The sequence below is a fragment of the Pseudomonas sp. S2_B07 genome (assembly GCF_054668435.1).
In genome coordinates this window covers 2,517,668-2,574,750 of sequence record NZ_CP162769.1, presented here as the reverse complement: position 1 = coordinate 2,574,750, position 57,083 = coordinate 2,517,668, and the positions used below count along the sequence as shown (strand labels likewise).

Below are 57,083 nucleotides of genomic sequence, written 5' to 3'. Positions count from 1 at the left end.
GGCCATGGTCAGGTCGAAGGTCACGTCCGGGTGCGTCTTGCGATAACGGGCGATGGCGTCGATCACGAAGTGCTGACCGATGCCGGTCATGGTGTGCACCTTGAGTTGCCCGGCCGGCCGCGCATGGGCGTCGCTGGCCTCGGCTTCGGCTTCTTCTACGTAGGCGAGGATCTGCTCGCAGCGCAACAGGTAGCGCTTGCCGGCCTCGGTCAACGCGATGCGGCGGGTGGTGCGGTTGAGCAGGCGGGTTTGCAGGTGGGCTTCCAGGTTGGAGACCGCGCGCGAGACGTTGGCGGTGGTGGTGTCCAGTTGCACGGCGGCAGCGGTGAAGCTGCCGGCCTCGGCCACGTAACTGAAGGCGCGCATGTTTTGCAAAGTGTCCATGGGGTGCTCTCAAGGGAGATGGCAAATTGTGACACAAGGTTTCAAGGTCTGAGACCCCGACCAAGGGATTATCGCGTGAACGGTAACAAAGATTCACAAGAATCCCAGCTTATCGCCAACCAGACCCACCCCTAGAATTGCGCCACTGCAGGAGCCGGGCTTGCCCGCGATGGCAGCACCGCGGTCATCCAGACCCACCGCGGTGCTGCCATCGCGGGCAAGCCCGGCTCCCACAGGATTTCGTACCTCCCCTATTTCAGGAAATCGCAGCAGTGCCGCGTCGCATCAGCAGAGCGCTTCAGACGCTCAGTGTTTTGGCTTTAACCCTGGCAATCAGCGGCTGCATCGGTACCGGAGGTATTGCCCCGCAGGGCAAGGCACTGGAGGCTGATTCACTGGCCACCGACGAAGCTATTCAACACGCTGCGCAGGACGCGCACTGGCCCACCGCTCAGTGGTGGCGGGCCTATGGTGACCCACAACTGAACCGCTGGATCGACCTCGCCGTGCAAGGCAGCCCGAGCATGGCCATGGCGGCGGCGCGGGTGCGCCAGGCCAAATCCATGGCCGGCATCGCCGAGTCAGCCGAGTCGTTGCAGATCAACGGCGAATCCACCCTCAAGCGCCACAACTGGCCCACCGATCAGTTTTACGGGCCGGGCGAGCTGGCCAACACGACCACCTGGGACAACAACGCCGCGCTGGGCTTCAGCTATGCGCTCGACCTCTGGGGCCGCGAAAGCAATGCCACCGAGCGCGCCGTGGACATGGCGCACATGAGCGCCGCCGAAGCGCGTCTGGCGCAGCTCGAATTGCAGAACAACATCGTGCGCGCCTACATCGAGCTGTCGTTGCATTACGCCCAGCGCGACATCATCGAGGCGACGCTGCAGCAGCAACAGCAGATTCTCGACCTCGCACAGAAGCGTCTGAACGGAGGCATCGGCACGCACTTTGAAGTCAGTCAGGCACAAACGCCGTTGCCGGAAACCCATCGCCAGATTGATGCGCTGGACGAAGAAATCGCCCTCAGCCGCAACCAGCTTGCGGCCCTGGCAGGCAAGGGGCCGGGCGAAGGCGCGCAATTGCAGCGGCCAACGCTGTCGTTGGGCGCCGCGCTGAAATTGCCGTCGTCGTTGCCCGCGCAATTGCTCGGCCAACGCCCGGACGTGGTTGCCAGTCGCTGGCAAGTGGCGGCGCAGGCTCGCGGTATCGATGTCGCCCACGCCGGTTTTTACCCCAACGTCGATCTGGTTGGCAGCCTCGGCTACATGGCCACGGGCGGTGGGGCGCTGGAGTTTTTGACCGGCAAGAAACTCAACTACAGCGTCGGCCCGGCGATCTCGTTGCCGATTTTCGACGGCGGGCGTTTGCGCTCCGAGTTGGGCGAAGCGTCGGCGGGGTATGACATCGCGGTGGCCAAGTACAACCAGACGCTGGTCAACGCGCTGAAAAGCATCTCCGATCAGTTGATCCGCCGCGAGTCGATGGACAAGCAACAGACTTTCGCCGCCGAGTCCGTGGCCACCGCGCAGAAGACCTATGACATCGCGATGATCGCCTATCAACGCGGGTTGACCGACTACCTCAATGTGCTTAACGCGCAGACGTTGTTGTTCAAGCAGCAGCAAGTTCAGCAGCAGGTGCAGGCGGCGCGGTTGAGTGCTCATGCGGAACTGGTGACGGCGTTGGGTGGCGGGCTGGGTGCGGGTAATGATGTGCCGAAAGATAGCCAGACCGCAGCGCCGAAAACCCCAGCCCTGCTTAAGAGCCTCTCGAATTGAACACGAACCCTGTGGGAGCGAGCTTGCTCGCGATGAGGCCGTGTCAGTCAATGCATGTGTCGCCTGACACTGCGCCATCGCGAGCAAGCTCGCTCACACAGGTTCTGCGACTTAATCGAATCTCAATGAGCAGGATTTCATGACTCCCTTGCCCGCACCCTTGCGCTGGCTGTATTCCCTTGAATGGCGCCGGGGCTTTTTCGACTGGGCACGCAGCGATGGCGTGACCTGGGTCTACATCTTCAAGGTGTTGTTCGCCGCCTTCCTGACCTTGTGGCTGGCCATGCGCCTGGAATTGCCGCAACCGCGCACGGCGATGATCACCGTGTTTATCGTCATGCAGCCGCAAAGCGGTCAGGTGTTCGCCAAGAGTTTTTACCGCTTTCTGGGCACCTTGACCGGCTCGGCGGTGATGGTGGCGCTGATTGCCTTGTTCGCGCAAAACACCGAACTGTTCCTCGGCTCGCTGGCGATCTGGGTCGGCATCTGTTCGGCCGGTGCGGCGCGGTATCGTAACTTTCGCGCCTACGGTTTTGTGTTGGCCGGCTACACCGCCGCGATGGTCGGTTTACCCGCGTTGGCGCACCCGGACGGCGCGTTCATGGCCGCCGTTTGGCGGGTGCTGGAAATCTCCCTCGGCATTCTCTGCTCGACGCTGGTCAGCGCCGCGATCCTGCCGCAAACCGCCAGCGCGGCGATGCGCAACGCCTTGTACCAGCGTTTCGGCGTGTTTGCCCGGTTCGCCACCGATGGCTTGCGCGGTCGCAGCAAACGGGAGGCTTTCGAAGCCAGCAACGTGCGTTTCATCGCTGAAGCGGTTGGGCTGGAAGGCTTGCGCAGCGTGACCGTGTTTGAAGACCCGCACATGCGTCGGCGCAACGGTCGGCTCAATCGTTTGAACAGCGAGTTCATGGGCATCACCACCCGCTTCAACGCCTTGCATCAGTTGCTCGAACGCTTGCGTAGCAGCGGTGCCGAGCCTGCGGTTGCGGCAATCAAACCGGGTCTGCAGGACCTCGCGGAAGTGCTCGACGGTTTCAGCGGTCGTGCCCTGACCGATGCGGACGCGGCACGCCTGGTTGTCGAGTTGAGCGCTTATAAAGAAGGTTTGCCGGCGCGGGTTCGCCGCTTGCGGGCGACTTTCCAGGAGAGCAACCCGAGCGACGCCGAGCTGCTGGATTTCCACACCGCGTACGAGTTGCTCTATCGCTTCGTCGACGACCTGCACAGTTATGCACAGACCCACGCCTCACTCGCCGATCACAGCCACGCGCGCGAGCAATGGGACGAGCCGTTCACCCCGCAAACCAACTGGATGGCCTCGGCGGCGTCGGGGATTCGGGCAGCGTTCATTCTGGTGGTGCTCGGCAGCTATTGGGTGGCGACCGCATGGCCCAGCGGCGCGACGATGACCTTGATTGCGGCAGCAACTGTCGGCCTTTCAGCCGCCACGCCGAACCCGAAACGCATGGCGTTTCAGATGGCCTGCGGGACGTTCCTTGGCGCACTGATCGGTTTCGTCGAGATGTTTTTCATCTTCCCGTGGATCGACGGATTCCCGTTGCTGTGCGTGATGCTCGCGCCGGTGATCGTGCTCGGTTCGTTCCTCACGTCGCGACCGCAATACGCCGGTGTCGGTCTCGGCTTGCTGATCTTCTTCAGCACCGGTTCGGTGCCGGACAACCTGACGGTCTACAACCCTTACGCCTTCATCAACGACTACATCGCCATGGTGCTCGGCATGCTGGTGTGCGCGGCGGCCGGGGCGATTATTTTGCCACCGAACAGTCGCTGGTTGTGGCGGCGGTTGGAGCAGGATTTGCGAGGGCAAGTGGTGTACGCGATCAGCGGCAAGCTCAAGGGATTGGCGTCGAGTTTTGAGAGCCGCACGCGGGACTTGCTGCATCAGGCGTATGGCCTCGCAGCGGGGCAACCGCAGGTACAAAGCAACTTGCTGCGCTGGATGTTCGTGGTGCTGGAAGTCGGCCACGCGATCATCGAGTTGCGCAAGGAGCAGGCGGTTCTGCCGGTGCATCCGGCCTACGCCGAATCGCAGCCGTGGCGCCAGGCAATCCGGGTGATGGGGCGTTCGCTGGTGCGACTGTTTCTGCAACCGAGCCAGAACAATCTGGAGCGCAGTCTGGTCGCGGTCGACCATGCGATCAGCCGTGTGCAAGCCACTGACGAACCTTTCGCACCGCACTTCGACACCTCCGCCTTGCGTCGGGTGAAGAGCTACCTGCACTTCATTCGCACCTCGTTGCTGGACCCGCAATCACCGCTCTCGGCCTACACGAAAACCGCGCCGCAAGGACTTGAACATGCCTCGTGAAATCGCCTTCCACGGCGTGTACATGCCCACCATGACGCTGATGTTTTTCATCGCCGCCGCACTGGCCTGGGCGCTGGACCGGTTCTTGTCCGGGTTCGACCTGTACCGCTTCTTCTGGCACCCGGCGCTGCTGCGCCTGAGCCTGTTTACCTGCCTGTTCGGCGCCCTGGCGCTGACCGTTTACCGTTGACTCTCTTTCACTGAGAACGCCCTGATGAAAAAGCTTTTCAGCCTGCTCGCCACCCTGTTGGTGCTGGCCCTCGCGCTATGGATCGGCCGGACCTTGTGGGTGCATTACATGGACACCCCGTGGACCCGCGATGGCCGGGTGCGCGCCGACATCATCAACGTCGCCGCCGACGTCACCGGGGAAGTGGTGGACGTACCGGTGCGTGACAACCAACAAGTGAAGAAGGGCGATCTGCTGATGCAGATCGACCCCGAGCACTATCGCATCGCGGTCAAGCAGGCGCAGTCGCTGGTCGCATCACGCAAGGCAACGTGGGAGATGCGCAAGGTCAACGCCCGCCGCCGTGCGGACATGGACAACCTGGTGATCTCCCGGGAAAACCGTGACGACGCCAGCAACATCGCCGACTCGGCACTGGCCGATTATCAACACGCGCAGGCGCAACTCGAAGCCGCCGAGCTGAACCTCAAACGCACCGAAGTGCGGGCGGCGGTGGACGGGTACGTGACCAACCTCAACGTGCATCGCGGCGACTATGCGCGCATTGGCGAAGCGAAAATGGCCGTGGTCGATATGAACTCGTTCTGGGTGTATGGCTTCTTCGAAGAAACCAAATTGCCGCACGTGCGCGTGGGCGATAAGGCCGACATGCAGTTGATGAGTGGCGAGGTGCTGAAAGGGCATGTGGAGAGTATTTCTCGCGGCATCTACGACCGGGATAACCCTGAGAGCCGCGAACTGATTGCCGATGTGAACCCGACGTTCAACTGGGTGCGATTGGCGCAGCGAGTGCCGGTGCGGATTCACATTGATGAAGTGCCAGAGGGGGTGCTGTTGGCGGCGGGGATTACGTGTACGGTGGTGGTTAACCCAGCAGTTGGCGAGTAACCCTGTGGCGAGGGGGCAAGCCCCTTCGCCACAAAAAGCGACCGAGTCAGCCTTTGCAAAACGTCTCATGCAAGTGCCGCCAGATCAGCGTGCCGTCGGCGTCTTTCTCAAACACCACGGTCGAACGCCGATCCGAATGCAGCCCGGTGGCATCGGTCTGTTGCTCGCGATAACTCACCACCGCGCCGCCGTCATACAGCGCCACACCGCGCAATTCACTGAGTTCGATCCTGAACCCGAGCTTCTTGCCGCCCGCCAGTTGAAACAGTTCGCTCAATGCCTCGAAATCCAGCACCCGGCCCAATGGCGAGATCATGGAAAACTGCGGTGAAAACCGGCTCAGCAGTTGTTCAAGTTCCGAGTCGTCTTGTTCTTCGGCCAACCATTGCTCGATGGCGACGTGGGCCTGGATGACTTCGTCGAAGTAGTGGGTGTAGTCGGTCATTGAAGTGTGTTCCTGAAATGTTCTGTGTTTGTTCGGACGCCATCGCGAGCAGGTCGGCCCGGTCTCAGAGCTGCCCGCGCAACCCGAACCGCTTCATCAACCCCGATTCCAGCAACCCTTTTGGCAGCAAACCCGCTAACAACGGCAACGCTCGGCTGCCATTGCCCAATCGAATCAAACGCGGTGGCTTGCCCTGCTGCACCGCCTTGAGCAACCCCTGCGCAAACTCCCGGGCCGGCGTCGGTTTGTCCTGAGATGCCTTGGCCCGCGCACGAATGCCTTCGCGCAGGGGAAACCATGGCGATTGCTCGGTGATCAATTGTTCCGCTTCATGCCCGGCATTTTTAGCGAAGCTGGATTCGATGGCGCCCGGCTGGACTTCCATCACGCGAATACCGAACGGCGCCAGTTCCATGCGCAGCGCATCGCTCAACGCATGAACGGCTGCTTTCGAGGCGCAATAGGCGCCAGCAAACGGCGTGACCAGAATCCCTGAAACACTGCCGATGTTCACCACCAATCCCTTGGCGCGACGCAGCACCGGGAACAGCGCGCGTGTGACCCCGACGATGGCAAATACATTGGTCTCGAACTGCCGCTGCATCGCCGGTACACCGCCATCGAGCAGCGGCCCCATCGCGCCATAACCGGCGTTGTTGATCAGGATGTCGAGGCCGCCATGTTGCTGATTGATCTGCTCGCTCAGCTGTTCGAGCGCGGCGCCATCATTGACGTCCAGTTGCACGGCGGTGAAACCGGCGGCGGTTAGCGCGGCCACGTCTTCAGCCTTGCGGGCACTGGCCCAGACTTCGTAGCCGGCATTTTTGAACACGTCGGCAAGGGCACGGCCAATGCCGCTGGAGCAACCGGTAATCAACGCAACGGGCATGGCGCGGTCCTTGTGCAAATAAGAAGTGGGATTAATCGGAGAAACTACCCTGCAAACGCTCGGCGCGAAACTCCAGGGTTTGCGGGCGATAGCCGGGACGCAAGGGTGGCAAGGGCAAACAGTCTTCCCAGTTGGCGCCGGCCTGGAGCTCGCCGGGGCCACGATATCGCGGGGCTTCGTATTGGTTGTCGGCCAGATTGACCGTGTCACCCGGTGCATACGCCGCGATACGCCAGCGCAATTCGGTCAGCGGCACGTCGTTGCCATTGTTCATTTTCAGCTGTAACGGACGATCCGCCGGGCACTGCTCGGGCGCGTAGGTGATGCGCAGCTCCAGCCGCGCGAGTTGCTTGACCTCGCGGTTGTCGAGCCAGATCACCCATGTGGCCACCAGACCCAAACCGACGGCGGCCGCCACCGACACGGGAAACGCCTTGGACGGGTAGCGCAGCAACAGGATCAGCCAGGTGATGACCAGCAGGACGCCGATGAACATGTATGTACGCTCCTTGAACTCATGACCTCCATCCTACCGAAGGGCTGCGCGAATGGACATTCGTGGATCTGTCACTGTTGCCGTTGGTCGCAACTGTAATTTTTGACAGTAGCCAGCCCACGTCACAAGCGATTAGCTGACCACTGGCTTACAGGGACGCGCCGGCATGCACTCTAAAACCTCCACCGTTTCGGTCGTCGACTCGCGAGCGCTGACGATCCGTTCCATTGATTATTGGCGCGAGGTTGAAGGCGAGCCGACTCAGGCACGCATCAACCGCACGCTCCACAATGCCGCCGGGCTCCCAATCATGCAGTGGGACCCCCGGCTTTGGGGGTTACGGGAACAAGATCCGCTGGCACCCGCCAATCTCGTCACGGTGTATTCGCTGTCCGATGTTGCCGTATCGACGCTGAGCGTGGATGCCGGCTCGCAGATCAATTTCTTCGGCCTGGCCAATGAAGTGCTGCAAGGCTGGGACAGTCGCGGCACACGACGCGAGGTTGAATACGACGAACGGCTGCGTCCGGTGACGGTATTTGAACACGTCGCCACAGCCCCACGACGTTGTGCCGAACGCATGGAGTATGGTCGTCCCGGTCAGGGTACCCAGGACCACAACCTATTGGGGCAATTGATTCGACAGGATGGCCCCGGCGGGACCGTGTTGTTTAAGGCGTTTACGATCACCGGTCAATGCTCTAGACACGTTCAACACTTCGCTCTGGACCCCGTCGCCCCTGATTGGCCAGCGTCGATTGCTGATCGCAATGATTTGTTGGAGCCCGGCGATGGAGCTGTTTCGACCTGGCGATTCGGTCCTCTCGGGAACGTGCTGGAGTCGGTTGATGCCAGGCAGAACTGTCAGACGTTTGTTTTCACCCTTGATGGCCGACTGCGCCACAGTGTCTTGAAACTGGCAGGCAAGCCCTCTGGGCAAACACTGGTCAGCGAGATTGAGTACAACGCCCAAGGACAGATCACTCGCGAAGTGGCGGGTAACAACGTACAGACGACCCTCAAATATTCTCCGCAAGACGGACTCCTGATCGAGCGCCGGGCGCACAGCGAGCATCGCGGCTTGCTGCAACACCTGTTCTATACCTACGACCGAATGGGCAATGTGCTGAGTATCGAGGACAAGGCCTTGTCGACGCGCTACTTCGCTAATCAGCGTATTGAGCCGATCAGTCGTTTTTTCTACAACAGCCTTTATCAATTGATCAAGGCGACGGGTTGGGAGGCGCGCGCCCCCAGCCAAGGGCCGGCATCCGTTGGGCGCAACGATCCCGCGGCGCTCAGCAACTACGAGCAAACCTACCGTTATGACGAAAGCGGGAATTTGCTGAAGCTGGCACATGTCGGCTCGCAAAGTCCGGGACGTGATCTGAAAGCTGCGCAGTACAGCAATCGCTGTTTGCCCTGGCGTAACGGCGTGCCCCCCACGGAAGAACAAATCACGACGGCATTCGACGCCAAGGGCAATTTGCTGGAGCTGGATCAGGGGCGTTTTTTGACGTGGGACCTGCGCAATCAGTTGCAGTCGGTCAGCCCGGTGGAGCGCGATTCCGGACGCAATGACGTTGAGTCCTACCTCTACGATGGCGGTGGCCAACGGGTACGAAAAATTCGCTCGTTGCAGACCCATGCCAGAACCGTGATAGCCGAAGTGCGTTACTTGCCAGGGCTGGAACTGCGTACCGACAGTGGCACCGGTGAGAGGCTGGAAGTCATCACCGCACAGGCTGGCCTTAATTCCGTTCGGGTGTTGCACTGGGAAAGCGATCCACCGCCCGGCATCAACGATCAGTATCGGTACACCCTGGTCGATCACCTGAATTCCTGCACGGTGGAACTGGCTGACGATGCACAAGTCATCAGCCGGGAAGTTTTTTATCCCTTCGGCGAGACCGCGTGGTGTGCCGACACAGATGCCGTTGCAGTCGACTACAAAACCATTCGGTATTCAGGCAAGGAGCGGGATGCGACGAGGCTTTATTATTATGGGTTTCGGTACTACATACCGTGGCTACAGCGTTGGCTAAATCCCGATCCGGCAGGTGCGGTGGATGGTTTGAACCTGTATCGAATGGTTAGAAATAACCCTGTCACGTTGATCGATATCGATGGACGGAAGCCTGATAAACCGAATACCCCCCCGCACCTCCAAGGCCACCTTCACTAGCCCTGCCACCTCCACCACCGCCTGGTTTCGGCCCAGTGCCGCCAGGGCCATCAGGGTCTGGGCAAGCCGCGCAGGCTCATAGGCTTTTTGAGCCAATTGTATTGGCGCGTCCGCAAATGCCAGCGAATCAGGCCTCAACGACATGGAAAACAGGTGACTATGTCGACACGGCCCAGCTGGCCAACACGATCAGTCAACTATTTGGTGTATCGGTTCGCCCTATAAAAGTAGTGGATGTAACACACGAAGAACTTTTTGAAAAAATCAGGTCCTGTTCCTGGCAATGAAACGATGCAGTTCAACCAGGAAGAACTGCGTGCCAATCCTGCCGCCTGGACGTCGCCAGACGGAATAATTTATATGGGAGTAACCGCACCGGATTATTCTGAAAATGGTCAGCTTGATAGAGATAAAATTCGCTCGACGATTGTTCACGAAGCCTTGCATGCTTCTTCGCACGGACATATAGGTTTTCAGCAAGAGACGGATACGTCTGTCAGTAACAGTAATTATGACGAACACATTACCGACTACTTTGCCCATCAGGTCTTCAATGATATGTACCCCGGAGCGTTGTACAAAACGGGTTATTTCACAACGAGCGTAGGTGGCGAGGCTCAACATTGGGGCGGGAACATGGCTAAATTCATGATCGATTCCGGCCATGTGACAAGGAGCGAATTACAAAGCGGCTATTTTCAGACAGGCAGATTGAATCCGTTACCTAGCCAGTTGTTAGACAAATGGAAAACCTTTGCAAAGCAAAATAGAAATCCATTGAAAATGTGATTTGGCATGACATCGGCAGAAAAAAGCCCCCGCCCAACCCGCTGCGGATAGGAGACGCAGCGGGCTGGACGGGGGCTTTTATTTTGCTGAACGCTTACTGCGCGATGGTTTTCACCGACACGCCGCGCTCGATCGGGGTGGAGCGACCGTAGATATCTTCGAACCGCTCGATATCGTCTTCACCCAGGTAGCTGCCCGACTGCACTTCGATGATCTCGAGTGGAATCTTGCCCGGGTTACGCAAACGGTGGACCGACGCGATCGGAATGTAGGTCGACTGGTTTTCGCAGAGCAGGAACACGTTGTCGTCGCAGGTCACTTCAGCGGTGCCGCTGACCACGATCCAGTGTTCGGCGCGGTGGTGGTGCATTTGCAGCGACAGGCACGCACCCGGTTTGACCGAGATGTGCTTGACCTGGAAGCGGCCGCCCATGTCCACCGAGTCGTAGGAACCCCACGGACGATAGACTTCGCAGTGGTTCTGGGTTTCGCTGCGACCCTGTTCGTTGAGGGTGTTGACCATCTGTTTCACGCCTTGGACCGAGTCCTTGTGCGCAATCATCATGGCGTCCTTGGTTTCGACCACCACGATGTTTTCCAGGCCGATCACCGACACCAGTTTGCCGTTGCCGTGGATCATGCAGTTTTTGCTGTCCTGGATGACCACGTCGCCTTTGGTGACGTTGCCGTTGGCGTCTTTTTCATTGACTTCCCACAGCGACGCCCAGCAACCGACATCGCTCCAGCCAGCGGTCAGCGGCACGACGCAGGCACGCTGGGTTTTTTCCATCACCGCGTAGTCGATGGAGTTGTCTGGGCAGCAGGCGAAGGTGGCTTCGTCGAAGGTGATGGTGTCGGCATCTTGCTCGCTGCGTTCGAGGGTCAGCAGGCAGGTGTCGTAGATGTCCGGGTCGTGCTTTTTCAGTTCTTCGAGGAAGCGGCTGGCGCGGAACAGGAACATGCCGCTGTTCCAGAAATAACCACCGGATTCGACATATTCGGTGGCGCGTTTGACGTCAGGTTTTTCGACGAAGTGCGAAACGCGGCTGACGCCTTCCGGCAGCAGCGAATCATTGGTCGACTTGATGTAGCCATAACCGGTTTCCGGTTTGGTGGCCGGCACGCCGAACAGCACCATTTCGCCGTTTTCCGCCGCGACGGTGGCCAGGGCCAGGGCGCGTTGCAGGGCTTTCTGGTCTTCCAGCACGTGGTCGGCCGGCAGCACCAGCATCAGCTCGTCACGACCTTCATTGACCAGCATCATCGCGGTCAGGGCCACGGCCGGCGCGGTGTTGCGACCGAACGGTTCCATCAGAATGCGCTGGGCTTCGAGTTTGCGGTTACTCAACTGCTCGTTGACGATGAAGCGGTGGTCCTTGTTGCACACCACGATAGGGGTGTCCATGCCTTCGAACACCAGGCGTTCCAGGGTTTGCTGGAACAGTGTGTGTTCGCCGGTCAGGGCAAGGAATTGCTTGGGAAACTGTTTACGCGAAAGCGGCCAAAGACGTGAGCCGCTACCACCTGACAAGATCACCGGAATCATGTTGTTACTCCTTTAAAATCGATTGGTTAGAGCTACGAACGTTCTGTCGTTTCACTCTTGTTGTTGTCTCGTTCTGAACGCTCACCTCGGCCCCTGTGGGAGCCTGGCTTGCCAGCGATGCAGACGACTCGGTTTTTCAGATTCACCGAGGTGATGCCATCGCTGGCAAGCCAGCGCCCACAGAGAGCCGGGTCAGTTCAGAGAATTGATTAGCGCGTCGACACCGGGCGTTTTACCCAGACTGGCGACAGGCTGCTGCCGTTGCCGGTGACGTACAGCACGGCCGCTTCACCGCGTTCCAGGGCAACCGGTTTTACATCGCCGACTTTTTTGTCGCCTTCAAACAGCGCCAGGCTGACTTTCACCGGGTTGATCTCACGCTCGCCACGGCCCTTGGCGGCCACGCTTGGCACCACGTCGGTCTTGCCGTCAGCGGTTTTCAGGGTCAGCGGCTTGTCGCTCAGGTTCTGCAGACGCACCAGGGACTTCTGCTTGTTCTTGAACGGCGGTTCTTCAATCAGTTGCGGCGCGCCGGAAGCGTTGTTGACCAGGGTGTAATAGTGGTCACCGGCGAGTTTCACCGGCAGGGTCTGGCTGCCGACCTTGGCGCTGTAGTCGCCGCCCGGCATGAAGCTGAAGTCGGTGCTGGACAGCGGTGCGACGTCGCTCAGGTTAGTGGTGCCGACGGTGGCGCTGACTTCAGCATTACCGGCGTTGTAGACCCGTACGAAGCTCGAGCCTTTGGGTGCGGTCGGGCCGTAGAGTGCGGCGTCGCCACCGGCGAAGGCGTGCATCGACAGAACGCTCATGCCAGCGACAAGAGCGAAAGTCTTAGCGAGACGGCGAGGAGTAGTAGTGAAAGTCATGGTGTACCTCTCTTTCAGTTTTGCGCCCGGTCGGGCGTCTCGGATTTAGTGTTTGCGGCTACGTTTTGTTGGCGGGCGCCGGCTTCTTTGAGCTCTGCGACCCACTGCGGGTCGGCGTCGCCGATTTCGTTGTTCACAGGCAGATAGCGTTCAGGAAACTCCCAGATCAGCACCTGTGGCGGGCTGTTCTTGAAAGCATCGCTTTTCAGGTAACTGAGCATCGGCAGGATCGGGCCGTGGCCGTCTTCGGCGTAATTGACCACATCGCTGCGCAGCGCTTGTTTCAGTGCGCCGACGAAGTTCCAGTTCGGGTTGGCGCTGTAGCTGGTGCCGATCAGGGCCACCGGCACTTCAGTGTTGGCGAACAGGGCGTCGTCACCGGCCGGCTGATCGCCAGCCGCCACGGTGTTGCGCTTCTGCAGCGGTTCTTGCGCCGGCATCAGGTTTTCGAACAGCGGGTCCAGCGGCAGGAACAAGCGCAGGTCGCCTTTGTGCGTGACTTTCTCTGCAGGTGTAGTGACGAAGTTTTGCGGTTCGCCGCTCAGCGGGAGTTTGTCGGCGATGGTTTTGGCCAGGGTCTCGGCGGCGACTTGTGCGCCTTCCGGCGTCCAGTGAGTGTCGGTGCGCAGGAACACTTGCTGACCATTCTGCTTGGCCTTTTGCAGCGGGCCGAGCAGGTCGGGGGCGAGGATCTTGTCGGCCGCGACACGGTCGTGGAAGTCCTTGTAGAGGTTGGCGTGAATGCTCGAAGGCTTCACCTCCCCCAGGTGTTCCGGGTACAGGCGGGTCTTGGCCGGCACGATCGCCATCACCAGTTGCACGCCTTGCTCTTTCAGGGTCTGGCGCACGCCTTCGACCAGCGCGTAGTTGCCTTGCAGGTTCAGCTCTTCGTTGACGATCGGGTTGAACTCTTCATCGCTATAGAGCCACTGATCGCGGCCGAGCACGACGCCCGGACGACCTTCGTTGAACAGTTTGAAATCCAGCGCGGCCCAGAGGTTGGTGCCCAGGCGCTTGATCGGAAACTCGTCGTCGTAGTGCGTCTCCACGGCTTTGGTCCAGCGGCCGTTGAGCACCGTGGTGTCGGCACTGGTGCTGAAACCAAAGAAGCTGCGCGTGGACCACAGGCCCAAGACCAACAGGGTCAACAGGAACAGGGCGATGTAGAAGATGCGTAATGAGCGGGTCATGGTCAGATCCCTCAGAACTGGAAGTAAAGGAACGGCGAGAAGCTTTGCGCCGAGAGTTTGAAAATCGAAGCGATGAACAGCAGCAGCACCAGGGCGCGCATCACGTAACGCGACCAGTCAGCGGTCCAGTAGGCCGGTTGCACGGTGGCTTCGACGCCAACGGTGTAACCCGGTTGGTGGATGCTGGCCGGGTTGTCGCCCGGTACGGCTTTGATCGTTCCAGGGGTCGCAGCGGCAGGACCATCGGTCTCGACGTTGACGGCAGGCTTGGTCTTCTCTGGCGGACGGTTAGTGTAGAAATCACGGATGCCGAAGAACGCCAGGGTCACGTAAGCCACCACCAGGGTTGCCACTTGCAGGCCGGTGAGGCTGGCCTGGTTGAGTTCCGACAGCGACCATTCGCCGAAGCTGAACATCGCGCCGTACATACGGCCGGCAACGTGCAGGTTTTCCGAGCGGAAGATCACCCAGCCCATCACCACCAGCAGGAACGTCAGCGCCCAGCGGATCGGGTTGATGCTGCGCGGCGAGGTGTTCAGGCCCAGCGCTTTTTCAATCGCCAGCCACATGCCGTGCCACGCACCCCAGACGATGTAGGTGATGTTCGCGCCGTGCCACAGACCACCGAGCAGCATGGTCAGGAACAGGTTGCGATAGGTCATCAGTGTGCCTTTGCGGTTACCGCCCAGCGTGATGTACAGGTAGTCACGCAGCCAGGTGGAGAGGCTGATGTGCCAGCGACGCCAGAACTCGGTGATCGACTGGCTGATGTACGGCTGCTTGAAGTTTTCCATGAAGCGGAAACCCATCATCAAGCCCAGGCCGATGGCCATGTCGCTGTAGCCGGAGAAGTCGAAATACAGTTGCGCGGTGTAGGCCAGTGCGCCGAGCCAGGCATCGCCCGTGGTCGGGTTTTGCAAGGCGAAGCAGTGGTCGGCGACGACGGCGAGGGTGTCGGCGATGAAGACCTTTTTGATGAAACCCTGCATGAACCGCGTGCAGCCCTCGGAGAACTTGTCGAGGGTGTGGGTGCGGTTGTTGAACTGGTCGGCAAGGTCGCGGAAACGCAGGACCGGGCCGGCAATCAAGTGCGGGAAGATCGCCACGAACGCTGCAAAGTCGATCAGGTTGCGGGTCGCTGGGGTGTCACCACGGTAGACGTCGATGATGTAGCTGATGGACTCGAAGATGTAGAACGAGATCCCGATCGGCAACAGCACGTGGGTCAGGATGAACGGCGACAGACCGACTGAGGTCATCATCGCGTTGATGCTGTCGACACCGAAATTGGCGTACTTGAAGTAGCCCAGGATGCACAGGTCGACGGCGACGCCGAGCAGCAGCCAGCGCTGCGCCGGTTTGGTCCGCACGCCCGCGGCACCGACTTTGAGGCCGATCCAGTAGTTCCACAGCGTGACGGCGGCGAACAGCGCGAGAAAGTCCACGCGCCACCAGGCATAGAACACGTAGCTGGCGATCAGCAGCAGCAGGTTGCGATAGCGTATTCCGCTCAAGTAGTACAAGCCGAGAAAGATCGGCAAGAACAGAAACAGGAACACATTGGATGAAAATACCATCCCGATCTCTCCATGTTTAACCAACAGTCAAGGGCCGCAGCCCCCCCAAACCCCCCACCGAAATCCGGAGGGCGTAACACACAAAACTCAAACTTGACGCTAAACCTGTGGGAGCGGGCTTGCCCGCGATAGCGGTGGGTCAGTCGACATCAATGTTGAATGTCAGACCGCCATCGCGGGCAAGCCCGCTCCCACAGGTTTTGTATTTTTCCTAGGAACCCTTGTTGCCTTTTTCATTGGCCGGGTCGTAGACCTTGGTCAGATCCCCACCGAGGCGGAAGGTCTTGAACGGCTGCATCTTGTGTTTCTGTTGCAGCACATCCGGCGCGCAGGTGTAGAGCGTGCAGAACGGTTCGAGCCAGGCGAATTTCGAGTCGATCTTGAGATCGGTCATGTCCTGTTCCTTGCCGTTCTTCTTCTCGAAGATGTCCGGGTCTTTAATCCCGGCCAGTACCTGATCACCCAGGCGTTTCAGCGCGCCGTTGTTTTCCTGGCGCAAGTCCACACCGTTGACCTGAGCGAAACTGGCGATCATCGCCAGAGGCGGCAACGCGTAGTTGTGGTAGGCGAGGGCGCGTTGCTGGCGCTTGAGTTCGTTCGGCAGGAAACCCTGCGCGTCGACCTGATTGGCGCCGACCTTGTATTCCTTCACGGCCCAGTCAAACAGGTCGCGGCGGTTGGTTGCGACCGACGTGGCCATCACCGACCAGGCCGCCCAGTACGAGTGATTGTTGGTTTTCTCAAGCGGCAGGTTGTCCCAGTCGCTGACCACCTGATCGGCCATTTTGCTGAACCAGGCTTCGATCATCTGCGACTCTTGCTGATGGTTGGCCAGCGGATGCGAGTCGGAGAACTTCAGGCGGATGTACGACGACGCCATGCTGCCCAGTGCCCATTTGCGCATGGACTTGCCGGTGTGGTTGAAGTCCTTGGACATCAACGCATCGGCCTTGGCCCAGGCGGTCAGCCAGGTCAAGGTGCATTCGAGTTGTTCCGGGCGACCGTCACGCATGAATTGCATCACGCGCTTGCTGGTGCCGCGTTCGATCTTGGTGATGTCGGCGGTGCTGTCGCGGAAGGCTTTTTCCGATTGCACGTTCAGGGTCGAACGGGCCTTGTCGGAGCCTTCGTATTTGCTGCGAAATTGCAGCGAGCCGGTGTACGGCGTCGGCATCGCATCACAGCCTTCACTGCTGTCGCCGGTTTTGACTTTTTCAATCGGCGCGAAGTAACCCTGTGGCGGGCGCAGGGGCGCGGCAGCCTGGGTGGCGCCGGCGAACATCGCCAGGGTCAGTAACGATGGCGCGAGCAGATTTTTCAACGTTCGGTTTCGCATGGCAGACCTCATTGCCCGGCCTGAGCAGTTCGCTGCTCAGCACTCGGGAATACGTTGCGTTTGCAGATTTTCGCTTCGACTTTTTGCGGCGCGGCACCGGCTTCAGGGCCCTGGACTTCGACGGCCAGCAGATTCTGCGAGGCCCAGTCTTCGTCTGTGCGCAACTCAAAGGCGAAACGCCCGTCGGTGTCGGAGGTTTCCGGTTTTTCGATTTTGATGTCCTCGTGGCGACCGTTCATGTACCAGAGGGTGGCTTGCAGGGTTTTCACCGACGGATCGGCGAAGCGGATGTCGACCTGGTGGCTGCTGTTTTGCAGGTTCAGGTTTTTGCTGTTGACCATCAATTCGTTCTTGCCCGGCTTCAGCGTGGTGCTGCCGGACAGTTGTGCATCCTTGCCTTCGCAACCGTTGTCCAGCAGCGCCATCATCTGGCGGTAGATGGTTTCCTGGTCGAGGCGATAGAGCGGCGAGAACTCCCAGATCAAAATCTTTGGCGGCTTGGTCTGGAATTCTTCGCTGCCCAGGTACTGCAGCATCGAACCTTCCAGGCCACCGCCGGGGAACGCCACGTTGAGGATGTCGGCGCCGATGGCCTCTTCGAGGAAACCGGCGAAGTTGTAGTTCTTGCCGCTGTGGCTCGTGCCTACCAGGGTGATCTCCGGATTGCCGGCGTCGCTGAACAGATCGCCGTCGGCGGCTTCGCCTTTGGGCTCGGTGGTGAATTGATCCATGTACTGGATCGCGTAGCTGGTGCCACAGAGTTGACCGGCCATGTTGTGCAATGTTCCGGTCTTGCCCATGCGACCCGACCTGTGGGTCTCGAATTCGCGTTTCGGAATGCCGGCAAACGCTGGAATCTGCTTGACCTTTTCCGCGACGATTTTCGCGGTGCGCTGGGCGCCATACGGCGTCCAGTGTTGGTCGCCGCGGAAGTAGAAGTCGTGGGCGGGCAGGGTGTCGGGCAGCGATTCGTTGGTCAGTGGCGACAGGTCCGGCACGACGTAACCCATGGCGGCGAAACGCCCGAGCATGGTCTTGTAGTTCTTCAATGCTTTGTCGAAATCGTACTTGGCTTTTTCTTCCGGGTTGAGCTTGTTGCGGTTCACCAGGCCACGAGTGGGTTGATAAACAACAACGAGCTCCACGCCTTTGCTCTTGAACGCATCGTGCAGTTCTTTCATGCGTTTGTAGCCGGCGGGGGAGGTGTCGAATTCGGTGCGCAAGTCTTCTTGCGTACGGAACAGCCAGTCGCCCTGAGCCTGCACCAACGTGGTGAAGTTCTGTTGATAACGCGTGGTGTAATTCTTCGCGTCATGGGCTTCGGGGCACAGGTTGCAGCACGGTTCGGCAGCAAACTTCGGCGCTTGAGCGTCGTCCGCACGAACACCAGCGCTGGCCGCGAGAATGCCGGCGGTCAGGGCCGACAGGCTGAGTAATTTGATCAAGTGTGGGTGCATAAAATTATCCTCAGTCCCGCATTTCGGTCTGGCGTTCGACAGGGTCGATCAGCACGGCTTTCTGCTGGCGCACCAGCAAGTCGAGAATTTCATCCTGACGCTCGCCCAGAATCCCGCTGAAGCTGATGCCGCTGGATTTGGTCGGGGCGAGCATGGACACGCGATACAACTCGACGCTCAGCGGCGAGTCGATGGACAGCGGGCCACTGCCGTTGCCGGCCAGTTCACCGCCGACCACGATCAGCGAGACTTCGGCGTCGAACGGGTCGAGCTTGATGTCGCGGTCGGTGTCGCTCAGGTCCTTGATGTGGCCGTAGACGCCGGTCAGGCCGTTGGCCAGGGACAGGTTTTCATAGAGGCGGATGTTCACGCTGTTACGAATACGGATGCCGTGGCGTTTGTTGCTGATCACCTTGTTGCCGTAGATCAGGTTGTCGGCACTCTCGTAGAGGGTGATGCCGTCGGTGTGGTTCTTGTAGATCTCGTTGTAGGCGATCAGGTTGTTCACGCTGTTACGGTCGATCACCAGGCCCGACAACTTGTTGTCGTAGCTGCGGTTGTTGAAGATGAAGCTGTCGTTGACCTCACGGGAAATAATGATCCCGTGCTTCTTCTTGGTCCCGTAGACGGTGTTGTCGGCAATGATCAAACGGTGCGAACGGTCATGCGGGTCGATGCCGTAGACGATGTTGTCTTTGTAGGTGTTGCCCTTGACCACGAAGTCGCGGGTTTCGTAGCAGTAGAAGCCGTACCACATGTCCGAGAACTCGGAACCGACGATCCAGCCGGTCGGCTCAGGTCGCTTCAAGACCTTGGCCATGTTCGGCGTGTACTGGGAAATACTCACGCCGTAGGACTTACTGTTGGCGTAGCCGAAACTGGCGATTTTGCTGTTGGCAATGTAGGTCTCGGTGCCCCCCCAGGACAGCAGGAACGGACGGAATTCCTTGGGCGAGGTGAACGTCGCCGGGCCGTTGTCCTTCTCGCGCCAGCCGGTGATCTTGGTGTCACGCACAAACAGCTGGCCGTCGTTGACCAGGAACGAACCGGCCTCTTGGGACAGACGCAGTTCCTGGGTCTGCTTGTCGATTTCGAGGATGCCGTGACGGCCAACCACAATCGGCAACTTCGCCAGGAACACCCCCGGCGAGGTTTCGCTGAAGTACTGCTTGGGCAGCTTCTTCGCCAGGTCCTTGAGGTTCATGTAGCCGTCGTCGACAAAGATTGCCTGCGGGATACCGTGCTGACGCACCACCCACTCGGCCATCTTGTTGTCGCCACCGATGAAGTCCTTCAGGGCGTCTTCCTGCATCATCCGGCGCACGCTGATCTTGCCGGCCTTGGTGCGCACGATTTTTGCGGCGATGGCTTCGGCGGTATAGCCGGACAGGTCCGGTAGCGTTGGCTTGGCCAGCTCCAGCGGTGCGGTCGGTGCGCTGCTGACGGTGTAGGTCTTGGCCTGTTGCAAACCTTTGGCAATGGTCTCCGGTTGCCCTTTCTGCACGGGCACGACCGGTTCCACATTGGCGAAGGCAGCCGCGCTGGCCAGCAGCATCGCGCCGGCCAGCAAGGAGATCGAACCTCGCTTCGAATTGTTCATGTCGGGCACTCCCTTCGCGGTTCGCATCAGAAGCGCCAGATCACGTCGATGAATGCGCGGTGCATGTACGAATCGACTTCCTTGCCGTACGCATCACCCGGCTTGAACACACCACCACGGAAACGCACGAGGGCCGAAGGCTCGTCGATCGACTGGCTCAACGCCGCCGGCAACAGGCCCTGCTTGAAGTACTTGGTGACGACCAGGTCCATTTCCTGACCGAGGTCTTTTTCGCCATCGTTCAGCGGCAGGGACGTGGTGGAGAGAATCGCGCCGGTCGGGTCGTCGGTGTTGTTCTCGACCGCGTTGATGCCGTTGCTGCCGATCGGCTTGTTGCCGTCGACGCGCCAGAACTTGTGGTAGATCACGCTGGCGTCGTATTCGTCGTTGAGCATCCACGAACCGAACAGGGTAGCGGTCTGCATGTTCTGCATTTCGCCACGGAAGGCTTCGCCGAAACGGTGAACCCGCGAGCGGGTACCGGTGTAGTTCGAGCGGTTGCTTTCCAGGCCGTTCTGTTCGTACTCGGCACTGGCGCGGGCATAGGCGGCACCAACTTGCCATTGCGGATCGAGGCGCAGACGCACGCCGACATCCGTGGCCCAGCCATTGAGGTCTTGGCCGCGTTTGGCTTCGGTCGGAGGCGTGCCATTGGCGTTCAGCGGGTTGACCGTGTCGGTGTCGCCGCTCATGCCGGTGATGCTGCCCCAGTAATTGACGGTGTTGGTGTTGCGCCAGTTATAAGCGTCGCTGTCGGCGGTCAGGCCCAGCCAGGTGAGGTCACCGTTCTGTTTCTTGTCCAGCGAATCGGTGGGTACGCCCGGCTGCGGGTAGTCGAGCTTGCCGTCATCGTGGGTGTGATGAGCGCGAATGCCCGCCCACTGCCCCGGCGTCCACTGATACTCCGCATCGGCGTAGACGTGCAGGCGATCCTTGTCTTTTGGAGCCAGCTCCGTGAGGTCGGTGCGGTACTCGCTGAAGCGTTCGGCGACGCCCATGTTGGCGCGCAACAGGGTGGTGTCGAAGGTCCAGTTCAGGGCTTCGATGTTGGTGTCGCGCCATTGGCCGTCGGCGTTGTGCAGGCGTTGGCGACCGAGCTTCAACTGTTCGCCGGGATACGGCGTGAGGCCGCTGTAGCCGACCCAGAATTCGCGCATTGCCAAGTAGTTTTTCTTGGTCTTGCGATCATCGTTGGTGGTCGGCGTGGTGCCATCGCTGGCGGTCCCTTGCAAGGTGTCCGTCTCGATGATGTCAGTGGCGGTCACGGCCTGGCCCATGGCATAGGCGCTCCACGCGCCGCTCTCGCCATAGATCCATGGACGCAGGTCGAGACCGACGCCATTGACGTCGCCGCCGCTCTGGGTGCCGAGGTCGCTGTCGTCCTCGGACTGGCCGGTGACTTTCACTTCGAGGCCGAAGTTTTTGGTTTCAGTGATCGCGGCCAGTGTCGGGCAAGACCAGATCAGCGCGAACGTGAGGCCGATGCCGGCCTTCATGAATGGATTCAACTTCATAGGGATTCCTCGCCGTCTTCTTCTTGCAGGGCATGCAGTTCCAGCGTGTTCTGGCTCAAGGACCCACGAATGGCCTGTTCTTGTTTCAACAGGCGTTGGGCCTCGGCGAGCTGGGCAGGCGGCAGCTGTGCTTCGAGTGTTTGCGCAAGCTCGGTGGCTTGCGGGGTGTCTTGAGCCTTGGCCAACTGACTGAAGACGTAAGCGTTAAGCGGGTTGGGCTTGGTGCCCTTGCCTTGGGAAAACAGCTGGGCGATGGCGAAGTCGGCGCTGTTCTGGCCGTTGCGCGCGGCGGTCAGCAAGTGATCCAGGGCCTTCTGCGAATAGACTTTGCCCAGGTAACCGCGGCGGTAGATCTGGCCGAGGTAGTAATCGGCGGCGACTTCGCGGCCGACGGCTTTCTGGAAATGTTCTTCGGCGACCTTGGCGTCGGCCGGGACCATTTTGCCTTCGTAATAGAGCTTGCCCAGCAACAGTTCGGCGCGCGGCTGGTCGGCGGCGCGACCGTTGTCCAGGTACTTCATCATCTGGTCGACGTCACCCAGTTCAGGGAAGTCGTAGATCAATTGCGCGAGGGTGACCCACGACGCCGGGTAGCCTGGAGCGATAGGTTCGAGCAGCGACTGCGCGGTTTTCTCGTCGGTCTTGCCCAGGGTCGGGTCCGCGAGTACACGGGCGACGCTGTCGACTCGTTGCGCAGACACGGTGCCGCGAGCGTGTGCGGCTTGCATCTGCTTGATCAGCTCGGCTTGTTGCTCGGGCTTGGCCTGTTTCTGATAAACCGTGGCCAGTTCGACGTAGCAGATGTCGGTGGTGTTCAGTGCGGCTTTGCAGATGCTGGCGATTTCGTCCAGGTGCTGGTCGTAAGTACCTTGGGTGCGATAGAGCAGCACTTGCGCCAGACCCGCTTCCGGTTTGCCTTCGGCGCGCCATTGGCTGATCTGCTTCTGCGCATCGATGTTGGGAAAACTGTGCGGGTATTGCAGGTACAGCATCGCCAGTGGAATCAGGGTGTTGCCTTCGCCATTGGCCGAGGCCTTTTTCAACAGGCCTTCGGCTTCGTGCTGTTCGGCTTCAGTAGATCCCGGCTTGGCCACCAACAGGCGACCGAGGCGAGCCTGCGCCCTTGGCGAGACATCGGCCGCCGCGCGGTAAGTCGCCTCGGCCTGTTTGATCTGCGCCGGGTCGCGGCTGTCGACCTGAATATCGGCCAGGCCCACTTGAGCCTCGCTGTAGCCGAGGTCGGCCAGTTGCTTGTAATTCTGCTGCGCGAGCGCAGTGTCACCACGCTTGAGGGCTTCGTTGGCCAGACGCTGGTCGGGCAGGCCGGCGCAACCGGCCAGGCTCACTGCCAACGCGATTGCACACACCGCATATCCAGTATGGGAGCGGGCTTGCCCGCGATGCAGGCGCTGCGGTGCATCAGATAAACCGAGTTGATCCCATCGCGGGCAAGCCCGCTCCCACAGGGTTTGTGGTGTTTTCAGGAAACTGATAATCGTCACGGGCATGTCCTCGACTTAAAGACCGGCGGCCATGGCTTTGTCGATCAGCCAGTTCAGGTTCGGGCCACGATCGCTGTTCACTTCCACCGGGCGACCGGCGAGGCTGCTGTCCAGGGCTTCGTCAGGCTGGATCAGCACACGGATGTCGGACGACAGGTCGGCGCTTTTCAGGCTGGTGCTGCTGACGATCTTGCCGGTGCGGGTTTTGTCTTCGCCGGCGATCTGGAAGCTGACCGGAGTACCCGGACGCACGTCACGGAACTGGCGATAAGAGAAGCGCGCTTCGATGTTGGCTTCGGTGTTGCGCGGCACCAGTTGGAAGATCACATCGCCCTTGCTGGCGTATTGACCGTTGGCAACCATTTGTTGGGCCACGGTGCAATCGCACGGCGAGGTCAGGGTGCCGGTCATTTGCTTGCCGAACAGTTCTTCAACCTTGGCCGGTTGCAGTTGGTCTTCGTCCAGATGCCCTTTGAGCACGTCGAGCATGCTGGTGCTGAACGTGGCGAGCGGGGCGCCTTTGGCGGCCACGCCGTCAGCCTTGATCAGGCTCTGCACGGTGCCGTCGCGCGGCATGGTGATGTTCATGCCCGGCACGCTGACCAGACCGGCCTGTGCGTGGCTGACGAAGTACATGCCGTACACCGATTTGAAAATGAAACCGAATGCCGCGACGCCGACGATGAAAATCCCCAGGCTGAAGGTCACTGCACGCAGACGACCGAACGCGGTCATGCCGTGGCCGCCGTCCTTGACCTTGCGCGCCTTGGTGAAGTTGTCGCGCTGCAGGGTCGCCAGCACTTCACCCATGCTGACGATGTCGCCGGCCAGGTGAGAGGTGATCAGGTGACGCAGGGTCGAAATGTCTTGCGGTTCGAGGTTCTGGAATTGGCAACCGGCACGGCCGGTCTGGCGGTCAAAGGAGCGAACCTGCAATTCCACGTCCATGGCCAGGCCGAGGTTGTCGATGACGAATTGCAGGCGAGCCTTGTACACGTCACCGATCTTCAGCGGCAGTTGACCGGCGTTGAACGCCAGGCCGCCAGCGGAAAGGTCGATCACACGGGCTTCAACCGGCGTCCGGTCCGGACCGAAGAAGCGCAGCTTGGCCGGGATTTTCACTCGGGCGTGTTGGCGCTGGGCTTCAGATTCATGCACTACGTTGGCGTTGACGGCGGTATTCATAGGGGCGATTTCCTTGTTAATTCAATAGGGGCGGGTCAGACCATCATCAGCAGCACGGCGACAAAAATGCTGCCGGCGGAGAAGGTCATGGTCCGAGACGACCAGGTGTTGAACCAACGTTGAAAGCTGGCGAGATCACGGGTCAGAGAAGTGGGCTGGCGAGTCCAGGACTGTTGATCGAGGCGGAAGAACACGTAGATCTTCACCAGCGCGCCGACGATCTGGTTGTAATAGAGAATCGCCGGGTAGGCCGGGCCGATCCGGTGACCGGAAAGGGACAGCAGCACGGTCAGGATCAGGCGGGTAATGCCGATCCACAGCAGGTACACCAGGATGAACGCGGTGCCATATTTGAAGCTGGCAATCAGCGCGACTGTCAGGCCCAGCAACGACGTCCACATCGACACGCGCTGATCGAACAGCACCACCGAGGTGAACAGGCCGAGGCGTTTCATCCCCAGGCCCAGGGCGCGGGAGTTCTGGCGCAGGTTGTTGCCGTACCAGCGGAACATCAGCTTGCGGCTGGCCTTGATGAAGCTCTTTTCCGGCGGATGCTCGACGGTGTTGATCGCGGCGTCCGGCACGTAGAAGGTGTCGTAACCCAGGCGCATCAGGCTGAACCAGCTCGACTTGTCATCACCGGTAAGGAACTTGAAACGACCCAGGCGCCAATGTTGCAGCGAGTCGCTTTCCACGTCGGCGATGAATTCCGGGTTGGTGACCACCGTGGCACGGAACACCGACATCCGGCCGGTCATGGTCAGTACGCGCTTGGACAAGGCCATCGAGCACATGTTGATGTGGCGCTGGGCGAAACGCAGCTTGTGCCATTCGCTCATGATGTAGCCGCCGCGCACTTCACAGAACTCGTTGGTGGTCAGGCCGCCGACGTTGCCGAACAGCTGGAACCATGGCACGGTCTTGCGCACGGTGCCTTCGCCGAGCACGGTGTCGCCATCGATCACGGCGACCACGGCGCGGTCGTCCGGCAAGTGGCGGGAGATGGCGCGGAAACCGTAGGCCAGGCCGTCGCGCTTGCCGGTGCCGGGAATGCGCACGAAGTCGAGCTTGACCCGGTCCGGCGGATTCATCCGCGACCAGAGGCTCTTCACCAGCTTCTCATCGGACATTTCCACGATGGAGCAGACCATGGTGGTCGGCAGGCCGCAGTCGATCGCTTCTCGAATCACCGAGGCGTAGACCTGCGCGGTGGTCAGCGCGTCGATACGGAAACTGGTGACCATCAAAAATACATGGGACGGGTCCGCCGCTTTGCCCAGTTTGCGCACTTTGCGCCGCAGGTGCGGGTAGACCACGTACAGGAACAGCATGCCGCGCAGAAAGTGCGTGGCACCCATTGAGTAACGCCAGATCCCGATGAAGCCGATCAGGAAAATGAAGTCCTTCGACTCGGAGTCGAACGTGGACGCAGGCAACGCCATGGCGATGCCCATCAATAAACTTAGGTAAAACAGCCAACCTGCGGCCTGAAGTAGGCCGTGCTTTAGCCTGTGCATAATCGGAATCCTAAAGTCAGTTGCAAGCCCCGCGCCCCTGTAGGAGCCCGGCTTGCCGGCGATGGCGATCTCAAGTCCGTCATCGTCGGCAAGGCGGGCTCCTACAGGTGTTTCATCCGCAATAAGCGCGGTGTCGGAGACGGGATTCCGTATTACCAGCAGATGCCTTCGGTGCGGCCGCTGACGCTGGTGGCTTTAGTCATGAAGCCCACCAGGTCGACCACTTGCTTGCCGTGCGGGGCGTTCTGCGCCAGGGCGCGGAATTTCTCGTCACGGTTGCCGAGGATGATCACGTCGGAGTTGTTGATCACGTCGTCGAAGTCGGAGTTGAGCAAGGACGAGACGTGAGGGATTTTCGACTCGATGTAATCCTTGTTCGCGCCGTGGACACGGGCGTATTCGACGTTGCTGTCGTAGATGCTCAGGTCGTAACCCTTGCCGATCAGCATTTCGGCCAGATCCACCAGCGGGCTTTCGCGCAGGTCGTCGGTGCCGGCCTTGAAGCTCAGGCCCAGCAGGGCGACTTTGCGTTTGTCGTGGCTGGACACGATGTCGAAGGCGTTCTGCACCTGGGATTCGTTGCTGCGCATCAGCGAGTTCAGCAGCGGTGCTTCCACGTCCAGGGAACCGGCGCGGTAGGTCAGGGCACGCACGTCTTTCGGCAGGCAAGAGCCGCCGAACGCGAAGCCTGGGCGCATGTAGTACTGGGACAGGTTCAGGGTTTTATCCTGGCAGACCACTTCCATCACTTCACGACCATCGACGCCGACTGCCTTGGCGATGTTGCCGATTTCGTTGGCGAAGGTGACCTTGGTGGCGTGCCACACGTTGCAGGTGTACTTGATCATCTCGGCAACGGCGATGTCCTTGCGGATGATCGGCGCGTCGAGTTCTTCGTACAGCGACTGCAGAACGTCGCCCGATGCTTTGTCGAACTCGCCAATGACGGTCATCGGAGGCAGGTCGTAGTCGGCGATCGCGGTGCTTTCACGCAGGAACTCTGGGTTCACTGCAACGCCGAAGTCGATGCCGGCTTTCTTGCCGGAGCAATCTTCGAGGATCGGGATCACAACGTTGGCCACAGTGCCTGGCAATACGGTGCTGCGAACCACGATGGTGTGGCGGGTGGTCTTGTCACGCAGGACAAAACCGATTTCGCGGCACACGGCTTCGATGTAGTTCAGTTCCAGGTCGCCGTTTTTCTTGCTGGGCGTACCGACGCAGATCATCGACAGGTCGGTGTCACGAATCGCCTCGGCGAAGTTAGTCGTGCCACGCAGTTTGCCGGTATCGATACCTTTGCGCAGAAGTTCGCCCAGGCCCGGTTCAACGATCGGCGATTTGCCGGCATTGATCATATCGATTTTGTCTTTGGCAACATCGACGCCAACGACGTCATGGCCCCGTGCAGACAGGCAACCGGCACAGACAGCGCCGACATAACCCAAACCAAATATGCTGATGCGCATCGCAATTACCTCACTGTTATCAAGACTGTATTCACAAGCCATTAGATGGCCGGAGTTAAAGGTGTTTAGCGGTCATAGTGCACTCGAAAGTGCGGCTTACAGGCGCCACAATGCCGTGTGCAGGCATACTAAGTTCCGAGTGTCTAAATAAGTGCACTCAAGATGTGCGCAACTAGGCCTTATTATTATGACGTGCCCTGTTATGCAGCCGGTCCTCTGGCCTGAGGACGCTTGTGCAAGGATTTTGCGCGCTCAATGCCAGGCAATAAGCCCGTAAATCAAGCGGTTGGGTGCTCGGGAGAGCACGTTTATAGGGGCGCTGCCTTGGCCTTGTAGGGGATATTAATGGTGCGTATCTCCTGTCCTTCGTGTGTTGCCCAAATAAGCGACTCATGTTCGGAAGTTAATGTGACAACTTCGCTATGTGAATGGCTTGTCTGCGTAAGTTATCTCGTACAAGCACGTTGATAATCGTTACCGGTGGTATGAGCTACGCATTTGGACATAGTTCCAGTCCGCTCATCGCGAATTCTGAAATTTCTTGAAATATTAAGAAAGATGGCACTACTTTCATATTGATGGCACTTGCTGTTTCACCCTTGATACATAGGGGGCTAACCGAGTTCGATAGTTTTATGCCACTACCGATAAAAATTTTCAGTGCCACTACTGAAAAAAAACACCGAAGTCGAGTGAAACAAAAGTTAGAAAATTATGTGGTGTTTTATTGGCGTCAATAAGTCGACGAAAGAAGGAGGGATTGTTCGACGAACGGGCGTCGGCGCACGACGAGGATTATGAGAGTCGTGCGCCGGGTTGGTGCTTTTATTCGGGGGCGTGATCGCGCAGGAAAACCAGGTTGTCCGGTTTGGACTGTTCAGCGCTGTAGCGGTAACCCTGAACGTCAAATTGCTTGAGGTCGGCAGGGTTGTTGATGCGCTCTTCGATGACGAAGCGGCTCATCATGCCGCGGGCTTTTTTCGCGTAGAAACTGATGATCTTGTACTGGCCGTTCTTCAGGTCCTTGAAGTCGGTATTGATGATGCGCGCGTTCAAGGCGTTGCGTTTGACCGCCGAGAAGTATTCGTTGGACGCCAGGTTCAGCAGCACGTCATCGCCTTGGTCGGCCAGCGCCTCGTTCAGCCATTCGCTGATGCGCGTGCCCCAGAAGGCATACAGGTCCTTGCCACGGGCATTCGCCAGTTTGGTGCCCATCTCCAGTCGATACGGTTGCATCAGGTCCAGCGGGCGCAGCAGGCCATACAGGCCGGACAGCATGCGCAGGTGCTGCTGGGCGTAATCGAAATCGGCTTCGCTGAAGGTTTGTGCGTTGAGGCCGGTGTACACATCGCCTTTAAAGGCCAGCAGCGCCTGCTTGGCGTTTTCCGGAGTGAACGCCGGTGTCCAGCTGCCGAAACGCGCGGCGTTGAGCCCGCCGATCTTGTCCGAGACGTGCATCAATTCGCTGATTTGCGCCGGCGTCAGGTCGCGCAGCTGCATGATCAGCTCTTGGGAATGATCGAGGTACTGCGGCTGGGTAAAGCGCTGGGTCGCCGGCGGTGTTTCGTAATCGAGGGTCTTGGCGGGGGAAATCACCATCAGCATGAAGTCGTCTCCTTTAATCGTGGGCGCGATTCTAGGGGGTAGAGGCGGATGACTCCAGCTATGGGTGTCATAGGTGATGGGTGGTGTCAGTGGGACAGATCGCAGCCTCGCGTTGCTCGACAACTGCTATGGGACCGATTGGGATCGGAATGTAGCAGCTGTCGAGCAACGCGAGGCTGCGTTCTTTTGATCGTCTCGATATATAGTGCGCCGCGGGTTTTGTTATGGAGACATCCCATTGCGTATCGTTTTTCTTTTCTCGGCCTGGCTATTGAGCTTTGGCGCCCTGGCGGCGCCCGGTGATCTGGCGACGCTGGACCGCAGCACCTGGCCTGAGAAACTCAGCAGCCCGACCCTGTTCGACGTGGCATCGCGGGCCGAAATCCTCATGTTTGCGCGAGTATTGCTGGCCAGCGAATCGCTGGATGAACCCGCACTGGCCCAACGCCTGGGGTTGCGCAAAATCAATCTGGAAGCGGTCAACCAACTGCGCCAGCGCCTGTGGCAGCGCTTGTTGACCAACTACAACTTCGCCCAGCAAAGCTGCGATCAGGATGCGTCTTTCTGTTTCCTGGTCGAAGACATGGAGACCTTGCGCGGGCAAGCAGCCAAGTTCCTGGTCAGCGACGACAGCTACTACATCAAGTGGGCCGAACCGAGCCGGTTGTTCCACGCGCAGTACCTGGACGAGCAACTGCGCAAGGCCGCCCTGTTTCCGCAGACCAGCAGCGAAGTCGATCGTTTTGGCGACTATGAGCACAATGGCGATGCCATGCATGACCGGCTGTTTTTGTTGACCTTCGACAGCGCCGCCAACATCGCGCCGGACAACACCGGGTGGGCTGCCGAGTACCTGCGCAAGATGAACATGAGCGGCACGTTCTTCGTTCTCGGCAAGGACATTCAGGCGCGCCTGGCTGCCGACTCGGTGGCCAGCCTGCAAGCGATGTATTCACAGCAATGCATCGGCGTGCAGGGCTGGGAGTTCCGCTCTCACAGCCATTGGCAGGACTGGCAGGACTCGGTGCGACGCAGCGTCGAACTGGTCAAGAGCAAGTTGCCGGAGAACTACGTGCCACTGTTTCGTCCACCTGATGGCCAACGTCGCTCCGATGCCGAAGGCTTCTTCAATGCCCAGGGCTTGCAGGTGGCGTTGTGGGATATCGATGCTCAGGACGGGGCGGGCAAGCTCAAGGGCAACCCGAGCGCGCAACGGGTGTTGACGCTGATGCTGCTGTGGCGCCACGGCGTAATCAATTTCAATGTGAAACAGGACGCGGTGAAAACGGCGATGCCCTGGCTCGTCACGCAAACGGCGCAAAGCGGGATCGGTTGGGAAGACTGTCAGGACGGTTTTCGCTGAAAAGCAGCGAATTGGCACAAGCGCCGTAAACATTGGGTTTGGGGCGTTTTTGGGAGGGATTTCGATGCAGGCCGACTTCCGACTTTAACGGGGTGATGGCAGTCCGCCAAGTGCTATTGGTCATTCTGAAAAATAAACTTCAAAAAAGCGTCAAAGTACTTTTTTCTGTCACACGTTTTGGAGTATTACGAAGACAGACCGCCGAAACCTGCAACACAGGTGGCGTCTTCCAAGACCCGTTTGTTTGCAGTCACTTGACTCTCCGCAGGTGAGATTCGGCAGTCACTTCGAGGCGCAGCACCGCCAAGGTATTGCGTCTACTGGCTCCCACAAAGGTGACCGAGTATGGATGATCACGGACGTAGCTCTTCTTCCAACCAGCCAATCCTTTATGTACTCGATACCAACGTATTGATTCACGATCCAAACGCGCTGCTCAACTTCGAAGAACACCACGTTGCCATCCCGATGACCGTCCTTGAAGAGCTCGACAAGCTCAAGAGCGGGCATCACAGCGTGGCTGCGGAATGCCGTCAGGCCATTCGCCTGATCGACAAGACGCTGGGCGATGCCAGTCCTGAAGACGTCGAGCTGGGTGTACCGATCCAGCGTGGCAAAAGTGGGCCCAAGGGTTTGCTGTCAATTCTGATGAGCAAACGCGCCGAACCGAACATCATTCTTCCCGAACACCTGAACGACAACATCATCATCAACCAGTTGATCGACCTGCACGCGCGCGCGCCCACGTTGCCCGTCGTACTGGTCACCAAAGACATCAACATGCGCCTCAAGGCCCGGGCGTGCGGGATTGCGGCCGAGGACTACAGCACCGACCAACTGGTTGATGACGTATCGCTGCTGCCCAACGGTTATCACAACATGACCGGCTCCTTCTGGGACCTCGTCAAGAATGTCGAAACCCGCCAGGATCACGGCCGCACCTGGCACCAGGTGAGAATGATCGACAACCTGCCGGCTGTGCACATCAACGAGTTCATCATCGACGAACAGGGCTTTGTCGGCTGGATCAAGGAAATTGACGAAGACAAGCTGCTGATTCTCGACCTGCATCAGGAACCGCTGCTGCATCAGGAGGCCTGGGGCCTGAAACCGCGTGACATCTATCAGAGCCTGGCGCTGTACGCCTTGCTGGACCCGGATATCCACCTGGTCAACCTGTCCGGTGCTGCTGGTTCGGGTAAAACCATCCTGGCCCTGGCTGCGGCGATCGAGCAGACCATGGTCAGCAAACGCTATCGCCGGATCATCGCGACCCGTAGCGTGCAGGGCCTGGACCAGGAGATCGGCTTCCTGCCCGGTACCGAAGCAGAAAAAATGGAGCCGTGGCTGGGCGCCATCACCGACAACCTCGAAGCCTTGCACATGGATGATGAAAACACCCATGGCAGCGTCGACTACATCCTCAGCAAAGTGCCGTTGCAGTTCAAATCCCTCAACTACATTCGAGGCCGCAGCTTCCAGCAGAGCCTGATTTTGATCGATGAATGCCAGAACCTGACACCGCACCAGATGAAAACCATCATCACCCGTGCCGGTGCCGGTTCCAAAGTGGTGTGCCTGGGCAACCTGGCGCAGATCGACACCCCTTACCTGTCCGCGACCAGCTCCGGGCTGACGTACCTGACCGAACGCTTCAAAGACTTCCCCAACGGTGTGCACATCACCCTGCAAGGGGTGCCTCGTTCGATTCTGGCCGAGTACGCTGAATCGCATTTGTAACTGCTCCACCCAAACCGGGCGGCCCCAAAGGTCGCCCGGTTTTTTATGGATGAATGCAAGCCTGTAGGCGCGTGGCTTGCCCGCGATGCAGACACCGCGGTGCATCAGACATAACGCGTTGATCCCATCGCGGGCAAGCCGCGCTCCCACAAGGTTCAATGTGATCTTGCAATCAAACGTGCGGAAAATTGACCCACAGGTTTACAATCGACGCTCCTGATCAGGAGTAACCCTGTGCTGACTCATCTCGATTCCCAAGGGCGCGCCAACATGGTCGACGTCACTGAAAAAGCCGTGACGTTCCGTGAAGCGACGGCCCAAGCGCTGGTGCGCATGTTGCCCGAAACGTTGCAGATGATCGTCAGCGGCGGTCACCCCAAGGGTGATGTGTTCGCCGTGGCGCGTATCGCCGGCATTCAGGCGGCGAAGAAAACCAGCGATCTGATTCCACTGTGCCATCCGCTGATGCTGACCGGCGTCAAAGTCGAGCTCAGTGCCGAAGGTGACGATACCGTGCGCATCGTCGCGCGTTGCAAGTTGTCCGGGCAGACGGGCGTCGAGATGGAAGCGCTGACTGCTGCCAGCGTGGCGGCACTGACCATCTACGACATGTGCAAGGCCGTGGATCGCGGAATGACCATCGAAAGCGTGCGCCTGCTGGAGAAGGTCGGCGGCAAGAGCGGTCATTTCCAGGCGGATCAGCCATGAACGTTACCGTGAAGTTTTTCGCGCGCTACCGTGAAACGCTCGGCGTGGATTCGGTCAAGGTTGAGGGGGATTTCGCCACGGTCGACGACGTGCGTGCGCTGCTGGCCCAGCGCGACGGTGCCGACGTATTGAACGAGCAGAACCTGATGTGCGCCCGCAATGAAGACCTTTGCCAGCTCGACGAGCCGGTGAGCGATGGCGATGAAGTGGCTTTCTTTCCAACCGTGACCGGGGGCTGATCCATGGCGATTCGCGTGCAGTCCACGGCGTTCGATCCGGGCGCTGAAGTCAACGCCATGCACGCTGCCAATGTCGGCGTGGGCGCGGTGGTGAGTTTTGTCGGCTACGTGCGCGACTTCAATGACGGACTCGATGTGGCCGGGATGTTTCTTGAGCACTACCCGGGCATGACCGAAAAAGCCCTCGGCAAGATTGCCCTCGAGGCCGAGCAGCGCTGGCCGCTGTTGAAGCTGGAAGTGCTGCACCGCATCGGCGCCCTGGAACCGGGCGAACCGATCGTCTTCGTCGGCGCCGCCAGCGCCCACCGCCAGGCCGCGTTCGATGCCTGCGCCTTTGTCATGGACTACCTGAAAACCCGTGCGCCGTTCTGGAAGAAGGAAAATACCCGCGATGGCCCGCGTTGGGTTGAGGGGCGTGACAGCGATCATGCGGCGGCGGATCGCTGGAAGAAGTAGTTCCTGCAGCGTACTCAAGCCCGTCTTCGCGAGCAGGCTCGCTCCCACAGTTGATCTTCATGAACACACTGTTTGTGTACGATCCAGATCCCCTGCAGGAGTGAGCCTGCTCGCGAAGGGGCTATCAGCTCCACCGCAAAACGCCCTGATTCACTGCCCGACCACCGGCCGCAGCGAACTGCGCACACCCGATTGACGCTTTGTACATTAAAGTCCAGTATGGAATTATAAGTACAAAAAAAGGCGTCCCCTGTTTCTGCTCTTTCTTCTGTCTTGCCAAACCAACAACAACCCGCGAGAGAACGAACATGAAGAAATTCCCCCTCATCACCGGTCTGGCCCTGAGCCTGTTGGCGTGCACCAGCGTGTTTGCCACCGAGAAAGCCCTGCGCATCGGTATCGAAGCCGCTTACCCGCCGTTCGCCTCGAAAACCGACGAGGGCAAAATTGTCGGTTTCGACTACGACATCGGCAACGCGTTGTGCGCACAAATGAAGGTCCAGTGTGTGTGGGTCGAAGGCGAATTCGACGGTCTGATTCCTTCCCTGAAAGTGAAGAAAATCGACATGGCGCTGTCGTCCATGACCATCAATGAAGACCGCAAGAAGTCGGTGGACTTCACCCACAAGTATTACTTCACTTCGTCGCGCCTGGTGATGAAGGACGGCGCGGTGGTCGATGACCAATACGCCAGCCTCAAAGGCAAAACCGTTGGCGTGCAGCGCGCGACCACCACCGACCGTTATGCCACCGAGGTGTTCGAACCGAAGGGCATCAACGTCAAGCGCTACGGCAACAACGAAGAAATCTACATGGACCTGGCCGCCGGTCGCCTCGATGCGATTTTTGCCGACACCATCCCGCTGAATGACTTCCTGTCGATGCCGCGTGGCAAGGGTTACGCGTTTGTCGGGCCGGAGTTGAAGGACCCGAAATACGTGGGCGAGGGCGCGGGGATTGCGGTGCGCAAGGGCAACACTGAATTGGTCAGTGAATTGAACGCGGCGATTGATGGCATTCGGGCGAGTGGCGAGTATCAGAAGATTTCGGACAAGTACTTCAAGTCCGATATCTACGGCGACTGATAGTCCGTCATCGCGGGCAAGTCGAATCGTCGCACCGCCGGCTCCCACATGGGGTCTGTGTCAAACACAAATCCTCTGTGGGAGCCGGCGGTGCGACGATTCGAGGGCCCGACCAGCCAACACAATCTCAGCCCTTCAGTTCCTTCAAATGCTTGTAAACCGTCGCCCGGCCCATGTTCAGTACATTGGCCACATAGTTCGACGCGCTCTTGCCCCTGAAAGCGCCTTCGGCGTGCAGCGCCAGCACCAGTTCGCGTTTATGGTCGCGTGTCAGCAGGTTCAGGCTCAGCTGGCGCTCACGCAGCCAGGCATGCAGGAAAGTATTGATGCGCTCCTGCCAGTCATCACGAAACAGTGAATCCGGTTGCGGGATCAGCTTGCTCGGCGACAGGAACAGGTCGAGCGCCGCCTTTGCATTCTCGAACAGCGAGATGTTCAGGTTGACGCACAACACGGCCAGCGGATGACCTTCGCTATCGCGCAATACGGTGCTCAAGCTGCGAATCTTCTGGCCGTCCCAATTGAGCTTTTCGTACGGCCCAATGTTGGTTTCGCTGACATCGTCGCTGAGCATGTCCTCCAGCGCCGCGTCATCGCCGATTTCCCGTTTCGACAGGTTGTTGGCGATGTAGTCGATCTTCTGCGTGCGCAGGTCGTGCAGCACCACCTCGGCATGAGGAAAGAACAGCGTGGCGATGGCATCGGCGATCGCTCGGTAATTGTCCAGCGCCGGGTCTTTTTCAGGTGCGTTCATACAGTGGAGCTCCAGGCAGCGTCAGCGCCCGGTAAAAACGGGCGCTGGAAGTTTGCCGTAATCGTGGCGACACGTCACCTGAACAGGCGATCAGCCGAGGCGAGCCAGGGAAAGCATGTCGGCGTCCAGACCGAAACGCGTGAGCTGCTCGGGCAAGCGTTCACCGCGTACCAGCGCTGCGCTGGCCTGGCCCATGGCCGGCGAAGTCTGGATGCCATAGCCGCCCTGTGCCGCCACCCAGAATAAGCCCGGGACCTGCGGGTCGAAGCCGGACAGTAAATCGCCGTCGCTGACAAAACTGCGCAACCCGGCCCAGGTGCGGGTCGGGCGGCGAATGGTCAGGGTGGTGGCTTCTTCGATCTGGTAAATGCCCATGGCGATGTCCAGTTCCTCCGGCTGTACGTCATGCGGTTCCACCGGGTCGGCGTTGGCCGGCGAGCCGAGGAACATACCGGCGTCGGGCTTCATGTAGAAAGACTCGTCGAGGCTGACCAGCATCGGCCAATGGTGGATGTCCACGCCCTCGGGCCCGGCGAAGATGAAGGCGGCACGCCGTTTCGGTTGCAGGCCCAGCGGTTTGGCACCCGCCAGCTGACCGATTTTGTCAGCCCAGGCACCGGCGGCATTGATGATGACGGGGGCGCTGAAGGTCTGGCCATTGGTGGTGACTTGCCACACACCGTCAGCATCGCGGGTCAGGCTTAGCACTTCGGTGTCGGTAATGACTTCGCCTTTGTTGCGTCGGATGCCGCGCAAGTAACCCTGGTGCAGGGCATCGGTGTCGATGTCGCTGGCGGTCGGGTCGTAGATCGCGCCGTGGACTTTTTCCCGCCGCAGGATCGGCAGGCGCGCGCAAGCGTCATCGGCGCTGAGCAGTTGCATCTCGGGCACGGTGGCTTTGGCGCTGAGGTATTGATTATTGAGCTCGGCCGGGTCGCCGGTGAAGTCCACGGTCATCTCGCCGCGCGGTGTCAGCAGTGGGTGTTCGCAGAAGCCGGCAGGCGGCGCGTCGAAGAAGTCGCGGCTGGCCTGGGTCAGCGCGCGAACCTGGGGTGTGCCGTAGGCGGCGGTGTAGAGCGCGGCGGAGCGTCCGGTGGAGTGATAGGCCGGATGGGATTCGCGTTCTAGCACAATCACCCTGGCCTGCTGCGACAGCCAAAAACCGGTGGAAGCCCCGGCAATCCCGCCGCCGATGATGATGAAGTCTGCCTGGCTCATGAACGTCTCCTGTGGGGCGCAAATGCCATTGATAGATAGGAACCCTGTGGGAGCCGGGCTTGCCCGCGATTGCATCGCCGCGGTGTGCCTGACAGAGCGTGGCGCCTGCATCGCGGGCAAACCCGGCTCCCACAAGGGGGCGTGGTGTTAATGCTGTAGGTGATAGATGGCATTCGCCAGTGCGATGTCTTCCAGTCCCAGGCCGATGGAGCGGAAGAACACCGTCCGGTGGTAGTCGGGGCGTTGTACCTTGCCGCTCAGCAGGTCGGGCAGGTCGCCGACTATCGAGTGCTTGTCCCAGCCATGCCGCTCGCCAGCAATCAGCATCTCGCCCGCCGAACCCGGCGTGGTCAGACGATAGTCGCAGAACACCTGCATGTCATTGAGACTCTGCGGCGGTACTTCGTGGGCGCGCGGGGCGTTGGTGCTGATGGAGGTGATCAGCGCCGGTTTGCTCAAGATAGCCGGGTCGATCACCGGGCCGGCGGAAGAGGTGCACAGCATGATCACGTCGGCGTTCTGAATGGCCGCTTCGCGGCTGTCGACAATGGTCAGACGAGGATCGAGACGCTGGAGCTGCGCCAATACTTCGGGGTTTTGCTCGCTCAGGCTCGGCGAGTAGAGGCTGATGCTTTGCCAGTCGCGCAGGCCTTTGACGTAGTGCAAGTGCGCCTGGGCGACTTTGCCGCTGCCGATGATCGCCAGGCGCTGCGCCGTCAAAGGCGCCAGTGCATCAACAGCGACAGCGGTGGTTGCCGCCGTGCGTGCGGTGGTCAATTCACCGGCATCGCACAGTAGCAGCGGCTGGCCGGTCTGCATCGACATCAGCAGCGTCCAGGCAGTCACCAGCGGGCCTTGTTCGCGCACGATGTACGGTGAGGTTTTAACCCCGTAGACGCCATCTTGCGCCAGTACGCCGAGGTAGTTGATGAAGTCGCCCGCACCCTGAGGGAATTCCACCAGTTGCTGCGCCGGTTGCACCGCTTGCCCGGCCGCCAGATCGCGAAACAGCTTACGCAGGATTTGCGGCACGTCGACCTTCGCCAGCAGTTCGCGGGCCTGAGGCTGGGTGATCACATAAGGCGTACTGGACATGGTCGGCTCCGGAAGCTGCAAGTAAACTAATTTGTCTATTATGGACTTTTAGTTGCGTTGGGCAAGCGCTTGTAAAAAAGCGGGGCGAAAAAAAAGCGCAGTCCGTTTCCGGCTGCGCCTCTTTCTGACAATTCCCGGTTACGGGCGTTTGCGCTCAACCGCCCGCAGTAGATGCGTCGGCGGTGTTTCACAGCTGATCTTGCGGCCCAGCAGCGCCTCGATGGACGGTAGCTGGTAGGAGTCGTCTTCACCGGCAAAACTGATGGATACGCCATCGGCACCGGCGCGACCGGTACGACCGATACGGTGTACGTAGTCGTCCGGAACTTCCGGCAGGGTGAAGTTGATCACGTGGCTGATGCCGTCGATGTGAATGCCGCGACCGGCGACATCGGTGGCGACCAGCACGCGAATCTTGCCCTCGCGGAATCCTTCCAGCGTCTTGATGCGCTTGTGTTGCGGTACATCGCCGGACAGTTGCGCGGCGTTGACGCCATCGCGCACCAGGCGTTCTTCGATGCGGCGCACTTCATCCTTGCGGTTGGCGAACACCATTACCCGTTCCCAACCGTTGTCGTTGACCAGGTTGTAGAGCAGTTTGTATTTGTCGGCACCGGCAACGGCGTAGATGTGCTGCTCGACGTTTTCGCTGGCCACGTTCTGCGACTCGATCTCGACGATCGACGGGTCGGTGGTCCATTGCTTGGCGAGGTTCATCACGTCTTCGGTGAAGGTCGCGGAGAACAGTAGCGTCTGACGCTCGTTCTTCGGCGGTGTCTGGCGAATGATCTGACGCACTTGTGGGATGAAACCCATGTCGAGCATCCGGTCGGCTTCGTCCAGCACCATCACTTCGACCATGTCCAGGTGCACGTCGCCGCGCTGGTTGAAGTCGAGCAGGCGGCCCGGGGTGGCCACGAGGATGTCGCAGTGACGGGCTTCGAGGTGCTTGAGCTGCTTGTCGAAGTCCATGCCGCCGACAAAGGTCATGACGTTGAGGCCGGTGTACTTGGTCAGGTCGGCCGCGTCTTTGGCGATCTGCACCACCAGTTCGCGGGTTGGCGCGATGATCAGCGCCCGTGGTTCACCCATGTAGCGCTCTTTCGGCGGCGGGGTTTCCAGCAGTTGGGTGATGATCGAAATCAGGAACGCGGCCGTTTTGCCGGTGCCGGTCTGGGCGCGACCGATGGCGTCTTTGCCCGCCAGGGTAAAGCCAAGCACTTGCGCCTGGATCGGCGTGCAGTACGGGAAGCCCAGGTCCTGGATGGCGTGCATCAGTTCTGGGGCGAGTTTGAAATCGTGGAAGCGGGTTTTGCCTTCCTGGGGTTCGACGACGAAGTCTTCGAGTTTCAAGGGATAACTGGCGCTTTTGGCTTCGGTTCACGACGTGGTTTTGCAGGTTTCGGGGCTTCGCTGAGCGGTTGTTCCGCTGCGATGACCTCGACAGGAGGGGCGGCCGGTGTGGTCACTGGCTCGTGTTTCGGTGCCGCTACGGCAGCGGTCCGGCCAGGCTGATGACCGTCGGTGCGGTGGCTGGGGATGTGAGACGGAGCGCTGGCGACTGGGGCGAGCTGCTCAACCTCGCTTTTACCGAACATCTTTTTGAGTGCTTTGAGCACGGTCATCTCATCAATTGGTTAAGGAATGTACGCCGGCCAGTGTAATGCAAGAAACGGGCGCGGCGTAGCGGGATGATCAAAGGAAGGCTTTTAACGCAAGCGCTCGGCGAGCCAGGTGCCAATATCGCTAATTTCTTCGGGTAACACTTCGTGGCCCATTGGGTATTCCTGCCATGTCACGGTGACACCACGCTGCTTTAAATGCTCATACGCAGAACGGCCCATGGCGTTTTGCACCACGTCATCGTACCGACCGTGCAAGCACAGCACCGGGATACGCTGTTGGCTGGCGGAAAGCTCGAGTGCATCGCTGAACGTCGGCGCGTAGGTGGAGAGGGCAAGTACGCCACCCAACGCCCCCTGCCATTTCAGGAAGGCCGTGTGTAATACCACGGCACCGCCCTGCGAAAAGCCTGCGAGAAAAATCCGCGAGGCGTCTATTCCAACGGCTCGCTGTACTTCAATCAATTTAATGACCCGTTGCGCTGACTCCTCCAGTTGCTCGCGGTTGATCGCGCGCGCCGGGCTCATGGCCAATATGTCGTACCAGCTCGGCATCTCGTAGCCACCATTAATGGTGACGGCGCAGGTCGGCGCCTGAGGCAGGACGAAGCGTGTGGTCAACAGGCTTTCCTGCAGGGCTTCGGCCACCGGCAGGAAGTCGTAGCGGTCGGCGCCCAGGCCGTGCAGCCAGATAACGCAAGCGTCTACGGGCTTTACGGGTTCAAGAATAAGGGGCTCGGTCATGGCTGCTCCATTGTTGTGCGTGCGCTCTTATTGGGTGCGAGATCCCAGTGCGCCTCAGGTTGATCAGTTAAGAAGATGTCGCAAGGCTACAAGTTTTGCTATTGACCTGTCGCGCAATCGGTTCAGCCAGCGGTCTGGTACGGGCTTTGCTATGGGAAAGCGGTGCAACCCATCTCGCCTCTTGCGGTAACACTATCAGTGTACTGCTGACGGCGAGATAGCAAAGAATCCGGTGATGGATGTTCGCCAGTGGCCGTTACGGGCTTCGCGAACGTGAAAGGGCTACAGCCCGTTCGGCCGATTGGTGAGAAGTGAGTTATCCATGATGTGGATTTTCTCCTACTAGACTCATAGCGCAGGTCCTACGTCGGTTGACCCCAAAAAAAGCCAACTCGGGTCGATTACGCCTCAAAAGGGTGCGGCAGGACTCAAGCTCCGACACAACAAGAGCAAAACTGGAGGTTTGAATGAAGATGTTGAAATCCACCCTGGCTATCGTGACTGCAACCGCAGTACTCGGTATCAGTGGGTTCGCTCAGGCGGGTGCAACCCTGGATGCAGTGCAGAAGAAAGGTTTCGTACAGTGCGGTGTCAGTGATGGTCTGCCGGGCTTCTCGGTTCCAGACTCCACCGGCAAGATCGTTGGTATCGATGCTGACTACTGCCGCGCCGTGGCGGCTGCAGTGTTCGGCGATGCAAACAAAGTCAAATTCAGCCAGTTGAATGCCAAGGAGCGTTTCACCGCTCTGCAATCCGGCGAAATCGACATGCTGTCGCGCAACTCCACCATGACCAGTTCCCGTGACGCGGGCATGGGCCTGAAGTTTCCTGGCTTCATCACTTACTACGACGGCGTGGGCTTCCTGGCCAACAGCAAGCTGGGCGTGAAAAGTGCCAAGGAACTGGACGGTGCAACCATCTGCATTCAAGCCGGTACCACCACCGAGCTGAACGTATCCGACTACTTCCGTGCCAACAACCTGAAGTACACCCCGATCACTTTCGACACCTCCGATGAAAGCGCCAAGTCGCTGGAATCCGGTCGTTGCGACGTGTTGACCTCCGACAAATCCCAGCTCTACGCACAGCGCAGCAAGCTGGCTTCGCCGAAAGACTACGTGGTTCTGCCGGAAACCATTTCCAAAGAACCTCTGGGTCCAGTCGTGCGTAACGGCGACGACGAGTGGCTGGCCATCGTTCGTTGGGTTGGCTACGCCATGCTCAACGCCGAAGAGGCAGGCGTGACTTCCAAAAACGTGGTTGAACAAGCCAAGTCGACTAAAAACCCAGACGTTGCTCGTCTGCTCGGCGCTGATGGCGAGTACGGCAAGGACCTGAAACTGCCGAAGGACTGGGTCGTCAAGATCGTCAGCCAGGTCGGCAACTACGGTGAAGTCTTCGAGAAAAACCTCGGCAAGAGCACTCCGCTGGAAATCGACCGTGGCATGAACGCCCTGTGGACCAACGGCGGCATTCAATACGCACCACCAGTGCGCTGATGGTTCTATCACCCGGTGGGCCAACCACCGGGTGATGTTCTGTTCCATTACATCCGGGGCACTTCATGCAAAATTCAATCGGCGCACCAAAGCAGAGGCTCAGCCTCAGCGATCCCAAAGTGCGTGCGTGGCTGTTTCAGATCATCACCATTGTGGCGGTGGTCTCGATGGGCTGGTATCTGTTCGATAACACGCAGACCAACCTTCAACACCGGGGTATTACTTCCGGTTTCAGTTTTCTGGAGCGCAGTGCCGGTTTCGGCATCGCTCAACACCTGATCGACTACACCGAATCGGACAGCTATGCCCGGGTGTTTGTCATCGGCCTGCTCAACACGCTGCTGGTGACGTTCATCGGCGTGATCCTGGCGACGATCCTCGGGTTCATCGTCGGCGTGTCACGACTGTCGAAGAACTGGATCATCAGCAAACTGGCGACTGTTTATGTGGAAGTCTTCCGCAACATTCCGCCGCTGCTGCAAATCCTGTTCTGGTACTTCGCGGTCTTCCTGACCATGCCGGGGCCACGCAACAGCCATAACTTCGGCGACACCTTCTTCGTCAGCAGCCGTGGCCTGAACATGCCGGCCGCGTTGGCGGCGGACGGGTTCTGGCCGTTTGTGGCGAGCATTGTCGTGGCCATTGTCGCCATCGTGCTGATGAGCCGCTGGGCCACCAAACGCTTCGAAGAGACCGGCGTTCCGTTCCACAAATTCTGGGTTGGCCTGGCGCTGTTCCTGGTGATCCCGGCGCTGTGCGCGTTGATCTTCGGCGCGCCGCTGCACTGGGAAATGCCGGAGCTCAAGGGCTTCAACTTCGTGGGTGGCTGGGTACTGATCCCGGAACTGTTGGCATTGACCCTGGCCCTGACGGTGTACACCGCGGCGTTCATCGCCGAGATCGTGCGTTCGGGCATCAAGTCGGTCAGCCACGGCCAGACCGAAGCGGCGCACTCGCTCGGGCTGCGTAACGGTCCGACCCTGCGCAAGGTGATCATCCCGCAAGCCCTGCGCGTGATCATTCCACCGCTCACCAGCCAATACCTGAACCTGGCGAAGAACTCCTCGCTGGCGGCCGGTATTGGTTACCCGGAAATGGTGTCGTTGTTTGCCGGTACGGTGCTGAACCAGACCGGGCAGGCGATCGAGGTGATTGCGATCACCATGAGTGTGTACCTGGCGATCAGTATCAGCATTTCCCTGCTGATGAACTGGTACAACAAGCGCATTGCGCTGATCGAGCGGTAAGGAATAGCGCATGAGTACTCATACTTTCAAACCAGACATGCCTCCACCGAGCAGCAGCATCGGTGTGATTGCATGGATGCGAGCGAACATGTTCTCCAGCTGGCTCAATACCTTGCTGACCCTGTTCGCGTTTTATCTGATTTACCTGGTGGTGCCACCGATCCTGCATTGGGCGATCCTGGACGCCAACTGGGTCGGCACCACGCGCGCCGACTGCACGAAGGAGGGCGCCTGCTGGGTGTTCATCCAACAGCGGTTTGGCCAGTTCATGTACGGCTACTACCCGCCTGAACTGCGCTGGCGCGTCGACCTGACCGTGTGGCTGGCGGTCATCGGTATCGCACCGTTGTTCATGTCGCGCTTTCACCGCAAAGCGGTGTATGGCCTGAGCTTTCTGGTGCTGTACCCGATCATTGCCTACTTCCTGCTGCATGGCGGCATCTTTGGCCTGACTCAGGTGGCGACCAGTCAATGGGGCGGCTTGATGCTGACCCTGGTGATCGCCACCGTCGGTATCGCCGGCGCGTTGCCACTGGGTATCGTCCTGGCGCTGGGGCGTCGTTCGAACATGCCGGCGATTCGTGTGGTCTGCGTGACCTTCATCGAGTTCTGGCGCGGCGTGCCGTTGATTACGGTGCTGTTCATGTCGTCGGTGATGCTGCCGTTGTTCCTGCCCGAAGGCATGAGCTTCGACAAGCTGCTGCGGGCACTGATCGGCGTGATCCTGTTCCAGTCGGCCTACGTCGCCGAAGTGGTGCGCGGTGGTCTGCAAGCGATTCCAAAAGGTCAGTACGAAGCGGCTGCCGCGATGGGCCTCGGCTACTGGCGCAGCATGGGCCTGGTGATCCTGCCGCAAGCCCTGAAGCTGGTCATCCCCGGCATCGTCAACACCTTCATTGCGCTGTTCAAGGACACCAGCCTGGTGATCATCATCGGCCTGTTCGACCTGCTCAACAGCGTCAAACAAGCCGCCGCCGACCCGAAATGGCTGGGCATGGCCACTGAAGGTTATGTGTTCGCGGCCCTGGTGTTCTGGATTTTCTGTTTTGGTATGTCGCGCTATTCCATGCATCTGGAACGCAAGCTCGACACTGGCCACAAGCGTTAGGAGTTTTGTAATGAGCGAAGCAATCAAAAAGCCTGTGAGCCCTGAAGGCATTATTCAGATGCAGGGCGTGAACAAGTGGTACGGCCAGTTTCACGTATTGAAAGACATCAACCTGAACGTGAAACAGGGCGAGCGTATCGTGTTGTGCGGCCCGTCGGGTTCCGGCAAGTCCACCACTATCCGTTGCCTCAACCGACTGGAAGAACATCAGCAGGGCCGCATCGTCGTCGATGGCGTGGAGCTGACCAACGACCTCAAGCAGATCGAAACGGTGCGCCGTGAAGTCGGCATGGTGTTCCAGCACTTCAATCTGTTTCCGCACTTGACCATCCTGCAGAACTGCACCCTGGCGCCAATGTGGGTGCGCAAAATGCCCAAGCGTCAGGCCGAGGAAATCGCCATGCATTACCTGGAACGCGTACGCATTCCGGAGCAGGCGCATAAATTCCCGGGGCAACTGTCCGGTGGCCAGCAACAGCGTGTAGCGATTGCCCGTGCGCTGTGCATGAAACCGAAAATCATGCTGTTCGACGAACCGACTTCGGCACTCGACCCCGAGATGGTGAAAGAGGTGCTGGACACCATGATCGGCTTGGCTGAAGACGGCATGACCATGCTTTGCGTCACCCACGAAATGGGCTTCGCCCGCACCGTGGCCAACCGTGTGATCTTCATGGACAAGGGCGAAATCGTCGAACAGGCTGCGCCGAACGACTTCTTCGATAACCCGCAGAATGATCGGACCAAGATGTTCCTGAGCCAGATTCTGCATTGATGTCGGCTGACAGGTAAAACAAACCCGGCCCTGTGCCGGGTTTTTTGTGTGTGCTGTTCAGGTCACAGTGAGCGTTTCATGTTCTTTGTGAACGATGTCCTTGAATCCCCTCAAGTCTGCGCCTTCGCCAAAACTTCGCGCATCGGTGAGCAAATGGGGATAGCGATCAAGCAAGCGCATCAGCACCATCAATGCTTTAGGTGGAAGCAGTTCGCCGCGCTCGTAACGAGAAAACGCGTTATGTCCGCCTCCGGACAAAAGCAGAACGGCTTCTTTTTGCGACAGGTGCAGTTTGCGGCGGATGCGCTTCATCTCGCTGCCGATCATTTGTCTGCCGGCGAGGACTAACTCGTCGCCGGCATCCGAATAGCGCTCCGAGCAGCCGGGGTCGAGTATGACTTCCCCGCATGCCTGGCACTCCCATCCAGACAAATCATCAATCCGGCGCTCCATTCCTTTCACGCTCATGGTTTCACCGCGACCTTCGAAGTGGCGCATTCCTTCAGCTGCCCCGCAGCTGAAGCATTGTTTGGTGTTCATGGGTTTTTCTCCTTGAAGGAGATCACCGGAGGTTCACCGCCTGAGCAATAAGTGACCTTGATGTAAATCTCCAAATCGTGCGAAGTGATGGGGTACACGTCTTGCCAAATACGATGATCGCTATAGGTTGTCATCGATTTGCACAACATCCTGCCGTGTAATTCGAAAACGACTTCCTGCATTTCCTCGAGGGTTAAACCCAGGTCCCGGCCGTTTTTCCGCGCGGTTGCGGTAAATGCATTTTTCCCAAGCCGCCTGACATCGCCCTTGAGCACCGTGAGGTTGTAGTGGGGTGTGTTCTTTTCCATAAGAAGCTGTGAACTCTATCCCTGAAATTACCCTTAAAGGGTAATTTTGACTAATCGATAATCCCGCTCCATTTCCTTCTCTCTGACCGTAGGCGGTTGCCGTCCTACAGGTAGCTGACTAACATGTCAGAAAATTCATCCTATGATTGGATGAAAGGGCGAATTCCATGTCAGACATTTCTCCATTGACCAAGCGATCTTTGGTCGACCAAGCGCTGGACCAGCTGCGCCTTCGTATCACGCAAGGTGTCTGGGTCGTCGGCCAACGTCTCCCCACCGAGCCGGAACTGGCTACCGAGCTGGGCATCAGCCGCAATACCGTGCGTGAAGCCATGCGCGTGTTGGCGTTTTCCGGCTTGATCGAAATCCGTCAGGGCGACGGCAGCTACCTGCGGGCCGTCATCGATCCGCTGGACACCATGAAAGCCTTGTCCCGCTGCTCCCATGAGCAGGCCCGTGAGACGCGGCACATCCTTGAAGTCGAAGCCATCGGCCTCGCGGCACTGCGCCGGACAGACGAAGACCTGGTGGCGTTGCGCGAAGCGCTCGGCGTCAGCGGCAGCCACTACCACGGCGATCTCGACAGCTACATCGCCTGCGATCTGGTGTTCCACCGCCGTCTGGTCGATGCCGCGCACAACCCGACACTGAGTGAGTTGTATCGCTATTTCTCGAGCGTCATCGGCGCGCAATTGCGCCAGACCTTGAACATCACCCCGCGACGCCAGGAAGTGTTCGACCTGCACATCGAACTGCTGGATGCCGTCGAGCAACGTGACCCGGAACGGGCCAAAGCCCTGTCGAGGCAGTTGATCAATGAACCTTGAAACCGAGAAATCCATGTCCAGCAGCGATAGCAATTTCACGCAACCCAAGCGCACGGCGGAGCTCGAAGAGTTGCTGATCGACGCTGAAGCGGATGATGAGCAAGTCCAGCAACGTCACCCGATCCTGCGCCGGCCATGGCTGTTGTTACTGGGCTTGATCCTGGTGGCGTTGAACCTGCGTCCGGCGCTGTCGAGCATGGCGCCGATGCTTGGCGAGGTCTCGAAGACCCTCGGATTGTCGGCGGCCCAGGCCGGTTTGTTGACGACATTGCCGGTGCTCTGCCTCGGCCTGTTCGCCCCTCTGGCACCGGTGCTGGCGCGCCGTTTTGGCGCCGAGCGTGTGGTGTTGGGGATTCTGCTGACGCTGGCGGGCGGGATCATTTTGCGCAGTTCATTTGGCGAGATTGGCTTGTTTGCCGGTAGCGTGCTGGCCGGTGCGAGCATCGGTGTGATCGGTGTGTTGTTGCCAGGCATCGTCAAACGCGACTTCCCGAAACAGGCCGGCACCATGACCGGTGTCTACACTATGGCGTTGTGCCTGGGCGCCGCAATGGCCGCCGGCGCCACGGTGCCGTTGAGTGAGCATTTCGACCAGAGCTGGGCCATGGGCCTGGGCTTCTGGGTGCTGCCGGCGCTGGTCGCGGCGATTTTCTGGCTGCCGCAAGTGGGTGGGCACAAACAGGGCGCACACAACGTCGCCTACCGTGTTCGCGGACTGCTGCGCGATCCGCTGGCCTGGCAAGTGACGTTGTACATGGGCCTGCAATCGTCCCTGGCGTACATCGTATTCGGCTGGTTGCCGTCGATCCTGATCGGTCGCGGGCTGACACCGGTCCAGGCCGGTCTGGTGCTGTCAGGATCAGTGATCGTCCAGTTGGCCAGTTCTCTCGCGGCGCCTTGGCTGGCGACACGCGGCAAGGATCAGCGACTGGCCATTGTGGTGGTGATGCTGATGACCCTCGGCGGTCTGTTCGGCTGTCTCTACGCACCGATCGAAGGTCTGTGGGGCTGGGCGATTCTGCTCGGTCTGGGGCAGGGCGCTACCTTCAGCCTGGCGTTAACCCTGATCGTACTGCGCTCGCGGGACTCGCATGTCGCGGCCAACCTGTCGAGCATGGCCCAAGGGTTCGGCTACACCCTGGCCTCGATGGGGCCGTTCGCGGTCGGCATCGTGCATGACTGGACCGGCGGCTGGACGGCGCTGGGCTGGATTTTCGGTGTCATTGGCCTCGGTGCAATCGTTGCCGGCCTCGGCGCCGGACGTTCGCTGTACGTTCAGGTCGTCAGCGAAAAGGTCTGAACTACAGGTAAACAATGTCCAGGGTCGCCGAGCCGTCGAGTTGCACTTCGGCACTCAGGTCCAGTTCGGAGGTGGGCGCGATGACCGTTTCGACCGTCACCCGGCTGGTCAGGTTGCGGATGGCTATCGGGCCGGCGCTGCTGCCTGCGCTGTCGGTAAAGCCGAGATAGCTTCGGGAACCCATCGGGATGGGCTGGCTGTTCGACGGGCTCCAGGCTTTGCCCCCCGTGGTCGAGTCGGTTCGATAGACCTGCGTCAGGTCGTCCACCACCGTGCTGGCAGGATCGAAGTTCAGCGAATACAAGCCGATTTTATTGTGGCTGTGGTCGTGGTTCAGGCCGTAGTAAATCTCGCTGTTGACGATGGCCGAGCCGTCGCGGTTGTCGCGCATCAGCAGAGCAAAACGCGTGAGCGCATTGCACTGAATGTTGAGGTCGAGTGTCTGGTCGCGCAGTCGAGTGCGCTTGTCGACGTTCAGGTCTTGCCGGGAGATTTTTCCGTAATCGACGAGGCCGCTGTTGGACAGCATCGGGGTGCAGGCAAGTGGGGTGATGAGGCCTGTGACCCTCAGGTCTGTCGATGAGGTGGCCAAGGTGAGCGGCGACATCAGGACGAAGATCGCCATCGTCAGCGCGTGTGGAGTCTTTTTCATGGGACAGGTTTCGCTGTGTGTGGTGAGCGGAATCAGTCCTTGCCCGAAGCAGGACCTCGGGCAAGATGCACGGCTTACAGGTATTTCATTTCAAATGTTGCTGAACCGTCGATAGTGACATCGTCGGTTAAGGTGAGGCTATCGGCGCGGGCAATGAAGGTGTAGATCGTCAGTTCCATAGTGAGCTCTTTCGCGGAGATTGGAGTGAGAGTGCCGACAGCGCTTATCGATGTGAGGTTATCCTTCAGGATCTGATAGATGCGCGTCCAACTCGCACCGTTATCAGTTGATCGGATCGAGTGCACAGGTTGTCCGTCCGCAAGCGCGCTTTGGATCGCTGGCGTGAAATAACCGATTTTTTCGTTATTGCTGGTCAGGCCCAATCCGAAATACGGGTTGGACGATGATGTTCCGGCTCTGTTATCAATACCGTTAAGTGCAAATGGAGTTGATGCGTCACACGCGACCGTCAGCTGCATCGGATGACTGCCTACTCTCGTGTCACTTGTCAGGTTGAGGTCTTTTGCCTGCACTTGGCCGACGTCGACCATTCCTCCATCGGACAACGAAGGTGTGCACGCTCTCGGCGTGATGAGACCTGTGACAGTCAGGTCAATGCTCGAAGCCGCCACTGCATAAGGCGCAACGCCAATCAGTGCGGTGGCGGAGAGTGCTGCCAAGTACTTTTTGATCATTATTTGCTCACTTCTAGGGTTGTGTCCTGACTGCCCCGAGCCGCTCAAGTGCGCCCCGAATCCAGCAGGATCGGGTTGGGTGTTACAGGTAAATAATCTCGATCGTCCCCGCGCCATCGAGCTCGATGGCGCTGCTCAGGTCGAGGCTGTTGGTGGGGGCGATGACGGCATCGACAGTCACCGTGCTGCTGAGGTTCTGGATCAGCACCGGGCCAGCGCCGCTGCCGGTGTTGTCGGTGAACGCCAGGTAACGGCTTTTACCGATGGCGATCGGGTTGGCGCTGCCGGTGCTCCAGGCCGTACCGGCGATGCTGGAGTCGGTTCGATAGAGGCGGGCGAAGCCGTCGGCATGGGCGTCGGCCGGGTCTACGCGCAGTGAAAAACGGCCAATCCTGTTACCGCGGCTGTCTTTGCCCAGGCCGTAGTCGATCTCGCTGTCGAGCGTTGCCGAGCCTGAGCGGTTGTCATGCATGATCAAGGCGAAGGTCGTCGGCGCGTCGCAGCCGACCCTCAGCGTCAACGACTTGGGCGACAGGTGTATGTCCTTGTCGGCGTGCAGGTCTTTTTTCGACAGGGTGCCGAAGTCGACCACACCGCCGTTGGACAGCACCGGTTCGCAGGCCGCCGGAGCGAATCGGGCGCGCAAGGTCGCCTCACGGGTGAGTCCGGCGGCGTCGAATACCCCAAAGGCCTCCCAGGTCACCGCGTCACGCACCTGCATGCCTTGCTCCTGAACCCAGGCCGTCAGCTCAAGCTGCGCCGAGAAACTGCGCCCCTGCACCGGCACGCCGGCTTGCACCGGAACGACCCCGTGCTCCGGTCGCCAGATCAGGCTCGACGCCGTTTCTGCCGGCGGCTGTCCGCACCCGGCAATCAACCCGATATCGACCGATTGGCCATCGAGCACGGCATCGTGAATACGCATCTGATAGCTGCCGCGTTCAGCAAAGTGAAAGCGTCCGGCGGTCGCGGCCATCGCCCGGTAGAACAGGCTCATGTCGATGGGCTGCGCACAGCTCAAGGTCAGGCTGAGCTGGCGTTCACCAAGGTTGCGTTCGGATGCCGCATCAGGCCGTATCGACCGGTTCATCAGCCCGTAATCGAGCTCCGGCTGGCTCAGGTTGAACTGGCAGTCGTCCGTGGACGCCGAGGCCAGTGGCGTGAATCCGCTCAGTGCCAGGGGGGCGAGGGTCAATAGCAGGTAGCGAGACAGGGTCATGAAGTCATCCTCAGAGTGCTTGGCACTTGGCAGGGGCGGTTTCGTAGTACGCGTTGGCGTCGGCGTCGGTGGGCAGTTCGAAGCGCAGTTCGCAGCGCTCCAGCCCCGGCGCGCTGATCCACAGCGCACGGCGGTCGAGAGCGTTGGGCAAAAACACCAGGCCGCCGTCCTGCACCAAGGTCACGAATTCGCCATCCGCGGTGTTCACGGAGGCACCGCGCGGCAGGGGCGCGCCATTGGCGGTAGTGGCCTTGAGCAAGGCCCGACGGGTCATCGTGATGCCGAATTCAACGTTGTCGACGGCGCCGCGACCGGCCGAAATCACCGCCAGGCCGTTGTTAATGTCGGCGTTGCGGGGCAGGGTTTTGGTGTCGACTTCCACCGGGCTTTTGCCGTAAGCCCTTACTTGCGGGATCACCGCCTGACCTTGCCAGTCGGTCCACACCGGACCGCTGGGCGTCGACACTTTGATGGAACCCATGTCACCGACCGACAGCAATGCAAAGGTGTCGCTCACCGGGTACGGCGACAGCGTCACGCCACCACCGTGCAGCACGGCGCCACCGCGAGCGCTGGCCTGGTAGCTGGAGCGCTCGGCATCTGCGCGGGTGTAATTGAGATCGAGCTGGGTGTAGCGCGGCAGCAGCGAAACGCCGGCCGTGGATTGCACCTGTTTGTCGCGCGTGTCGTGTTCGACGCCTACCCGGTAACCCAGTTGATCGTTGACCCGTTCACTCAAGCCCACGCCGCTGCGGTATTCGCCGGCGGAACTGCGCACCCAGCTGCGTGCCCGGCGGTTTTCGCCCAGCGGAATGCTGAGGTTCAGGTAGACGCTGTCATCGTTGCCGTTCGAACCGCTGAGCTGCCATTCGGCGGTCGCCGAGACGGATACACCCGCGATGCTGGTGCCCCAGGACGCGAGCGCGCGGCTGCTGCTTTGACCGTCGAACGAACTGGACCGGCTGAAGCCGCTGCTGAAGGCGCCGAGCCATGGATGCGACCATGACAGGGCCGCGCTTTGCTGATCGCGGTAACGGGATTGGCTGTTGTCGGACGTGTTGGCGAACACCGCCTCTTCCAGTTCCCGGTAACCCAGGGTTCGGTAAGAACTGCCGGCATTGAGCGCCCATTGCTCGTTTAGCCGATGCGAGACGCTCAGGTCAGCTTGAAGCCCTTGACTGGCTTGTCTGCCGCTGGCCTGCGCACCAGCGAGCGTGGCTTGCACCTGGGTGACACGTGAGGGCGACAGGCCGACGCTGGCACCCGCCGCGCGATAGTCGGCGGCACCGGTCAGGCCGGCGCTGAGCGACACTTGCGGGGTGAACGCGCCGCTCCAGCCGCCGCTGATGACCCAGGGATCGCCACCCTGCGCGTCACCGACATTGCGCACCTGACCGGCGCCCAGCGAATAACCGGGTGCAGGCAAGCCGACCCCCAACATCGCGGCCGGCACGGTAAAATTGCGCTCGCTGCCATCGGTCTCCTTGATCGTGACTTCCACGTCGGAGCGCGTGTTGAGCCGCCGCACATTGGTGAGCGCGAACGGGCCGGCGGGTACCACCGTGGAATGGATCAGTGAACCGTTTTGCCGGACCTCGACCTGGGCCTGACTGTTGGCGATCCCTTCAATGACCGCGCTTTGCCCTTCGACCTGCAGTGCTTGTTCATTCAGCACTTGCACGCCGGTGATCTGCGCGCCGGCGAGCACCGGGTTGTAGAGGTTGATCTGACCCGCCTGCAGCACTGCTTCCTGGCTGGCGAAAGTACGCTGGGCGTAGGCCGCAATATGAGTCGTTGTGGACACATCGTCCTGCCAGGTCTGCACCTGACGGCTGCGCACGATCCAGTCACCGGCATTGAAGCCGAGTTCAGTGTTGGCCGAGGCGTAGCGGCTGGTGCTGTTGGCAGAACGGCCGTGCAAACCGGTGACGTCGTAGTTGATCAAACCGGCAACACCACCGGTTTGATAGCCTGAAAAATCCCGGGCACTGGGGCGTATCGCATCGGTGGGCACGACCAACGACAGGGCCAGGGCCGCGGGGTCGGGTTCGATGACGGTCTGCGAAGCGCTGCCCAGAAAATCGTGGCATGGGCCATCGTCCAGCAAACGATCGGGCACCTTCAGGTTCGCAGCATCGAGCAGTGCGCGATCGAAGCACAACGCACCTTCGCGATCGACCGTGATATCGACCCGGCCATGACGCTGGCCGTTGACGATGAGCGTGACCGGGTGGCGGCCGGCCGTGAACTGCGGCGCCTGCATCAGCAGCGTCGCCAGCGCCGGATCGATGCCGCGCTGCAATAACGTGTCTTTGTCGAACGACGCGGGCATCGACACTTCACCGTAGGCGTCGAGCATCATCAGTGCGTTGCTCAGCAGCAAGGCCAATGTGGTTCGCTGCCATGGATGAGGGCGAGCGCCGTCCCGAATAGCGGGCACGGCTTCGCCATCACGGTAATTCGATACTGTGTTCATCAGGATCACTTGGGTTATCGCGGCGTGCGTGCGGTTACAGACGCGCCTGTGGCAACGGCCAAGTGGCCGTCGCCCTGAAACATTGGCGCTCAACGTTCCTTGATGACGCCGTCAGGGGGGTCAGGACTGGATGGGCGCCTCGTAATGCGGTACTGCAAAGCCGTAGACCGTCGCCGGTTGAAAACGCACCTGTGTGGCGGCGCCCTCGGCGACCTTGATGCTGATGTGTTCACCGGGCAGCACGTAGGTTTTTGGCAGCATCGCGTTGCCCGCCGCCGGCAACAACTGCACTTCCTGGCCCAGACGCACCACATAAGGCGTGTCGTTGCGAACGGTCAGTTGACCGTCCTTCAGCGACCATTGAAGGTCGGTCCATGGCGTGCGATTGGGGGCCAGTCCTTTGGGGTGCAGGATCACCGGCAAGTTCTGGCGCACTGTCACGCCCACCCGTGCCTGCCCCGCCTCGGCGGCGGCTTTGCCTTGTGGGATACCTTCGAAGATCACGCGCTTCAAACGCTGAGTGAGCAGGGGTTTATCCGATTGCAGAATGAACCGCACCAATTGCGTTTTACCCGCTTCGATGCGCGCCAGTGGTGGTGTCACGAACACCAGCGACTCACTGTCTTCGGCAATGTCTTCGAGGGTGACGTGCATCAACGCCAGGTTGGCATCGGTGTTGGTCACGGACACGGACGCTTCGCCGTCGGCCTCGTTGATGATGACCACCGAAGTGTTCGGCACCATGCCGTCGGCCTGGGCGTTTGCAGTCAGCAGCAGGGCGAATGCGCCGATGCCCGAATGGAACAGATGACGGGTGACATTGGAAAACATCGTCATGACGTGTCTCGTTGATTGTTCGAAAAAATGGAGCCGGGAATACCGGTCGATCAGTAATTCAGTTGCAGGGTGACGTACCCGTCGATGGGGATTTCATCGGTCAGCGTCAGGTCATTTGCGCGCACGATGGTGGTGAATGCCGTGAGCCGTGCGCGCAAATTCTTGATGGCGATCGGTGTGCCGAGGTCGTTCAATGCCGCGAACGCGGTCCGGCCGGCGTGCCCCAGGTAGGAGGACACTCGCCAAGTGGCACCGTCGTTGAGGGAAATGATGGTTTTCACCGCAACCCCATCGGCCACCGTATCGAACAGGCCCAGTGCAACGCTGCCCAGGTTCTGGTCGTCGTTGATGACGCCCAGCCCGTGACTATTGGGGTGAATGGCGGACGTGCCTTCGCGGTTGTCGATCGTCGTCAGGGTAAACGGCGTGGCGGCATCGCAATTCACCTCCAGATACAGCGTGCCGTTTTCCAGGGCCGTGGGCTGGTCCGGTCTCAGGTCTTTCACCGTGACTTTGCCATGGTCGACGATGCCGCCGCCGGACAGGCTGGGTGTGCAGGCGCTGGGGGTGATCAGGCCGGTGACGCTCATTTCTGTGCTGCTGGAGGCGAGGGCCATGGGGGCACAGGCGAACAACAGTGGAGCCAATAGAGCGAAGGAGCATCTTTCCATGATGGGTCGTCCTTTGAGTGAGCGGGCAACGCTGTGTGCCAGGCGTTGCTCGTTGATGACGGAGGGTTACAGGTACTTGATCTGGAGGGTTGCGGAGCCGTCGAGTGTGACTTCGTCGGTCAGGTTCAGGCTGTTGGCGGGGGCGATGCCGGTACGCACATGGAGATCAAGGTTCAACTCCTTCATCGCGATGGGAGCAATGACGGCACCCGGAGCACCGACACTCCAGATGTTGTTGGCCCCCCAGAATGCCGCAGACCCTTCCTTAAGCCAGGTCTCGCCACCATCAGTGGAGAGAATGGCTTGAGCGTGGGTGCCGTCCGCCATCACATTGCGCGGAACAACGCGAAAGTGGCCCAGCTTTTCGTGGGTATTGATCAGCCCCAGGCCAAAGTAATTGCCCGCAGTGCTTGTGCCTGCACGGTTATCAATCGGGTTTATGGCAAACGGCGTAGCCGCATCGCAGTTCACTGTCATTTGCATGATTATTTCAGGCAAGTAAGTGTGTTTGTCGGGATTGAGGTCTTGTACGGAAAACTTGCCGTGATCGGCGATGCCGCCCCCGGCCAGTACTGGCGTGCATGCATTCGGAGTGATCAGACCTTTCACGGTCAGGTCCGTGCTGGAGGCAGCAAAGGCGGATGAGGAAACGGTCAGCAGCAAGGCAGCGGTCAGAAGGGATAAACGCGTGTTCATGTATGGCTCTTCCTTGATGAGCGATGATTGGGAGTTGCCCGATACGGACAGGGCGCAATCTATCGGTCGAGGTCGCCATGCGGAATGCAACTAATACGAAAACGGAGGGATCGGTGTACGAAAGGGTGTTGCGGACTAAAAATCGCCCTGCTGCGTAGCGTTGTCTGTAGTCCTTCTGTGTAGCCGATGTAGCTTATAAATGTAGGGCGGTTCTTTTTGTTTCGTGGGAGAAAAACCAGGCTCCCGATTACATTGGGTGAGGTGGTTTTACGCTCGGGAAAGGGCGTTGTGGTAGGACCCGGACGGCGCTATTTTTCGCGCATTCCCGTCACCTAACAGGATAAATCCGACAATGCGCGTAATCATTGCTGACGACCATCCGGTCGTTCGTATCGGCATGCGAATGCTCGTCGATCTGAACCGGACATGTGTGGTGGTAGGGGAGGCGGATGGTCCCGACAGTCTGTTGAGTCTGCTGTGCACGACGCCTTGTGATCTGTTGATCACCGACTTTTGCATGCCGGGCAACTTGCAGGCCGATGGGCTGAAAATGCTGAGCCGGGTGCGACGTGGCTACCCGACGATGCCTATCATTCTGGTCACGATGTTTGCCAGCGTCACCACGCTGAGGGCGGCATTCGCACTGGGCGTGGGGGCGATCATCGACAAAGGCGCGTCGGCAAAGGAACTGCCCCTGGCGATCAAATCGGTGGGTGAAGGGCTCCGTTATATCAGCCAGTCGTTGCGCACCGCGCTACTTCAGGCAGATGCCCAGGGGCAGTCGAGTTCCGCTGTGCTTTCCGCAAAAGAGCACGAAGTGGTCAGAATGCTCGCCAGTGGCATGACCGTCAGTGAGATCGCTGGTCACTTCAAACGCAGCGTTTCGACCATCAGCAAACAGAAAAGCATGGCGATGCAGCGGCTGGGCATTTCCACGGATGTGGACCTTTTTGCCTATGCCCGTGAGAGTGGCATGGTGCATTAGGTTCGCAATGCACTCGGGCAGTCCCGATATTCCCGCCACGAATGCCCATGGTCTTCCCCGTCTTTGCAGACTATCGTGCAGGCAATCCTTCAAACGTACGGAGTTTGCCCATGAGTGATGCCCACAACGCATTGATCACCCGGTTCTACCAGGCTTTTCAACGTCTGGATGCCGAGGCCATGAGCGCCTGTTACACCGACGATGTGGTGTTCAGTGATCCGGCGTTCGGCGAACTGCGCGGTCGCGACGCCGGCGACATGTGGCGCATGCTCACCACTCGGGCCAAGGACTTCTCCCTGACCTTCGACAACGTGCGGGCCGACGATCGCACGGGCGGTGCGCACTGGGTCGCGACGTACCTGTTCAGCCAGACCGGCAACGTTGTGGTCAACGATATTCAGGCGCGCTTCGTGTTTCGCGACGGCAAGATCTGCGAGCACCACGACAACTTCGACCTGTGGGCCTGGTCGCGGCAGGCGCTGGGTTTCAAAGGGCTGATACTGGGGTGGACGCCTCTGGTCAGAAACGCCGTTCGTGCTCAAGCCCTCAAGGGGCTGAAGGCATTCCAGGCCAGTCGCTGATAAGATCGCGGCTTGTTTCCTACAAGCCATGATCGTCACGTGAGCACCCTCAGCGAATCTTCCGACACTGCCGCCGAACCGGTGCTGCCCGTCAGCAAACCCTGGTTCGTCTATCTCGTTCGCGCCGCCAATGGTTCGCTTTACTGCGGCATCAGCGACGACCCCGTGCGGCGCTTCGCCACTCACCAGAGCGGCAAAGGTGCGCGGTTCTTCCTCTCCAGCCCGGCCGTGGCACTCGTTTACACAGAAGTCTGTCGCGATAAGAGCGAAGCGCTACGGCAGGAACGGCTGATCAAAAAACTCAGGAAAAGCGCCAAGGAATGTCTGGTCGCGAGCGCCGCTGCGGGCTTATCAACCTGACTGATAAGTTCCTATCAGGCAGATCTGTAGGCCGCTTGTCGATTGCGCGCTAAGCTGCGGATTCCTTATCCGTGCGGCGGAGCCGAGCATGTCCGAGTTGATTCTTCATCATTACCCGACGTCCCCTTTTGCCGAAAAAGCCCGCCTGCTGTTGGGCTTCAAGGGGTTGTCCTGGCGCTCGGTGAACATTTCGCCGGTGATGCCAAAACCCGATCTGACTGCGCTGACCGGTGGCTATCGCAGGACGCCGGTTTTGCAGATCGGCGCGGATATCTATTGCGACACGTCGTTGATTGCCCGTCGTCTGGAGCAGGAAAAAGCCTTGCCGGCGTTTTTCCCGGAAGGCCAGGAAATGATTGCCGCGACCTTTGCGGCCTGGGCGGACTCGGTGGTGTTCCAGCATGCGGTCAGCCTGGTCTTCCAGCCGGAATCGGTGGCGGTGCGTTTCGGCAAATTGTCGCCGGAGGCGATCAAGGCATTCCTCGCCGACCGCGCCGGGTTGTTCAGCGGTGGCAGCGCTTCCAGGTTGTCCGCCGA

At 59.6% G+C, this 57,083-nt stretch carries 51 protein-coding genes and 2 pseudogenes (2 of these 53 running past the window's edge); 22 read left to right on the top strand and 31 right to left on the bottom strand.

What is annotated here, in order from left to right; translation table 11 throughout:
• Nucleotides 1-384, bottom strand: partial view of a LysR family transcriptional regulator gene (locus AB4N43_RS11950; RefSeq protein ID WP_027924598.1) — the 5' portion only. 585 nt of this gene lie to the left of the window's left edge; 384 of the gene's 969 nt are visible here — the first part of the coding sequence; its start codon is at nt 382-384; the stop codon falls past the left edge of the window.
• A 272-nt stretch (nt 385-656) separates the two neighbouring features.
• Between AB4N43_RS11950 and AB4N43_RS11945 the strand changes: the two genes are divergently transcribed.
• The 4 genes from AB4N43_RS11945 (at nt 657) to AB4N43_RS11930 (ending at nt 5,578) form a co-directional block, all read left to right on the top strand.
• Nucleotides 657-2,168 (top strand): efflux transporter outer membrane subunit, encoded by a 1,512-nt coding sequence (locus AB4N43_RS11945; protein ID WP_027924599.1) that lies wholly within the window; start codon nt 657-659, stop codon nt 2,166-2,168.
• 139 nt (nt 2,169-2,307) lie between these two features.
• Nucleotides 2,308-4,500 (top strand): FUSC family protein, encoded by a 2,193-nt coding sequence (locus AB4N43_RS11940; RefSeq protein ID WP_027924600.1) that lies wholly within the window; start codon nt 2,308-2,310, stop codon nt 4,498-4,500.
• Nucleotides 4,490-4,690, top strand: a complete 201-nt coding sequence (locus AB4N43_RS11935) for a DUF1656 domain-containing protein (RefSeq protein ID WP_007896379.1) — start codon at nt 4,490-4,492, stop codon at nt 4,688-4,690. Before AB4N43_RS11940 ends, AB4N43_RS11935 begins: the two co-directional genes overlap by 11 nt.
• A gap of 24 nt (nt 4,691-4,714) precedes the next feature.
• Nucleotides 4,715-5,578: an efflux RND transporter periplasmic adaptor subunit gene (locus AB4N43_RS11930; RefSeq protein WP_027924601.1), complete on the top strand. Its 864-nt coding sequence runs from the start codon at nt 4,715-4,717 to the stop codon at nt 5,576-5,578.
• A 46-nt stretch (nt 5,579-5,624) separates the two neighbouring features.
• On the opposite strand, the gene AB4N43_RS11925 is transcribed toward AB4N43_RS11930, so the two are convergent.
• From AB4N43_RS11925 to AB4N43_RS11915, 3 genes are all read right to left on the bottom strand, one after another.
• The gene (locus tag AB4N43_RS11925; protein WP_027924602.1) at nt 5,625-6,023 is read right to left on the bottom strand and encodes a DUF4440 domain-containing protein; all 399 of its coding nucleotides are present in this window, start codon (nt 6,021-6,023) and stop codon (nt 5,625-5,627) included.
• Nucleotides 6,024-6,087: 64 nt separating this feature from the next.
• A complete protein-coding gene (locus tag AB4N43_RS11920) occupies nt 6,088-6,912 on the bottom strand; it encodes an SDR family oxidoreductase (protein ID WP_027924603.1) in 825 nt (274 codons plus the stop codon).
• 31 nt (nt 6,913-6,943) lie between these two features.
• Nucleotides 6,944-7,408: a hypothetical protein gene (locus AB4N43_RS11915; protein ID WP_027924604.1), complete on the bottom strand. Its 465-nt coding sequence runs from the start codon at nt 7,406-7,408 to the stop codon at nt 6,944-6,946.
• Nucleotides 7,409-7,574: 166 nt separating this feature from the next.
• Between AB4N43_RS11915 and AB4N43_RS11910 the strand changes: the two are divergent.
• Nucleotides 7,575-9,539 (top strand): annotated as a pseudogene (locus AB4N43_RS11910) (RHS repeat-associated core domain-containing protein); the annotation flags it as partial.
• A 309-nt stretch (nt 9,540-9,848) separates the two neighbouring features.
• Nucleotides 9,849-10,382, top strand: a complete 534-nt coding sequence (locus AB4N43_RS11905; protein WP_460154087.1) for a hypothetical protein — start codon at nt 9,849-9,851, stop codon at nt 10,380-10,382.
• Between the two features lie 94 nt (nt 10,383-10,476).
• Here the strand turns inward: AB4N43_RS11905 and AB4N43_RS11900 are convergent, their stop codons facing one another.
• From AB4N43_RS11900 to yaaA, 13 genes are all read right to left on the bottom strand, one after another.
• Nucleotides 10,477-11,928: a mannose-1-phosphate guanylyltransferase/mannose-6-phosphate isomerase gene (locus AB4N43_RS11900; RefSeq protein WP_027924835.1), complete on the bottom strand. Its 1,452-nt coding sequence runs from the start codon at nt 11,926-11,928 to the stop codon at nt 10,477-10,479.
• Between the two features lie 209 nt (nt 11,929-12,137).
• Nucleotides 12,138-12,794 (bottom strand): alginate O-acetyltransferase AlgF, encoded by a 657-nt coding sequence (locus AB4N43_RS11895; RefSeq protein ID WP_027924836.1) that lies wholly within the window; start codon nt 12,792-12,794, stop codon nt 12,138-12,140.
• Nucleotides 12,795-12,808: 14 nt separating this feature from the next.
• Complete coding sequence (locus AB4N43_RS11890; protein ID WP_027924837.1) at nt 12,809-13,984, bottom strand: alginate O-acetyltransferase; 1,176 nt, start codon at nt 13,982-13,984, stop codon at nt 12,809-12,811.
• An 11-nt stretch (nt 13,985-13,995) separates the two neighbouring features.
• Nucleotides 13,996-15,561, bottom strand: coding sequence for an MBOAT family O-acyltransferase (locus AB4N43_RS11885; protein ID WP_027924838.1), 1,566 nt, complete (start codon nt 15,559-15,561; stop codon nt 13,996-13,998).
• A gap of 211 nt (nt 15,562-15,772) precedes the next feature.
• Nucleotides 15,773-16,897: a mannuronate-specific alginate lyase gene (locus tag AB4N43_RS11880; protein WP_027924839.1), complete on the bottom strand. Its 1,125-nt coding sequence runs from the start codon at nt 16,895-16,897 to the stop codon at nt 15,773-15,775.
• Nucleotides 16,898-16,905: 8 nt separating this feature from the next.
• On the bottom strand, nt 16,906-18,354 hold the full coding sequence (locus AB4N43_RS11875; RefSeq protein WP_027924840.1) for an alginate O-acetyltransferase: 1,449 nt from the start codon (nt 18,352-18,354) through the stop codon (nt 16,906-16,908).
• A 10-nt stretch (nt 18,355-18,364) separates the two neighbouring features.
• Entirely contained in the window at nt 18,365-19,954 is a 1,590-nt protein-coding gene (algG, locus tag AB4N43_RS11870; RefSeq protein ID WP_059181587.1) for a mannuronan 5-epimerase AlgG, read from the bottom strand.
• Between the two features lie 26 nt (nt 19,955-19,980).
• Nucleotides 19,981-21,468 (bottom strand): alginate export family protein, encoded by a 1,488-nt coding sequence (locus AB4N43_RS11865; protein ID WP_027924842.1) that lies wholly within the window; start codon nt 21,466-21,468, stop codon nt 19,981-19,983.
• Nucleotides 21,465-22,976, bottom strand: coding sequence for an alginate biosynthesis TPR repeat lipoprotein AlgK (gene algK, locus AB4N43_RS11860; RefSeq protein WP_081743983.1), 1,512 nt, complete (start codon nt 22,974-22,976; stop codon nt 21,465-21,467). Before algK ends, AB4N43_RS11865 begins: the two co-directional genes overlap by 4 nt.
• A gap of 9 nt (nt 22,977-22,985) precedes the next feature.
• Nucleotides 22,986-24,155 carry an alginate biosynthesis protein Alg44 gene (locus AB4N43_RS11855; protein WP_027924844.1) on the bottom strand — a complete coding sequence of 390 codons (1,170 nt, stop codon included), beginning with the start codon at nt 24,153-24,155 and terminating at the stop codon, nt 22,986-22,988.
• Between the two features lie 35 nt (nt 24,156-24,190).
• The gene (gene alg8, locus AB4N43_RS11850; RefSeq protein ID WP_032833612.1) at nt 24,191-25,672 is read right to left on the bottom strand and encodes a mannuronan synthase; all 1,482 of its coding nucleotides are present in this window, start codon (nt 25,670-25,672) and stop codon (nt 24,191-24,193) included.
• A 152-nt stretch (nt 25,673-25,824) separates the two neighbouring features.
• Nucleotides 25,825-27,141 carry a nucleotide sugar dehydrogenase gene (locus tag AB4N43_RS11845; protein WP_027924846.1) on the bottom strand — a complete coding sequence of 439 codons (1,317 nt, stop codon included), beginning with the start codon at nt 27,139-27,141 and terminating at the stop codon, nt 25,825-25,827.
• 825 nt (nt 27,142-27,966) lie between these two features.
• On the bottom strand, nt 27,967-28,746 hold the full coding sequence (gene yaaA / locus AB4N43_RS11840; protein WP_027924847.1) for a peroxide stress protein YaaA: 780 nt from the start codon (nt 28,744-28,746) through the stop codon (nt 27,967-27,969).
• A 238-nt stretch (nt 28,747-28,984) separates the two neighbouring features.
• Here yaaA and AB4N43_RS11835 point away from each other — a divergent pair, with 238 nt between their 5' ends.
• The 6 genes from AB4N43_RS11835 to AB4N43_RS11810 all read left to right on the top strand — a co-directional run bounded on the left by AB4N43_RS11835 (nt 28,985) and on the right by AB4N43_RS11810 (nt 34,337).
• Nucleotides 28,985-30,109 carry a polysaccharide deacetylase family protein gene (locus AB4N43_RS11835; RefSeq protein WP_027924848.1) on the top strand — a complete coding sequence of 375 codons (1,125 nt, stop codon included), beginning with the start codon at nt 28,985-28,987 and terminating at the stop codon, nt 30,107-30,109.
• A gap of 345 nt (nt 30,110-30,454) precedes the next feature.
• The gene (locus AB4N43_RS11830) at nt 30,455-31,849 is read left to right on the top strand and encodes a PhoH family protein (protein WP_027924849.1); all 1,395 of its coding nucleotides are present in this window, start codon (nt 30,455-30,457) and stop codon (nt 31,847-31,849) included.
• Between the two features lie 234 nt (nt 31,850-32,083).
• Nucleotides 32,084-32,557, top strand: coding sequence for a cyclic pyranopterin monophosphate synthase MoaC (gene moaC / locus AB4N43_RS11825; protein ID WP_027924850.1), 474 nt, complete (start codon nt 32,084-32,086; stop codon nt 32,555-32,557).
• Complete coding sequence (gene moaD / locus AB4N43_RS11820) at nt 32,554-32,796, top strand: molybdopterin converting factor subunit 1 (protein WP_027924851.1); 243 nt, start codon at nt 32,554-32,556, stop codon at nt 32,794-32,796. Before moaC ends, moaD begins: the two co-directional genes overlap by 4 nt.
• A gap of 3 nt (nt 32,797-32,799) precedes the next feature.
• On the top strand, nt 32,800-33,252 hold the full coding sequence (gene moaE, locus AB4N43_RS11815) for a molybdopterin synthase catalytic subunit MoaE (RefSeq protein ID WP_027924852.1): 453 nt from the start codon (nt 32,800-32,802) through the stop codon (nt 33,250-33,252).
• A 308-nt stretch (nt 33,253-33,560) separates the two neighbouring features.
• Nucleotides 33,561-34,337: an ABC transporter substrate-binding protein gene (locus AB4N43_RS11810; RefSeq protein ID WP_027924853.1), complete on the top strand. Its 777-nt coding sequence runs from the start codon at nt 33,561-33,563 to the stop codon at nt 34,335-34,337.
• A 127-nt stretch (nt 34,338-34,464) separates the two neighbouring features.
• Here the strand turns inward: AB4N43_RS11810 and AB4N43_RS11805 are convergent, their stop codons facing one another.
• From AB4N43_RS11805 to AB4N43_RS11785, 5 genes and pseudogenes are all read right to left on the bottom strand, one after another.
• Nucleotides 34,465-35,091, bottom strand: coding sequence for a helix-turn-helix transcriptional regulator (locus AB4N43_RS11805; protein WP_460154086.1), 627 nt, complete (start codon nt 35,089-35,091; stop codon nt 34,465-34,467).
• Between the two features lie 90 nt (nt 35,092-35,181).
• Complete coding sequence (locus AB4N43_RS11800; protein WP_027924855.1) at nt 35,182-36,309, bottom strand: NAD(P)/FAD-dependent oxidoreductase; 1,128 nt, start codon at nt 36,307-36,309, stop codon at nt 35,182-35,184.
• A 147-nt stretch (nt 36,310-36,456) separates the two neighbouring features.
• Nucleotides 36,457-37,404: an ornithine cyclodeaminase family protein gene (locus tag AB4N43_RS11795; protein WP_027924856.1), complete on the bottom strand. Its 948-nt coding sequence runs from the start codon at nt 37,402-37,404 to the stop codon at nt 36,457-36,459.
• A 138-nt stretch (nt 37,405-37,542) separates the two neighbouring features.
• A pseudogene (gene rhlB / locus AB4N43_RS11790) lies at nt 37,543-39,029 on the bottom strand (ATP-dependent RNA helicase RhlB).
• A gap of 84 nt (nt 39,030-39,113) precedes the next feature.
• Nucleotides 39,114-39,770 carry an alpha/beta hydrolase gene (locus AB4N43_RS11785; protein WP_027924858.1) on the bottom strand — a complete coding sequence of 219 codons (657 nt, stop codon included), beginning with the start codon at nt 39,768-39,770 and terminating at the stop codon, nt 39,114-39,116.
• Between the two features lie 467 nt (nt 39,771-40,237).
• On the opposite strand from AB4N43_RS11785, the gene AB4N43_RS11780 reads away from it, so the two are divergent.
• The 4 genes from AB4N43_RS11780 (at nt 40,238) to AB4N43_RS11765 (ending at nt 44,399) form a co-directional block, all read left to right on the top strand.
• A complete protein-coding gene (locus AB4N43_RS11780) occupies nt 40,238-41,269 on the top strand; it encodes an amino acid ABC transporter substrate-binding protein (protein ID WP_027924859.1) in 1,032 nt (343 codons plus the stop codon).
• A gap of 65 nt (nt 41,270-41,334) precedes the next feature.
• Nucleotides 41,335-42,516, top strand: coding sequence for an amino acid ABC transporter permease (locus tag AB4N43_RS11775; RefSeq protein ID WP_059181582.1), 1,182 nt, complete (start codon nt 41,335-41,337; stop codon nt 42,514-42,516).
• Nucleotides 42,517-42,526: 10 nt separating this feature from the next.
• Nucleotides 42,527-43,624, top strand: coding sequence for an amino acid ABC transporter permease (locus AB4N43_RS11770; RefSeq protein WP_027924861.1), 1,098 nt, complete (start codon nt 42,527-42,529; stop codon nt 43,622-43,624).
• A gap of 10 nt (nt 43,625-43,634) precedes the next feature.
• Entirely contained in the window at nt 43,635-44,399 is a 765-nt protein-coding gene (locus tag AB4N43_RS11765) for an amino acid ABC transporter ATP-binding protein (RefSeq protein ID WP_010463090.1), read from the top strand.
• A gap of 57 nt (nt 44,400-44,456) precedes the next feature.
• On the opposite strand, the gene AB4N43_RS11760 is transcribed toward AB4N43_RS11765, so the two are convergent.
• Complete coding sequence (locus AB4N43_RS11760; protein ID WP_460154085.1) at nt 44,457-44,939, bottom strand: type II toxin-antitoxin system MqsA family antitoxin; 483 nt, start codon at nt 44,937-44,939, stop codon at nt 44,457-44,459.
• Nucleotides 44,936-45,247 (bottom strand): type II toxin-antitoxin system MqsR family toxin, encoded by a 312-nt coding sequence (locus AB4N43_RS11755; RefSeq protein ID WP_460154084.1) that lies wholly within the window; start codon nt 45,245-45,247, stop codon nt 44,936-44,938. Before AB4N43_RS11755 ends, AB4N43_RS11760 begins: the two co-directional genes overlap by 4 nt.
• Before the next feature lie 167 nt (nt 45,248-45,414).
• Between AB4N43_RS11755 and AB4N43_RS11750 the strand changes: the two genes are divergently transcribed.
• Nucleotides 45,415-46,074 (top strand): FadR/GntR family transcriptional regulator, encoded by a 660-nt coding sequence (locus AB4N43_RS11750; RefSeq protein ID WP_059181581.1) that lies wholly within the window; start codon nt 45,415-45,417, stop codon nt 46,072-46,074.
• Entirely contained in the window at nt 46,064-47,374 is a 1,311-nt protein-coding gene (locus AB4N43_RS11745; protein ID WP_460154083.1) for a CynX/NimT family MFS transporter, read from the top strand. The genes AB4N43_RS11750 and AB4N43_RS11745 overlap by 11 nt, the downstream gene beginning before the upstream one ends.
• Before the next feature lies 1 nt (nt 47,375).
• Here the strand turns inward: AB4N43_RS11745 and AB4N43_RS11740 are convergent, their stop codons facing one another.
• The 7 genes from AB4N43_RS11740 to AB4N43_RS11710 all read right to left on the bottom strand — a co-directional run bounded on the left by AB4N43_RS11740 (nt 47,376) and on the right by AB4N43_RS11710 (nt 54,620).
• Nucleotides 47,376-48,026 (bottom strand): DUF1120 domain-containing protein, encoded by a 651-nt coding sequence (locus tag AB4N43_RS11740; protein ID WP_059181579.1) that lies wholly within the window; start codon nt 48,024-48,026, stop codon nt 47,376-47,378.
• Nucleotides 48,027-48,100: 74 nt separating this feature from the next.
• On the bottom strand, nt 48,101-48,721 hold the full coding sequence (locus AB4N43_RS11735) for a DUF1120 domain-containing protein (protein ID WP_460154082.1): 621 nt from the start codon (nt 48,719-48,721) through the stop codon (nt 48,101-48,103).
• Nucleotides 48,722-48,803: 82 nt separating this feature from the next.
• Nucleotides 48,804-49,940, bottom strand: a complete 1,137-nt coding sequence (locus tag AB4N43_RS11730) for a DUF1120 domain-containing protein (RefSeq protein ID WP_460154080.1) — start codon at nt 49,938-49,940, stop codon at nt 48,804-48,806.
• A 10-nt stretch (nt 49,941-49,950) separates the two neighbouring features.
• Nucleotides 49,951-52,416 (bottom strand): fimbria/pilus outer membrane usher protein, encoded by a 2,466-nt coding sequence (locus tag AB4N43_RS11725; RefSeq protein ID WP_460154078.1) that lies wholly within the window; start codon nt 52,414-52,416, stop codon nt 49,951-49,953.
• A gap of 120 nt (nt 52,417-52,536) precedes the next feature.
• Nucleotides 52,537-53,253 carry a fimbria/pilus chaperone family protein gene (locus AB4N43_RS11720; RefSeq protein ID WP_194939952.1) on the bottom strand — a complete coding sequence of 239 codons (717 nt, stop codon included), beginning with the start codon at nt 53,251-53,253 and terminating at the stop codon, nt 52,537-52,539.
• A gap of 50 nt (nt 53,254-53,303) precedes the next feature.
• Nucleotides 53,304-53,924, bottom strand: coding sequence for a DUF1120 domain-containing protein (locus tag AB4N43_RS11715; RefSeq protein ID WP_027924869.1), 621 nt, complete (start codon nt 53,922-53,924; stop codon nt 53,304-53,306).
• Between the two features lie 66 nt (nt 53,925-53,990).
• Nucleotides 53,991-54,620 carry a DUF1120 domain-containing protein gene (locus tag AB4N43_RS11710; protein ID WP_460154075.1) on the bottom strand — a complete coding sequence of 210 codons (630 nt, stop codon included), beginning with the start codon at nt 54,618-54,620 and terminating at the stop codon, nt 53,991-53,993.
• A 352-nt stretch (nt 54,621-54,972) separates the two neighbouring features.
• On the opposite strand from AB4N43_RS11710, the gene AB4N43_RS11705 reads away from it, so the two are divergent.
• The 4 genes from AB4N43_RS11705 to AB4N43_RS11690 form a co-directional block, all read left to right on the top strand.
• On the top strand, nt 54,973-55,605 hold the full coding sequence (locus AB4N43_RS11705) for a response regulator (RefSeq protein WP_027924870.1): 633 nt from the start codon (nt 54,973-54,975) through the stop codon (nt 55,603-55,605).
• A gap of 110 nt (nt 55,606-55,715) precedes the next feature.
• Nucleotides 55,716-56,186, top strand: coding sequence for a nuclear transport factor 2 family protein (locus AB4N43_RS11700; RefSeq protein WP_027924871.1), 471 nt, complete (start codon nt 55,716-55,718; stop codon nt 56,184-56,186).
• A gap of 39 nt (nt 56,187-56,225) precedes the next feature.
• Entirely contained in the window at nt 56,226-56,546 is a 321-nt protein-coding gene (locus tag AB4N43_RS11695) for a GIY-YIG nuclease family protein (RefSeq protein ID WP_027924872.1), read from the top strand.
• A gap of 88 nt (nt 56,547-56,634) precedes the next feature.
• Nucleotides 56,635-57,083 carry the start of a glutathione S-transferase family protein gene (locus tag AB4N43_RS11690; RefSeq protein ID WP_059181574.1) on the top strand. Its footprint extends 487 nt past the window's final position, so 449 of the gene's 936 nt are visible here — the first part of the coding sequence; it begins with the start codon at nt 56,635-56,637; its stop codon lies beyond the right edge, outside the window.

Excerpts from the sequence above, each read along its gene's own strand:
- AB4N43_RS11845 (WP_027924846.1), bottom strand. The coding sequence starts at position 27,141 with ATGCGCATCAGCATATTTGGTTTGGGTTATGTCGGCGCTGTCTGTGCC.
- AB4N43_RS11740 (WP_059181579.1), bottom strand. The coding sequence starts at position 48,026 with ATGAAAAAGACTCCACACGCGCTGACGATGGCGATCTTCGTCCTGATG.
- AB4N43_RS11805 (WP_460154086.1), bottom strand. The coding sequence starts at position 35,091 with ATGAACGCACCTGAAAAAGACCCGGCGCTGGACAATTACCGAGCGATC.
- AB4N43_RS11885 (WP_027924838.1), bottom strand. The coding sequence starts at position 15,561 with ATGGTATTTTCATCCAATGTGTTCCTGTTTCTGTTCTTGCCGATCTTT.
- AB4N43_RS11795 (WP_027924856.1), bottom strand. The coding sequence starts at position 37,404 with ATGTCCAGTACGCCTTATGTGATCACCCAGCCTCAGGCCCGCGAACTG.
- AB4N43_RS11720 (WP_194939952.1), bottom strand. The coding sequence starts at position 53,253 with ATGACGATGTTTTCCAATGTCACCCGTCATCTGTTCCATTCGGGCATC.
- AB4N43_RS11865 (WP_027924842.1), bottom strand. The coding sequence starts at position 21,468 with ATGAAGTTGAATCCATTCATGAAGGCCGGCATCGGCCTCACGTTCGCG.
- alg8 (WP_032833612.1), bottom strand. The coding sequence starts at position 25,672 with ATGCACAGGCTAAAGCACGGCCTACTTCAGGCCGCAGGTTGGCTGTTT.
- AB4N43_RS11710 (WP_460154075.1), bottom strand. The coding sequence starts at position 54,620 with ATGAACACGCGTTTATCCCTTCTGACCGCTGCCTTGCTGCTGACCGTT.
- AB4N43_RS11940 (WP_027924600.1), top strand. The coding sequence starts at position 2,308 with ATGACTCCCTTGCCCGCACCCTTGCGCTGGCTGTATTCCCTTGAATGG.
- AB4N43_RS11780 (WP_027924859.1), top strand. The coding sequence starts at position 40,238 with ATGAAGATGTTGAAATCCACCCTGGCTATCGTGACTGCAACCGCAGTA.
- AB4N43_RS11875 (WP_027924840.1), bottom strand. The coding sequence starts at position 18,354 with ATGCACCCACACTTGATCAAATTACTCAGCCTGTCGGCCCTGACCGCC.
- AB4N43_RS11765 (WP_010463090.1), top strand. The coding sequence starts at position 43,635 with ATGAGCGAAGCAATCAAAAAGCCTGTGAGCCCTGAAGGCATTATTCAG.
- AB4N43_RS11895 (WP_027924836.1), bottom strand. The coding sequence starts at position 12,794 with ATGACTTTCACTACTACTCCTCGCCGTCTCGCTAAGACTTTCGCTCTT.
- AB4N43_RS11810 (WP_027924853.1), top strand. The coding sequence starts at position 33,561 with ATGAAGAAATTCCCCCTCATCACCGGTCTGGCCCTGAGCCTGTTGGCG.
- AB4N43_RS11785 (WP_027924858.1), bottom strand. The coding sequence starts at position 39,770 with ATGACCGAGCCCCTTATTCTTGAACCCGTAAAGCCCGTAGACGCTTGC.
- AB4N43_RS11830 (WP_027924849.1), top strand. The coding sequence starts at position 30,455 with ATGGATGATCACGGACGTAGCTCTTCTTCCAACCAGCCAATCCTTTAT.
- AB4N43_RS11725 (WP_460154078.1), bottom strand. The coding sequence starts at position 52,416 with ATGAACACAGTATCGAATTACCGTGATGGCGAAGCCGTGCCCGCTATT.
- AB4N43_RS11935 (WP_007896379.1), top strand. The coding sequence starts at position 4,490 with ATGCCTCGTGAAATCGCCTTCCACGGCGTGTACATGCCCACCATGACG.
- AB4N43_RS11880 (WP_027924839.1), bottom strand. The coding sequence starts at position 16,897 with ATGCGAAACCGAACGTTGAAAAATCTGCTCGCGCCATCGTTACTGACC.
- AB4N43_RS11750 (WP_059181581.1), top strand. The coding sequence starts at position 45,415 with ATGTCAGACATTTCTCCATTGACCAAGCGATCTTTGGTCGACCAAGCG.
- AB4N43_RS11745 (WP_460154083.1), top strand. The coding sequence starts at position 46,064 with ATGAACCTTGAAACCGAGAAATCCATGTCCAGCAGCGATAGCAATTTC.
- AB4N43_RS11715 (WP_027924869.1), bottom strand. The coding sequence starts at position 53,924 with ATGGAAAGATGCTCCTTCGCTCTATTGGCTCCACTGTTGTTCGCCTGT.
- AB4N43_RS11855 (WP_027924844.1), bottom strand. The coding sequence starts at position 24,155 with ATGAATACCGCCGTCAACGCCAACGTAGTGCATGAATCTGAAGCCCAG.
- AB4N43_RS11705 (WP_027924870.1), top strand. The coding sequence starts at position 54,973 with ATGCGCGTAATCATTGCTGACGACCATCCGGTCGTTCGTATCGGCATG.
- AB4N43_RS11900 (WP_027924835.1), bottom strand. The coding sequence starts at position 11,928 with ATGATTCCGGTGATCTTGTCAGGTGGTAGCGGCTCACGTCTTTGGCCG.
- AB4N43_RS11770 (WP_027924861.1), top strand. The coding sequence starts at position 42,527 with ATGAGTACTCATACTTTCAAACCAGACATGCCTCCACCGAGCAGCAGC.
- AB4N43_RS11930 (WP_027924601.1), top strand. The coding sequence starts at position 4,715 with ATGAAAAAGCTTTTCAGCCTGCTCGCCACCCTGTTGGTGCTGGCCCTC.
- AB4N43_RS11920 (WP_027924603.1), bottom strand. The coding sequence starts at position 6,912 with ATGCCCGTTGCGTTGATTACCGGTTGCTCCAGCGGCATTGGCCGTGCC.
- AB4N43_RS11775 (WP_059181582.1), top strand. The coding sequence starts at position 41,335 with ATGCAAAATTCAATCGGCGCACCAAAGCAGAGGCTCAGCCTCAGCGAT.
- algG (WP_059181587.1), bottom strand. The coding sequence starts at position 19,954 with ATGAACAATTCGAAGCGAGGTTCGATCTCCTTGCTGGCCGGCGCGATG.
- moaD (WP_027924851.1), top strand. The coding sequence starts at position 32,554 with ATGAACGTTACCGTGAAGTTTTTCGCGCGCTACCGTGAAACGCTCGGC.
- AB4N43_RS11800 (WP_027924855.1), bottom strand. The coding sequence starts at position 36,309 with ATGAGCCAGGCAGACTTCATCATCATCGGCGGCGGGATTGCCGGGGCT.
- AB4N43_RS11755 (WP_460154084.1), bottom strand. The coding sequence starts at position 45,247 with ATGGAAAAGAACACACCCCACTACAACCTCACGGTGCTCAAGGGCGAT.
- algK (WP_081743983.1), bottom strand. The coding sequence starts at position 22,976 with ATGCCCGTGACGATTATCAGTTTCCTGAAAACACCACAAACCCTGTGG.
- AB4N43_RS11925 (WP_027924602.1), bottom strand. The coding sequence starts at position 6,023 with ATGACCGACTACACCCACTACTTCGACGAAGTCATCCAGGCCCACGTC.
- yaaA (WP_027924847.1), bottom strand. The coding sequence starts at position 28,746 with ATGCTGATGGTGATTTCCCCCGCCAAGACCCTCGATTACGAAACACCG.
- AB4N43_RS11730 (WP_460154080.1), bottom strand. The coding sequence starts at position 49,940 with ATGACCCTGTCTCGCTACCTGCTATTGACCCTCGCCCCCCTGGCACTG.
- moaE (WP_027924852.1), top strand. The coding sequence starts at position 32,800 with ATGGCGATTCGCGTGCAGTCCACGGCGTTCGATCCGGGCGCTGAAGTC.
- AB4N43_RS11700 (WP_027924871.1), top strand. The coding sequence starts at position 55,716 with ATGAGTGATGCCCACAACGCATTGATCACCCGGTTCTACCAGGCTTTT.
- AB4N43_RS11735 (WP_460154082.1), bottom strand. The coding sequence starts at position 48,721 with ATGATCAAAAAGTACTTGGCAGCACTCTCCGCCACCGCACTGATTGGC.
- AB4N43_RS11915 (WP_027924604.1), bottom strand. The coding sequence starts at position 7,408 with ATGTTCATCGGCGTCCTGCTGGTCATCACCTGGCTGATCCTGTTGCTG.
- AB4N43_RS11760 (WP_460154085.1), bottom strand. The coding sequence starts at position 44,939 with ATGAACACCAAACAATGCTTCAGCTGCGGGGCAGCTGAAGGAATGCGC.
- AB4N43_RS11890 (WP_027924837.1), bottom strand. The coding sequence starts at position 13,984 with ATGACCCGCTCATTACGCATCTTCTACATCGCCCTGTTCCTGTTGACC.